This window comes from Ruegeria sp. AWH4_226 (assembly GCF_056159225.1).
The window spans coordinates 2,258,497-2,313,314 of record NZ_JBSWUU010000001.1 but is presented as its reverse complement, the minus strand read 5'-3'; the positions used below and the strand labels follow the sequence as shown (position 1 = coordinate 2,313,314).

Below are 54,818 nucleotides of genomic sequence, written 5' to 3'. Positions count from 1 at the left end.
TTCGTCAGTTCCGCTTCACGCTGTTGCAGATACGTTATCGCCTGATCGCGGGTTTCCTCGGCCTCGTGCAATTCCTGGCTCATACGGTCCAGATCGGCCACGTCGCTCTGACGCACACGAGACAGGCGATGCGCCAGCCAGTTGGCAAACCAGCCCATGCAAAATGCCGCGAACAGGATGATGGCGGTGGCGATAATGAATTCAATTCTGTTCACTTTGCTGATCCCCTTCATCCGCGTCTGCGGCGGTGTTTTCCGTCTGCTCTGCCTCGATTGATTCCGCCTCAATCGCGTCCAGCCCTGTTTCCGGGTTTTCAACCGGTTCAGGCCGGATCAAACGGAACTCGATACGGCGGTTCTGTTCGCGGCCCTCTTCGGTGTCGTTTTCGGCAATGGGCTGAGTTTCCCCATAGCCCACGGCGGTGTAGCTGGCCGTTGGTATCCGACGTCCGCGCAGTTCGTTCAGGATGGACTGTGCGCGCGCCTGGCTAAGCTGCTGGTTCATTTCTTCGCGACCCTGACTGTCGGTGTGCCCCTGAATCTCAAGTCTGATCGGGCCACATTCGCGCAAGATATCTGCAATCTGGTTTACTGTATCGCGCGAGTCGGCGGCGACGGTGGCCGAACCGGGTTCAAAAGCAATCTTGGTTTCCGCCTGAACTTCGACGATGCGTTCCTCACAAACCTCGGGATCGGGCAATGTGTCTTCGGGTAACGCAGGCGGTTCCTGATAGGTAATGGACAACGAGAACTCTTGTGCGTCGCCAAGTTTTTCGGACAACAAACCAGCAATCTGCGCTTTGGAGTCCTTGCTGTGGCTGACACCGTTCAGAACAAGATCATCGGGTGTGACCGTCAGCGCACCGTTGTGCAGATGAGCTAGCGCTTCAAGCCCGGTCAGAACGCGAACAGGCCACGTCATCGGCAGATCCTCGGGCGCGATGCGGGTCGCGGTGTAGACATGTTCGGACCCAAACGCAGCGCGGGCGTAGCTGTCCACCATGTCACGCTGAGATGCGTCGCCTAGCCGGCCACGCATCTGAACCAGGCCTTCGGGGCTGCGTGTTGCTGTGAATTCTGGCGGGCCCGACGCTTCTGCGGACTCGGGCGGTGGCAAGATCGCGTGCAAGGCAAAGACCGGAGGCAAGGCGTTCTCAAGCTCACCCACCACCCGGTCAAAGGTTCCGGCATCGGTGCCTTCTGCGGCGACCAGCGTTATGTCTGCGTCCGACATCGTTACCGACCCCCGGCCAAGTTCGGCCAAAGCGCGAATGCTGAGTACAGCGGCCTCGGGCCACCGCGGTGAGGGTTCGCCCAGCCCGATGGTGCAGGTGTAGATGGAATTCAGACCGGCCTCTTGCGCTGCGGCAATAATGGTATCGCGCGCCTTAGTGTCCTGGGCGGAACAGGCGTCAAATTGGCCACCGCCCTCGCCAATCAGAAACCGCAAAGTGAATGGCGTGATAACAGGGCGCGGGGCCGAGATTGAAAGCCCGATCCGAAGGCTGGGCGGGGCCGCACGGGTGAGGCCTTGTTCCAGTTGTTCCTTTTCCTGTTGGCTGTCGGCAATGGCCGTGATCTTGACCAAACCGGGGCTGGCCGAGATCTTTGCCCGCGGCAATCGGGCCAGTGCCTCAACAGCAAATCCGATTGCGTCGTCCCAGCCCTTGGGCTTGGGATAATTGGCAGTTTCCATTAGGTCCGAAACAGGGCTGCCATTACCCAGATTGCTTAGCCTTTTCACTAGCGCCTCGCGGTCCTCGCTGGCCGGGATAAGGCCGATGACGGAAATGCCGCTGTCGTTGCGCAGGATCTCGGCCGAGAATCCGGGTGCAGCCAGTTCGGTTGTTGGCGCGACCTCCATCTCGTCGATCACGCGCGAGGTGTCGACCTCGGTGCCTGCGGCCGTAAGCGCGTTAAAGCGTACGGCTTCGGTGCTGGCCGTGCCCGTCAGAACAACGCGCAAACCATCTGAATATACCTCAGCCCAGTCATGCCCCTGAAGGTCCAGCGCGCGGCGAACGGCAAATTCCGACGTTTCCTCGACCTTGGTCACTGCAATACTGGCGGCCAACAGACATAGGCCCGCAGACATGAGAAAGATAGTGGCAGCAGCAAGGGCGTAGGGTAGACGCATGTTCGGGTTATCGACTCCTCAAGCGATTGTGCGAACTCTTACAGAGGCCCGCGCCAAGGTGCAATCAGAGCACAAGCGCGACGCAGATGAAGATCAGCGGAATAAGGCCGGTATCGCGATTGGCGCGGAACAGTTGCAGCAGCTTCGCGTTGTCTTCAATGTCCAACCCGCGAAGTTGCCAGGCCATATGCCAGCCCATCGCCCACGGCCCGGCCAGTGCCACGACAAGGGCCAAAACAGAAACCTGCGCCAGCGCCCCGTCAATAATGGCCAGTGCCATGAGGAAAACAGTAGCCACAAGAAAATACTTGAGCCAGCGGGCCGTGTCGGTGCCAAACAGCCGGGCGGTGGACTTGATACCGATCAGTTCGTCGTCTTCGGTGTCCTGATGGGCGTAGATCGTGTCATAGAACAGCGTCCACGCGATTCCAGCCAGGTACAGCGTGATCGCCGGAACACCGACCGAACCCGTATGTGCCGTCCACGCCAGCAGAATACCCCAGTTGAAGGCCAGCCCCAGAAACACCTGTGGCCACCACGTGAACCGTTTCGCAAACGGATAGATCGTCACCGGCAGGAGTGATAGCACTCCCATGGCGATGGCGGCCTGGTTGAAGGTTAGCAGAATCCCCAGCGCCAGCAGGCATTGCAGGCCCATCCAGATCACGGCTTGCCTTACGCTGACCTGACCTGACGGGATTGGGCGCGATCTTGTGCGTTCGACCTGTCCGTCAAAATCGCGGTCGGTGATGTCGTTCCATGTACATCCGGCACCGCGCATCAAGAAGGCCCCGATCGCGCAGCCGATGGCGATCCACAGGTCCTCCCACCGGGGATTGCCATCACTCAGAATCGCCAGCGCCAGACCCCACCAACAGGGGATCAACAAAAGCCATGTGCCGATGGGCCGGTCTGCGCGGCTCAGGCGCAGGTAGGGGCGGGTGAATGCCGGTGCGTGTGTGTCCACCCAGTTGCCGGATACCGCATCAGCGACCTGACCGTCTGGTGTTGGGGCGTTGCCTTGCATATGTAGCGTCTCATGAGTGCAAAGATCAGACTGTATGTAGAGCACCCTTTGGGTCAGGGGCAATCCGTTGATTTGACGCGTGAGCAGGCCCATTACCTGTTTGGCGTCATGCGTCTGTCTGTTGGCGGTCAAGTGGCCCTGTTCAACGGGCAGGACGGAGAATGGCTGGCCGAGGTGGCCGAGGCAGGCAAACGGGGCGGTGTTCTGGCCTGTTTGGAACAGACCAAGCTGCTGCAAATGCCGCCCGATCTGTGGCTTCTGTTCGCGCCGATCAAAAAGGCGCGTACGGATTTCATCGTTGAAAAAGCGGCGGAAATGGGCGCGGCGCGGATCATGCCGGTACAGACGGAGTTCACCAATTCCGAACGTGTCCGTCAGGATCGCTTGCAGGCTCATGCAGTTGAGGCCGCGGAACAATGCGGCGGAACGTTTGTGCCCGAGGTCACTGATCTGCAGCGGCTCAGCCATGTTTTGGACACATGGCCTGACGGTCGTCAACTGATGTTCTGCGACGAGGTCGAGGTTGGTTCGGCGCTTCGTTTGGCCGCAAATGAAAAGAACCAGCCCTGGGCCATCCTAATCGGGCCGGAGGGCGGATTTTCCGGCCGGGAACGCGCGCGGCTGACCGGTTTGCCGTTTGCGCATGTGGTCAGTCTTGGGCCGCGCATCCTGCGGGCAGACACGGCGGCAGTGGCGGCGCTGACCCTTTGGCAACAGGCTTTGGGGGATTGGTCGTGATGTGGCGCCTTGCCCATAAACAGGATGTGCCAAGGATCGAGGCGTTCCTTTCGCAGCATATTCAATCTTCGATGTTTCCCTTGGCCAATTTGCGTGACTACGGTCTGGGCAGCGATGAACCGCACGCGCTGAATGTCTGGTTGCTGGGCGACCAACCGCGCGCCGTGTTCTGCATCACGAATGAAGGTATGTTGCTGGTCCAATGTCCGGATTGTTCTGACGCCGAGCTTTCTGCAGCAATCGATCTGATCCAAGGGCGTCCCCTCTTTGGTCTGGCGGCCGATGCGACTCAGGCGCGGCGGATCATGCAGCTTGCGGGGTGGGAGGACCGTCCCGCGACGCTCAATAGTGATGAGTCCGGGTTTTCACTGCAATTGACCGATCTTGTCATTCCGGATGCAAGCGGCGCACAGTTGGTGCCTTTGCGAGATTTTGACCGATCCATCCCGGAAGTCTGGCGGGAAAACTATCTGGTCGAGGCGATGGATTTCGCACCAGATCGCGCACAGATTCAGGCAAAGAAGGATATTGAGGCCTATGCTGACCGCAATTCCCACAGGGTTTTACTGCTTAACGACCAGCCAGTGGCGATGACCGGTTTTAACGCGCGCCTGCCTGAAACCGTCCAGATCGGAGGCGTCTATACACCGCCTGACCTGCGCGGAAACGGTTACGCTAAACTAGCTGTCGCCTTGCATCTGCTCGAAGCGCGCACCGCCGGTGTGACACGCGCGGTTCTGTTTGCCGCTTCCGAATCTGCCACTCGGGCCTATATCGCAATCGGATTCCAACCTGCAGGTCAGTTCTCGCTGATTCTATTCACAAACCCAAAGGACCCGGCATGAGTTTCATTCGACCCGAAGCCAGACTAACCCTGTGGCGCTGGCGCGAGGTGCTGATCGCGGGGCTTGTGTTGCTGGTGGGCCTCAGCTGGATCAGTGGCCCGGGCGGGCTGTTGGGCTGGCTGGGCTGGGTGCTGGTCGTTGCGGCCGGGGCGCTTGCCATCATCGGTATACAGCGCGCCCGCTTCCGGACGGGTGCCGGCGGCCCCGGTGTGGTGGCGATCGATGAAGGTCAGATCACCTATCTGGGTCCGTTGGAGGGTGGCATGGTTGCGACGCGGGAAATTGAGCGCTTGGCACTGGATCCAACATCGACTCCGGCCCATTGGGTGCTTGAACAACCCGGTCAGCCGGCGCTTCACATTCCTGTGAATGCCGAAGGGGCCGAGGCATTGTTCGATGTCTTCTCGGCCCTGCCGGGGTTGAAAACCGAACAAATGTTGACCGAATTGAACAGTAAAGGCGCACATCAGGTCGTGATCTGGGAACGCACGCCGACGCGTCCGACTCATCTCCGCCTGCATTGACACTGGCGAGGTTTGCCCCCACGACTGACCAACTAAACAGACACAGCAGGATCGGAGCGCAATTCATGTCCATCCCCCAGTCCGGCGGCGGACCGATCGAACGCCATGAACAACTGGCCGAATATCTGGAATCGGGCTGCAAGCCCAAACAGGATTGGCGCATCGGAACCGAACATGAAAAGTTCGGCTACTGCAAAGATACTCTGAAGCCATTGCCATTCGAAGGTACGCGGTCAATCGTTGCGGTGCTGGAAGGCTTGCGGGATCGCCACGGTTGGAGCGAGGTGCGCGAAAGCGACAAGCTGATTGGTCTGGAAAAAGACGGCGCGAATGTCAGCCTTGAACCCGGCGGCGCGCTAGAGCTGTCAGGTGCTCCGCTGGAAACGATCCACGAGACCTGCGATGAGGTGAATACTCACCTGCGCGAGGTCAAGGATATCGCCGATGAGATCGGCGTGGGCTTCATCGGTCTGGGCGCGGCTCCGATCTGGACCCATGATGAGATGCCGCTGATGCCCAAGGGCCGCTATCGGCTGATGAATGACTACATGGCGAAGGTCGGAACCATGGGTCGCGCCATGATGCGCCGGACCTGTACGGTGCAGGTTAATATCGATTTCGGGTCTGAGGCCGACATGGTGCAAAAACTGCGCGTCGCGCTGGCTTTGCAGCCGGTGGCAACGGCGCTGTTTGCCAACTCTCCTTTTTTCGAAGGTAAGGTGAACGGCCAGAAAAGCTGGCGCAGCTACATCTGGCGGCACCTTGATGATGCCCGCACCGGAATGCTGCCCTTCGTGTTCGAAGATGGGTTCGGGTTCGAGCGTTACGTGCAATACGCGCTGGATGTACCGATGTATTTTGTCTACCGCGATGGGCAGTATATTGATGCGCTAGGCATGTCCTTCCGTGACTTTCTACAAGGCAAACTGCCGGCGTTGCCGGGTGAAACGCCAACTCTGTCCGATTGGGCCGACCACCTAACCACCGCTTTCCCCGAGGCGCGGATCAAAAAATTCATGGAGATGCGCGGCGCCGACGGTGGTCCGTGGCGGCGTCTTTGCGCGCTGCCCGCTTTTTGGGTTGGTCTGACCTATGATCAGGGCGCGCTGGATGCGGCCTGGGATCTGGTCAAACGCTGGGATGCGGAAACGCGCGAGGCACTGCGCGTTACCGCCGCCAAGGACGGGTTGCAGGCGCGGGTCGGCGGCATCAACATGCATGATCTGGCGCGTGAGGTTCTTGCGATCTCCGAGGCGGGCCTGAAATCCCGCGCCTTCCCCGGTGCAGGTAATCTGGTGCCGGATGAGGCTCATTTCCTCAGCGCGCTCAAAGACAGTATCGAAACCGGCAAGGTTCCGGCGGATGAGTTGCTGGATCACTACAATGGCGACTGGAATGGCGACCTGACCCGGATTTATCCCGAATACAGCTATTGATCCGCACCGTCCCGCTTGCATTCGCGGGGCGGGGCCGATAGCAGGTTCTGGACCAAATTCAGGGGCCGGTTTCGGAAAGCGTCATGGACGATCTAAAGGCAAAATATCTGGGGCAGATCGCCGAGGCTGGCGACGAAAGCACGCTTGAGGCGATCCGCGTCGCCGCCGTTGGCAAAAAGGGTGAGGTCGCGCTGAAGATGCGCGAGCTGGGCAAGATGACGCCCGAGGAACGGCAAGTCGCAGGCCCGGCGCTGAACGCCCTGAAGGATGAGATCAACTCGGCGCTTTCCGCCAAAAAAGCAGCGCTTGCCGATGCCGCGCTGGATGAGCGTCTGCGTACCGAATGGCTGGATGTCACCCTGCCGACCCGTGCGCGTCGTCAGGGCTCGATCCACCCGGTCAGTCAGGCGACCGAGGAACTGACCGCGATTTTTGCCGAACTTGGATTCTCTGTCGCCGAAGGGCCGCGGATCGAAACCGACTGGCACAACTTTGACGCTCTGAACATCCCCGGCCACCACCCCGCGCGGGCCGAGATGGATACATTCTACATGCACCGGGCCGAAGGCGACAACCGCCCGCCGCATGTTCTTCGGACGCATACATCGCCCGTGCAGATCCGTTCGATGGAGTTGCAGGGCGCGCCGATCCGCGTGATCTGTCCGGGCGGCGTGTACCGCGCCGATTATGACCAGACGCACACGCCGATGTTCCATCAGGTCGAAGGGCTGGCCATCGACAAAGACATCTCGATGGCGAACCTGAAATGGGTTCTGGAAGAGTTCGTGAAGGCGTTTTTCGAGGTTGACGACGTCGAACTGCGCTTCCGCGCCTCGCACTTCCCCTTCACCGAACCTTCGGCCGAGGTCGATATCCGCTGTTCCTGGGATAACGGCCAGCTGAAGATTGGCGAGGGCGACGACTGGATGGAAATTCTGGGCTCCGGCATGGTCCACCCCAAAGTGATCGCCGCCGGTGGCATTGATCCTGAGGTCTATCAGGGCTTTGCCTTCGGTATCGGGATCGACCGTCTGGCGATGCTGAAATACGGCATTCCCGACCTGCGGGCGTTCTTTGATTCTGACCTGCGCTGGCTGAGGCACTACGGCTTTGCAGCGCTGGATATGCCTAACCTGCATGGTGGTTTGTCGCGGTGAAGCGAGACCGGGATTTTCTTCGCGAAATCTTATTGGAACTGCAAGACAGTGCTACCAATGTTTTGGTCTATGAGGAGGTGATGAAAAGTTCTTTGGAAGAAGAAAAACTAATTCATCATCTTGAACTTTTGATGGACGAAGGCTTGGTTGCCCGCAAAGGACAAAACGGGTTTAGATTGACTGCGTTGGGTCACGACGCCGCCGAAACCTTGGAGCGGCCCGAGTTTTGGAGCAGGCTTTTGAAAGCCGGACCAAGTGAGGCTTACGAGATAATAAAAAATGTCTCATCTTCCCTAACCGTGACGGCTTTATCGAAACTAATGGGTTGGGGTTAGCGACTATTTGCTTCTTGTAAACAAATGACTGTCTTTCTTAGTTCGAAGTATGTTTTGGAAAATTAGCTGCGAGCGCGGAGCAAAGGCCGATAGGCCGCCGCGCTATCGGTCGCTCATTGCGGCGCCATTGGTTCAAGCCCAATGGACGACACCGCCCGCACGGGCTGGTGATTTAGTTCCGCAGGTGCTCCGTTTGAACGAAGCACAGGTTTAGCCAGCATAAATTGCCCACCATAGCCCATGGATCGCCACCCCGCGGTCTGGCGATGGCGCGGCTTGTTTCAAGCTCGCACGGGGTTGTGACGTGACTTGGCGCTCTGGCTCGCTAGGGTTCAACAGATGATTTACCGACTGCTTTGCCTTCTCCTGCTCACCGCCACCCAAGCCACCGCTATCGAATCCTGTCACGGCGATACCGCCTGCGACCTCGGCGACCGCTCGTACCATGTGCTGGAGCCGGACGGATGGGATGGGAAAACACCCCTTCCGGTGCTGATGCATTTCCACGGCTGGGCGCGGCAGGGAACCGTGGTGGTGAACCACGAACGGATCGCAGGGGCCACGAAACTGCGCGGCGTGCTGTTGGTGGCCCCGAACGGGCTGCGCAAAACATGGGATTTCTGGACCTCGGACACCGGCGATGTGGGTTTTGCCGACGACGTGTTGGACGATGTTGCAAAGCGCTACCCGATTGACCCCCAGCGCATCTATGTCTCGGGCTATTCCTACGGCGGCGCGATGGCGTGGCGATATGCCTGCCAGTCCGGCAATGACACTGCGGCGCTGCTGGCTGTTGCGGGCAGCATCCATCAGACCGAGCACTGCCCCGAGGCCCCGCGTGAGGTGCGCCACGTTCATGGCCTGAAAGACACAGTGATGGATTTCCCCTTCGGCGCAGATGGCGACACGACCTATCCGGTTGCTCTGTGGCGCGCGAAGTACGACTGCCATGACGCCACCCCACGTGGAGATTGGGGCGTGGTGCCGATCCTGACGCTGACCCGCGTGGAGTGGACCGATTGCGCGCAGGGGCAGGTCACGCTCGACACCCATCCGGGCGGGCATTTCATCCCGCATGGCTGGATCGGGCGACAATTGGACGAGCTTTTGGGCCGCACCCCGACATACCCTTGATCCGAATTCCGACACGGATGTGTCGTGAACAGGTATGCCTGCGATCTTTGTCCGGACTACCCGGTGGAAAACGGGGTATCCATGGCGACAATTCTCATCATCGAAGGCAACACACCTGATATGGTCGCAGCTGGCCATGCCGGCGCGAATGGTTTCATCGGAACGCTTGCCGCTTTGTCACCCGATACGCGCGTCCGCATCGCCAACCCCTATGCGAAACCGGTTGGCAATGACGACCTGCGGGATGTGGACGGTGTGATTTTTACCGGGTCGGGCGTCAGCTGGTCCGTTGACGCAGCAGAGGGTGCGCCACAACGCGCGGCCATGGAGATCGTACTTGCCTCAGGCCGTCCCATTTGGGGCTCTTGCAACGGGCTGCAATTGGCAATGCATGTACTTGGTGGGACGGTCGGGGCCTCGCCCGCCGGGATGGAAGTTGGAATGGCGCTGGGCATATCTTTGACCAAGGCGGGTTCCGTGCATCCTATGATGGCGGGCCGGGCACCCGGCTTTGGTGCACCGTGCATTCACCGCGACGAGGTTCAGGTGCTGCCGGATGGAGCAATGCTTTTGGCGGGGAATGACCACTCTCCGGTGCAGTCGGTGGCATATGAGCGTGCGGGCGTTAGGTTCTGGGGTACTCAGTACCACCCGGAGCTGAGCTCCCGCGATATCGGAATATACGTGCGCGATCGCGGTATTTTTTCTGGTTTCGCCGATCTGGCAGAGGATCTGGAGACCGCAGAGTCGAGCCAAGCGGCGGCGGCGCGTTTGGGAACACACCCCGATGACATAGTGTTGCCCGCGCGCAGCCGCGAACTGGCGAACTGGCTGCAATTCGTCACTGACGGTTAAGCGGCCCTTCCACCCGCAGGGAATATCCGTTACACGCGATCCGACCCGAAAATTCTGGCGGATAGCGACTGATGAAATTCACCCTTTCCTGGCTGAAAGACCACCTCGACACTGATGCCTCGGTTGATGAGATCGCCGAGGCGCTGACTGATCTCGGGCTTGAGGTCGAAGAGATCGTGAACCCGGCGGATCGTCTGGCGGGCTTTACGCTGGGCTATGTGAAACATGCCGAGAAACACCCCGACGCCGACAAGCTGCGCGTCTGTAAGGTGGACACGGACGAAGGGGAATTGCAGATCATCTGTGGCGCCCCTAATGCGCGTGAAGGCATCACCGTCGTCGTCTGCAAGCCGGGCATGTATATCCCCGGCCTCGACTTGACCATTGGCGTCGGCAAAATCCGCGGCGTCGAAAGCTTTGGTATGATGGCCTCGGAACGCGAGCTTGAGCTATCGGACGAGCATGACGGCATTATCGAGCTGCCCTCGGGTGAGGTCGGTGACAAGTTCATCGATTGGCTGGCCGAGAATGAGCCCTCAAAAGTTGATCCGGTGATTGAGATTGCAATCACCCCCAACCGCCCAGATGCGCTGGGCGTGCAAGGGATTGCCCGTGATCTGGCCGCGCGCGGCATTGGTACGTTGAAGCAGCGCGACTATGCACCGGTGCCGGGTGATTTCGAAAGCCCGATCAAGGTCTCAATCGACGACGACACACTGGATGGTTGCCCGCATTTCACCGGGCGTTTGATCAAGGGCGTGAGGAATGGCCCCAGCCCGCAATGGTTACAGGACCAGTTGAGGGCAATTGGACTGCGTCCGATCTCGGCCTTGGTGGATATCACCAACTACATGACCTTTGACCATAACCGGCCGCTGCATGTGTTCGATGCCGACAAGGTGCACGGCAATCTGCGCGTCCACCGTGCCAAGGGTGGCGAGAAACTGGTGGCGCTGGATGAAAAGGAATATACCCTGCAACCCGGTATGATGGTCATTTCCGATGACAACGGTCCGGAGTCGATCGCGGGCATCATGGGCGGGCAAGAAACCGGTTGCACCGAGGAAACGGTGAATGTGTTTTTGGAAAGCGCGTTCTGGGATCACGTGCAGATTGCCCTGACGGGCCGCGCGCTTAAGATCAATTCTGACGCCCGCTATCGCTTTGAACGCGGGGTAGATCCGGAATACACGCTGGAAGGGCTTGAACAAGCCACTCAGATGATCCTCGATATCTGCGGCGGTGAGGTCTCCAAAGTGGTTGAGGCTGGCAAAGCACCAAATCATTCTCGCGCTTTCAAGCTGAACGCGGAGCGGGTGCAGTCGCTGGTCGGCATGGACATTCCCGAAAGCGAACAGCGCCAGACCCTGACCCGACTGGGATTCCGTCTGGAAGGTGAAATGGCACACGTTCCCAGTTGGCGCCCTGATGTAAACGGTGAGGCCGATCTGGTGGAAGAGGTCGCGCGGATCGCCTCGTTGACCAAACTGCAAGGCAAGCCGTTGCCGCGTGTAACCGATGGCATCCCCAAGCCGGTGATGACGCCGACGCAGCGCCGCCAGTCCATGGCGCGGCGCACCTGCGCGGCGTTGGGCTACAATGAATGTGTATCGTACACCTTCATTGATCAGGCGTCTGCCGCGTTGTTTGGCGGGGGAGATGAAGCAACACAGCTGGAAAACCCGATCTCGTCGGAAATGAGCCATATGCGCCCCGATCTTTTGCCCGGCCTGCTGCAGGCGGCTGCCCGCAATCAGGCGCGCGGTTATGCCGACGTTGCTCTGTTCGAGGTTGGCCCCGTTTTCCACGACGGTGAGCCCGGCGACCAGCAAACCCAGATCACCGGTCTGCTGGTCGGTCGCAGCGGCCCTAAGGACGTCCACGGTGCTGCGCGACCGGTCGATGTGTTCGATGCCAAGGCAGATGCCGAGGCTGTTCTGGCCGCCATCGGCGCGCCAGCCAAGGTTCAGATTCTGCGTGACGGCGATGTCTGGTGGCATCCGGGTCGTCACGGCAAGATTTGCCTGGGTCCAAAGAAGGTGCTGGGCGTTTTTGGTGAACTGCACCCGCGCATACTGCAGGCGATGGATATCAAAGGCTCGGCAATGGCGTTCACAATCTGGCCTGACGAGGTGCCGCTGCCCCGCAAGTCCGGTGCCACCCGCGCTGCATTGGAACTGCGCGATCTGCAGGCGGTCGAGCGTGACTTTGCCTTTGTCGTTGATGAAAGCGTCGAGGCGCTGACACTGGTGAACGCCGCCGCCGGTGCTGACAAGGCACTGATCGAGGATGTCCGTGTTTTCGACGAGTTCATCGGCGGCAGCTTGGGTGAGGGCAAGAAATCCCTCGCCATCACCGTGCGCCTGCAACCGACGGATGTGACGCTGACGGAAAAAGACATCGAAGCGGTGGGCGAAAAGATCATCGCCAAGGTCGTCAAGGCAACCGGCGGCGTTTTACGCAGCTGACTTTTTCAATTGGTTTCCCTTCTCTGGCTCATAGATAGGGTGGGGAACAAAAGCGGAGTATAGTCATGGGCCTGAACGTTTACCTCTCTGGCGAGATTCACACTGATTGGCGCGAACAGATCATCAACGGCGCACAGGGGCTGGATATCACCTTTAACAGCCCTGTCACCGATCATGCCGCCAGCGATGATTGCGGTGTAGCCATTCTGGGGGCCGAGCCAAACAAGTACTGGCACGACCACAAGGGCGCGATGGTCAACGCGATCCGTACCCGCAAAGGCATCGCGGATGCCGATGTGGTCGTTGTCCGGTTTGGTGAGAAATACAAACAGTGGAACGCGGCCTTTGACGCAGGCTATGCCGCGGCGCTGGGTAAATCCTTGATCGTGCTGCATGGCCCCGATCACCAGCACGCGTTGAAAGAGGTTGATGCCGCAGCCCTGGCCGTGGCCGAGGAGCCGGGCCAAGTGGTCGAGGTGCTGCGTTACGTCCTGACCGGCAAGCTGCCCGGCTAAAATCAAAAGGGCTTGCGAGCCAACGTGGCCGCAAGCCCCTTTTCATTGTACTGTTGATCAGTCCCGCGCAGGTGTTTTCAACCCCTTCTGTACGGCGGGCCGCTGCAAAAACCGGCCAAGATAGGCCACCACGTTGGCGTAGCTGTCCCAGCTTACGACCTCTTTGGTGCCATAATATTCCAACCCGCGCAGCCAGGGTGCAATCGCGATGTCAGCAATTGAATACTCCCCTGCGATCCAGTCCCGCCCGTCGAGTTGTTGGTTCAAAACGTTTAACAGCCGCTTGGCTTCGTTGACGTAGCGTTCGCGAGGGCGGGGGTCTTCGATTTCTCTGCCGGCGAACTTGTGGAAATAACCCAGCTGTCCAAACATCGGCCCAACACCACTCATCTGGAACATCAGCCATTGGGTGATGCGGTGCTTGTCACCCGTATTCCGGCCAATGAACTTGCCCGTTTTTTCTGCCAGATACAAAAGGATCGCGCCGCTTTCGAACAAACCCAATGGTTCACCATCCGGGCCGTTGGGGTCGATGATCGCGGGAATCTTGTTGTTCGGGTTCAGCGACAGAAACTCGGAACTTTTGACATCCGAGTCAGACAGGGTGACCTTGTGCGCCTCATACGGCAGGCCGGTTTCTTCCAGCATGATCGAAACTTTGACACCGTTCGGTGTCGGAAACGAATAAAGCTGAATGCGGTCTGGATATTGTGCGGGCCAGCGTTTCATTACCATGTGCGATGTGTTGTCCAGCATTGCGGCGCTCCTGTTTGGCGATCATCGGTACGTAGGGGGTCGCGGGCTAAGTTGTAAGGCCTGAATGCCAGCAGGACGGTCATCGCATGGTTTTGTCGGACAGCGGGGAAAACAGGGCCAAGAGGACCCTAGACCAAAGGGGTTATTTACCTCACAATTTGGTGACTCCCGCGTGAATGGCGCGGGTTTCTTGTTGCTGAAAGGAGATGCGCGTGGATGAGGTCGTAACACAGGTGGGTGCCTTTGCCCCGCTTATCATGAATGCCGTAAAGGCTCTGATTGTTCTGATCCTGGGTTGGATCGCGGCTGGTGCGATCGGAGGCATGGTGCGTCGCCGGATCAATGCGACCCCACAGATCGACCCAACGCTGGGCAATTTTATGGCCAGCTTGGTCAAATGGGCCATCCTAGCGATGGTTCTGGTCGCCGTTCTGGGAATTTTTGGTATCCAAGCGACCAGTATCGTCGCCATTCTGGGTGCCGCATCGTTGGCAATCGGACTGGCATTGCAGGGCACGTTGAGCGATCTGGCAGCCGGTGTGATGCTGGTGGTGTTCCGTCCTTACAAACTGGGTCAATATGTGGACATCGGCGGAACGGCCGGAACGGTCAAAGACTTGAACCTGTTCACCACAGAACTGGTGACACCGGATAATGTGCAGATCATCGTGCCTAATGGGCAAAGCTGGGGCTCGGTCATCATCAATTACTCCGCACACGATACCCGGCGTGTCGATCTGGTGTTTGGCATAGATTACGGCGACAACGCGGATGAGGCGATGAAGATCATTCTGGACATTGCCAAAGCGGATCAGCGTATTCACGATGATCCCGAACCATGGGTACGTGTTACCAATCTTGGCGATAGCTCGGTCGACTTGACCGCTCGGCTGTGGTGCGCAGCGGCGGACTACTGGGACGTAAAGTTTGAAGTCACAAAAGCGGTGAAAGAGGCGTTTGATGCCAAGGGCGTTTCAATCCCGTACCCTCATTCTGTGGAAATCCACAAAGAGGCGTAAGGGCTCCCGCCTGTCGATCGGACATTGAAATGCCCTCCTCCGGTTGGGCCCGGCGCCGCGCTGGCTGCGCGGCGCGGTATCGTGTGTGGGACGGTTGTATCAAGGGCCAACCGCGCCGCACCGCAGGTGCGGTGCTTTGCCTAACGCTGTAAACGCCCTTGTCAAAGGGCGCTTTCAGAGGCGGGAGGGCTTCAGGATTTGATAACCACGTTGGGCGAGACGACGTCGATGCCCAATGCCTTACCCACGGCGTAATACGTCAGCTGCCCGGCATGCACGTTCAAACCGGCCAGCAAATGCGCATCGTCCTGACAAGCCTGTTTCCACCCTTTGTCAGCCAGCGCCAGCATGAACGGCATCGTCGCGTTCCCCAGTGCGATGGTCGAGGTGCGCGCAACCGCGCCCGGCATGTTGGCCACGCAGTAGTGCATGATGCCGTCCACGTTATAGATCGGGTCCGCATGCGTTGTGGCTTTCGAGGTCTCAAAACATCCCCCCTGGTCGATGGCAACATCCACCAGTACCGCGCCGGGTTTCATTGTCGACAATTGCGCGCGGCTGATCAGTTTGGGTGCGGCTGCTCCGGGGATCAGAACCGCACCGATGACCATGTCGGCATCTTCGATCAATTCGGACGTCGCACCAGCGGTCGAATACCGGTTTTTGAATTGACGCCCGAAGACATCGTCAAGATAGCGCAGGCGTGGCAGTGAACGGTCAAGCACGGTAACATCCGCACCCATGCCAGCGGCAACTTGCGCCGCATGGGTGCCAACAACGCCGCCCCCGATCACAACCACTTTTGCGGGGCCGACACCGGGTACTCCGCCCATCAGAACGCCGCGACCACCATTGGCTTTTTGCAGAGTCCACGACCCGACCTGAGGGGCCAGCCGACCTGCGACCTCGGACATCGGTGCAAGCAGGGGCAGGCCGCCGCTAGCATCCGTCACAGTTTCATAGGCGATGGCTGTGCAACCCGATTCCAGCAGATCATGCGTCTGATCCGGGTCTGGCGCCAGATGCAGATAGGTGAACAAGAGCTGACCTTCGCGGAGCATCTTGCGCTCAACCGCTTGTGGTTCTTTTACCTTCACGATCATGTCTGCGGTGGCGAATACCTCTTCAGCCGTGTCGACAATTCGCGCACCGGCGGCGGCATAGTCGCCATCGTCAAATCCGGCACCGATCCCGGCATTTGTCTCGATCAGAACCTCATGGCCGCGCGCAACAGCCTCTTGCGCGGCGTTCGGAGTCATTCCAACGCGGAATTCCTGGGGTTTGATTTCCTTGGGGCAACCGATTTTCATTGCGCTCCTCCCTTCACAACTTGGCCGGATATTCGGCAATTTCAGGCGCAATTTCTGTGAAACTTTGCCCGCATACAGGCTTTTTTTCAGGAAAATCTCCGCTAGTCTAAAGAAAACTTGCAAAGGAATTGCGTCTATGATCCTGGATGCGACAGATAAAAAGATTCTTGCGGCTCTTCAGCGCGATGGTCGCATGTCGAATGCCGAACTGTCCGAGCAGGTAAACTTGTCGCCCTCTGCCTGCCATCGGCGGGTTCAACGGCTGGAGGCTGACGGCTACATCCGAAACTACGTCGCGCTGCTGGATGCACGCAAGATGAACGTCCCGACAACGGTATTTGTCGAGATTACGCTACAAGGGCAGGCCGAGGAACTTTTGGACGCGTTCGAAAAAGCAGTCGCCCGAATACCGGATGTGCTTGAATGCCATCTTATGGCTGGAACGGCGGACTATATCCTGAAGATTGTCGCCGAGGATACCGAGGATTTTGCACGTATCCACCGGCAATACCTGTCGCGGCTACCGGGGGTCGCCCAGATGCAAAGTTCGTTTGCCTTGCGGACAGTTTTCAAGACCACGGCCCTTCCTGTGTAGGTTCAAGCTGCGCCGGGGCAAAGCCAGATGATAATCTTCAGCCCGTAGTGTATGAGGGCTGGCCGGAACAAGGTCAGTCCCGGCTCGTTTCCAACTTCAGCAAGGGTCATTTGCGGCTTGAATGTGGGTTTTGGCGAACCCGTTTAGGGCGCACAAACGCCAACCTGTTGGCAATGCGTCAATTCTAGCGCTTGCATCCCTTGGCGTGACGGCCCAAATTTATTACAAGACGAATTCCGGTTTTGCATCACCTTGACCCCTAGGCCACGTACGGTTTCTCATGGGGATGGCTTTCATCAAGTCTTCTGGTGACATCAGGCGGTTACACGTGTGGTGTACGGTCCCGATCCGACAAACGATAAGGAAAAGATCTTGGTTTACGAACGCAATGATGGCCCCAAAGACTGGCTTGAAGCCGAGTTGGAAGACACGCTTGACGAAGATTTTGAGATCGAATTCAGCGAACCCATGCTCTCGATGGAAATCCGCAAGATCTACAGGGACCAGCACCCGGACATGCTGGACCGCAAAGTCTATTTCCGCAATCTGCTGCGCTTGCAGGCCGAGCTGATCAAAGTGCAGGACTGGGTGCAGCATACCGGAGCCAAGGTTTGCATCCTGTTCGAAGGTCGTGACAGTGCCGGCAAGGGTGGCGTGATCAAGCGCATCACCCAGCGCCTGAACCCGCGTGTCGCGCGTGTTGTCGCCTTGCCCGCGCCCAGTCGCCGGGAACAGAGCCAGTGGTATTTCCAGCGTTACGTCCCGCATCTGCCAGCGGCCGGAGAAATCGTTTTGTTTGATCGGTCGTGGTACAACCGTGCCGGGGTTGAACGTGTGATGGGGTTTGCCTCTGATGACCAGGTTGAACAGTTCTTTCAGGACGTCCCCGAATTCGAGCGGATGCTGGTGCGGTCAGGGATCATCTTGCTGAAATACTGGTTCTCGATCTCGGACGAAGAACAGCAACTGCGCTTTCTCATGCGCATTCACGACCCGATGAAACAGTGGAAGCTCTCGCCGATGGACCTTGAATCGCGAATCCGTTGGGAGGCGTACACAAAGGCCAAGGAAGACATGTTGTTCCGCACTAACATCCCCGAAGCACCTTGGTACATCGTTGAAGGCAACGACAAAAAGCGCGAGCGTCTGAACTGTATCGAGCATCTGTTGACCAAGATCCCCTACACGGACGTGCCGCAGGAAAAGGTCAACCTTCCGGATCGGAAATACAATCCTGAATATGAACGCCGCATCCTGCCAGATGAGCTGCATGTGCCCAAGATCTATTGACCAACGAATACGCCCCCGAAATCGGGGGCGTTTTCAATTTGAAACGTTGGCAGATTCAGAACATGAAATGTTCCATTGTCAGGTCTGCAATCCGTGTATCTTCCAGTATGAGCGAGTTTCCTGTCCCATCGTCGATGATCACGTCGTCGCGTGATTCTGAGATATGGTTGTTCATCAAGTCGCTGAACCCGGTAATCTTGGCATTCAGGCTTAAGTCGATATAGTCCTCATCGGTAAAATCCGTCACGGTGTCCGGTCCGGTGGTAAACACAAACCTATCCGAGCCTGCGCCGCCGGTCATTGTGTCGACCCCGTGCGCTCCGATCAGGACATCGTTGCCGTCGCCGCCGATCAGTGTGTCGCGTCCAGATCCGCCCCACAATAAGTCGTTGCCGGCACCGCCTTCCAAACGGTCGGCACCCATGCCTGATAGCAGCCAGTCATTGCCAGCAGCGCCCTTCAACAGGTCGGAGCCTTGTCCGCCAAGAAGGACATCTTTCCCGCCATTGCCGCTCAACGTGTCATCGCCGGTTCCGCCTGTTAGCGTGTCGTTGCCATTTCCACCTTCAAGGATGTCGTTACCGCCACCGCCGTCCAATGCGCCGGCCTGACCGGATTTAAGAGTGAACCAGTTGTCCGAGTCATCCCCGACCGTTCCTGCGTTCACAGCTTGCTGGCCCGGGTCAGACGGATCAGGAACAGGATCAGGAACAGGGGTGGGTGCAGGCGTCGGGTTACCGCCCGAATTGCCGTTGTCCAAATCAATTTGCCCCGAGGTACGGGCAAAGTTCTGCGTTACAATGATCGCATCCCAACCCTCGAATTTACCAACCTCGATGCCAATGCCGACCACGGTGACATTGGGATCAAGGATGTTTGCCCTGTGGCCCGGGCTGTTCATCAGGTTGTTGTGCAGGTTTTCAACGTCGTCCGATAGTCCGGGTGCTCCACGGACGCTTTGCCACGCGATGTTTTCGGTCGCGCGCCAACTGCCGGAAAAGTCAAACCCGGCTGCATCCATGCGCTGCGACGGGCTTGAGCCGCCCTGGCCATTATGACTGAACGTGTCGGTGTTCAGCATCCATTGGCTGTGGTCTTCTGCAGCCTCATTCAAATTCAATTCAAGCCGGACAGGGGGAAGTCCGGCTTTCGCGCGCTCTGCATTGATCAATGCGAGCATCTGCCGTTCTAGTTCGCTTGCGGTTGACATGATTCTGCCTCCAATGAATTGCGTTATTTTGCAGCGACATTAATGGCGAGAATTTGGCGGGATACAGACGCAATCTGGGCCTCTGGCCTGGTCGGCGAATTGCCACCGCCTCATTTGTCTTGTATGTGCAAAAAACTGCGCATGCACATTGGCAATGCGTTTGAGGGACGCCGTTGCGACACCCTGCGGGCCTATGAGGCTGTCAGTCAAAATCCATCAAAAGGCCGAGGTCGAGCTGCATAAGGCGTGAAGGAATTTCGATTGCGCCACGGGTTGGGCCGGTATGTTTACGGGTGACGATGATCGGCGTCCAAGCCTTGCGATCATCGGCAGGGTCACCAAGCAGACCTTCTAGGTTGAGCAGGTTCGCCCTTGGGCGATTCAGCGGACTACGACCGGTTTCTGAAACGACAAACCCCCGGGCAGGGCCGCGGGGGTCGTCAAATAGTGTCATCCAAAGCTGGACGAGACGGGTCTTAGAGCAGACCTTCGCGCTGGGCTTTCTTGCGTGCCAGTTTACGGGCACGGCGGATCGCTTCAGCTTTCTCGCGCGCTTTTTTCTCGGACGGCTTCTCGAAATGTTGCTTGAGCTTCATTTCACGGAACACGCCTTCGCGCTGCAGCTTTTTCTTCAGGGCACGAAGCGCCTGGTCGACATTATTGTCGCGAACACTAACCTGCATGTGGTTGTCACCACCTTTCTAGATAGAGTTGCAAGGAAATTGCAGGAATTGGCCGTATAGCAAAGCCGGCCTATCTTGTCTAGTACTGGCCCCGAGAACCGGAGAACCCCATGACTGTCACCTATGAAGATGCCAAGCAACAGCTTTTGGACGCGATGTTGATGCACGTCCCCTTTGATGGCTGGTCCGAAACCAGCTTTCGTGCCGCGGTTGTCGATTGTGATCTGGATCAGGGTCTGGCGCGGGCGATTTGTCCCCGTGGAGCGGTTGATCTGGCGCTGGCCTTCCATGCCCGTGGCGATGCCGCGATGGTGGAACGTCTCAAGGCCACCGATCTGAGGGAACTGAAATTCCGTGACCGCGTAGCCGCAGCCGTACGCTTTCGGCTTGAGGCTGTTCCCGACAAAGAGCTGGTTCGTCGCGGGATAACGCTTTTTTCGCTGCCAAGCCATGCGGCCGATGGAGCGAAGGCGCTTTGGCAAACCTGCGACCTGATCTGGGACACGCTGGGCGATACGTCGGATGATGTGAACTGGTACACCAAACGTGCCACCCTGTCGGGGGTCTATTCTTCGACCCTGCTGTTTTGGCTGGGCGATGATTCTCCCGATCATCAAAAGACGTGGGAGTTTCTGGACCGTCGCATCGACAATGTGATGCAGATCGAAAAGCTCAAGGCGCAGGTAAATGGCAATCCGCTGCTCAAACCCCTCCTTGCGGTACCGAACTGGTTTGCCAGTCAGGTAAAGCCGCCAATCAGGATGAGGGCTGATCTGCCCGGAGTTTTGAACACGCGAAAGTAACTGTCTGGGCCTTCTGTTATTACCCTGATAGGCATTGGGCAAAGGAGATTTGCCCATGACCCAGACAATGCGCGCTGTTGAGATCACCAAGCCCGGAGGACCGGAGGTTCTGCAAGTGACCGACCGTCCCGTACCCGAGCCAAAAAACGGTCAGGTGATCCTCAAGATCGCTTATGCCGGCGTGAACCGTCCGGATGCGTTGCAGCGCGCAGGAGCTTATGATCCACCCCCGGGGGCGAGCGATCTGCCCGGGCTTGAGGCTTCGGGAGAGGTGGTCGCCATAGGCCCCGGCGTTGAAGGTCTTTTTTTAGGTGACCAGGTTTGTGCTTTGTTGCCGGGCGGCGGCTACGCCGAATACGTGGCCACGCCTGCCGCGCATTGTCTGCCGGTGCCCGCAGGGATGGGCATGAAAGAGGCCGCGTGCCTGCCCGAGACATTCTTTACCGTCTGGTCCAACGTATTTACCCGAGGTGGGCTAAAGGCTGGGGAGCGGTTTCTGGTCCATGGTGGCTCAAGCGGGATTGGCACCACGGCAATTCAACTGGCCCATTCCTTTGGCGCCCGCGTTTTCGCGACTGCCGGGTCGGATGAGAAATGCGAGGCCTGCGTCAGATTTGGTGCCGAGCGCGCTATCAATTACCGGGATGAGGACTTCGTAGCGGTTATGCGGGCTGAAGGGGGTGCAAACCTGATCCTTGATATGGTGGGCGGTGACTATATCCCGCGCAACGTAAAAACTCTGGCCGACGACGGTCGGCTTGTTCAGATTGCCTTTCTGCAAGGTCCAAACGTCGAGTTGAACTTTGCGATGATGATGGTCAAGCGCCTGACCCTGACCGGCAGCACCCTGCGTCCGCAAAGTGATTTGGCCAAGGCAAAAATCGCTCGGGACTTACATGAGGCGGTCTGGCCGTTGCTTGAGGCGGGGAAAGTCGCCCCCGTCATGGACAGTCAATTCGATCTGGAAAATGCCTCGGCCGCCCATGCGCGGATGGAGAGTTCGGATCATATTGGCAAGATAGTTCTTAAAGTCTCAGGTTGACGGAGTGCGCGGGCTGGTACCGCGCCATTTCCTCAAGTCACAGCGCGTCGGTACAGGTGCCAGGTTGCATGGCCAAGTACCGGCATGACCACGATCAGCCCAAGCAGCATCGGAATTGCACCGGCAATTAACATGACAGCAACGACAAGACCCCAGGCCAGAATGACTTTGGGGTTATGCCGAAGGACACGGACCGAGGTCACAACCGCCACCGGAAGCCCGACTTTGCGATCCAGCAAAAGCGGAAAGCTGACGACACTGATCGCCAGCGCGACCAGGGCAAACAGAAACCCTACCGCGTTGCCAAAGATGATCATCGTCCAGCCCGCAGCGGTGGTAAACACCTGCGTAACGAATGCACCGAAGGACGTTGGCAAATCCGGGCCCAGCGTATGGACATAGATGCTCTGCGCGACCATGAGCCAGACCAGCAGCCACATGACCAGATAAAAGCCCAATAACAGAATTGCACCGAATGAGGGTGAGCGGAAGACACCGAAGGCGTCCAGCCAATGCACATCGCCCCCTTGTTCTCGTTTGCGGCTGATTTCATACAATCCCACCGCCGCAATGGGGCCAATCAAAGCAAAGCCCATTATCAGCGGTGCAAGCAGTGGTACCATGTTCTTGTTCAACCCAAAGCCGAACATGAGCAGTCCTGCAATTGGGTAGATCAGAACGATGAATATGGCATCTGCCCGCGTTTCGAGAAAGTCTTTGTACCCTGCCCGCAGGCAATCCTTCAGGTCTTGCATTGTCAGCGTTTGCACCACCGGCAATTGCCGCGTATCCGCGCTGCCGATATGATTTACACTGTCCGCAATATGATCGCTGGTCGCGCTGATGTTCTTGGCGGCCCAGCTGATCGGATTTCCAATCGTTTTCGCCATCGATATCCCCTCCCTTAGCGTATCAGCGCAGCAGAGTGAATCCGGCTCGGGTTGCCCTTGGCCGGACCAGCCGGCAACGCCCGATAGTGAGTATATCACATTTTTTCGCCTTTTGGTTGCTTGATACGAAACAGAGCCGATTGCCCTGATTCTCAGGCGTGTTAGCTTGGCCGCAGGCAACAGGAGGTCAGCATGCATCAAACGGCAAGAACCGTCGTCATTCACGAACATGGCGGCCCGGAAGTATTAAGGATCGAAGACCGGCCGCTGGGCGAACCCGGCCCCGGAGAAGTTCGTATCCGCCACCATGCTTGCGGGTTGAACTTTATTGATGTCTATCAGCGCTCCGGACTTTATCCTCTGGATCTGCCGCATGCCTTGGGCATGGAAGCCGCAGGCGTGATCGAAGCCGTGGGCGAAGGCGTGACCCACCTGGAACCCGGCCAGCGGGCGGCATATGCAGCGGCCCCTGCCGGTGCCTATTGCGAGGCACGGGTGATGCCTGCGGCGCAGGTGTGCCCTTTGCCAGACGAGATTGCCTTTGACGCGGCGGCGGCAATGATGCTCAAGGGAATGACGGTTGAATACCTGTTCCATCGCACCACTCCGCTGAAACGCGGTGACACTGTTTTGTTTCACGCAGCCGCCGGTGGCGTTGGGCTGATCGCTTGCCAATGGGCGAAATCGGAAGGCATCACCCTGATTGGCACCGCCGGAACAGACGAAAAATGCAGCCTGGCGCAATTCAACGGCGCTGCCCACTGTATCAATTACCGGACCGAAAACTTTGCTGAACGAGTGGCCGAACTCACCGGCGGTAAAGGCGTGGACGTGGTGATGGATTCAATCGGGGCGGACACCTTCAGCGGCTCGCTGGACTGCCTCAAGCCCCTAGGGATGATGATATCGTTTGGCAATGCCTCGGGACCGGTGCCGCTGATCGATCTGGGGATATTGGCTAAGAAAGGATCGCTCAAGATCACGCGTCCGACTCTTTTTACGCATATCGCTGATCACGCAGTCTGTCAGGCTATGGCGCGGCGGCTATTCGGCAAGGTCGAGGGCGGAGAGGTGAAAATCCACATCGACCAGCGCTTTACGCTGGAACACGTGGCAGACGCCCACCGCGCGCTTAAGGCGCGCCAGACCACCGGCAGCACGGTTTTGGAGCTTTGACTAAAGACCCGGCCAGCAAAGGCCAGGCCGGGTTTCAACTGCTTTTCAGATCAGAACCGATAGGAGGCGCGGACTTGAACCGTGGTCGCATCCACGTCGATACCTGTTGAATCAAAGTCGTTGAATTCGTGGTACAGGATTTCACCCCCGATGCTGAAATTCGGGACGACGATCTGTTCGTACCCTGCGCCGATGAACCAGCCGTCATCGCTGCCCAGGTTATCGGTTCCGGCCCTGGCATAACCGCCGACACCATACAAAAGACCTTGTGGGGTCACGTTGTACCCCGCGCGGGCCTTGATGCGCCATACGTCCTCGACCTCGACGCCCGGCGTCAACTCGATGCCAGTCCAGTCATAGTCCAGCCCACCACCGACGACCCAGTCACCCAGATCGACATCGTAACCCAGAAAAATACCACCGATAAAACCGTCACCGTTTCCGTCGGAAATATTCGTGTCAATATCGGCGTAACCGATCTGTGCGCCGCCGTAAAACCCGGTCCAGTCGCCCGAGGCTTGTGCCATCGCCGACCCTGCAACGACGGTTGCGACTGCGGAAGCGAAGAGAAGTCTACTTTTCATGTCGGAGCCTTTCGTGCTGAGAATTGAATTTTGGGAAGTGAAGTTGGTTCTTGCGTATTCGTGCCTGAGGTTCGACCTTTGGTCGGGTTTCAGATCACCTTGAGATCCGGTGCCTGACAGCACGCCTTTGGCCCGAAATATTTTGGCAGTGGCGCGCATCACATACACATACGCGGTGATGTAAGACGGCGTGGTGTTGTTTTCAAACGGGGTTGGGCATGAATTGTGATTTTAGCCAATTTACGCGAACGCATAAGCAAATTGCTGCTAAGGCCGCATCAGTAGGAATCGGGTCAAAATTCTTCTGTTTGACTAAGGTTTCTGCGCGCGCTCAGCTGACGGCACGTCGCGTGCAATGGGACAATAACGAAGAAAAACAGTCTTACGGTAGCGCATTTCAGGATCGGAATGATCGGGTATGCTCGCTACCGCATTGATGGGCGTCTTTGGTATCAAGTTTTTTGCGCAATGCGTTGGGTTGCGGTGTTCACCAAAAAAGAAAAGGCGGCGAGGTGACTCGCCGCCGAATACTTTTCAAACTCAGCAAAATTACTGCTGCAGTTCTGCTGGCTCTTTGTCAGCGATGGTTTCCCAGTTGACGCTGGCTTTTTCGATGAAGCCCGGGATGTCGCCTTCCCAACGTTCCTGGATGTCCTGGGACAGGTTCAGGTACAGTTTGTTGTCAACGATTTTCCAGTAAGTGGGGTCACCGTCGAACTTGAAGCCCATTGCCGCGCCGAATGCGCAGTAGCCGCCATATGCAGGCAGGTAAGCTTCCGGGTTAGCTTCGAACGCTGCTTTGTTTTCTTCGCTTGCAAAACGGTACAGAGCGTCGTTGTGCAGTGCGGAGATGCGGTAGTCACCCTTGGTCGGTGCGCCTTCGGTGAAATAGGCAACCGGGTCATAGCCCTGCATTGCAAGACCGGTCGAGCTTGCGTTCAGTTCAACGCCTGCAGCCATGGCCGAGCTTGCGATTGCGACGGACAAGGCAACCCCGCCCAGGATGGATTTGAACTTGTTCATTTGTTTCACCTTTCGTGAACTTCGGCACCGTTTGCCGCCGCAATTGCGGCTGGTGCCTCTTTGGATTTTTCATGTGCGGTCAGCAATTGTCCGGCACCCAGCCTACTTGGGCCGTGCGCTCTTCACGTTCAAAGCAATCAATTGTGATTGTGTGGTAACAAAGATTGAGTTGTTCAATTATGCACAGAGTCAGCTTGCCGATCGGGTCTGAAACCCAGCACAAACGCGACCACTTTTTCTGCGGGCATCTCGCAGGGGCGCAACAGGGCACCGCTGGTGCGTGTCAAATATAGGTTCAGGCTAATGTAATCGTTGCCGCCCAGCTCGTGCGCAACCAGCTTTTGGGATTTGCCTCCGGCCAGTTCCGAACGGCTTACGACATAGCGCTTGCCATGGCTTTGGCCGGTAGACGACCCCGTGGGAATAGCGAAAAAGGCACTCAGAAAGGTTTCCAAGGCGTTCAAGACTGACCGATCTTTGGTTCTGTGCCGGCCTTGATCCGCACCAGGTTGGCCCTGTGGCGCCAAAACACAAGTACGGTCAGCACGATGCTCAATGCAAGGGTTGAGCCATCCGTCAGAAACAGAACCCATATGGCAGACATCGCAGCGGCCACCAACGCACCCAGCGAGGAAATCCGCCATATTGCAGCCGCAACCAGCCACGTCAGGCAGCAGGCCACCCCAACTCGCCAGTCGAGTGCCAGCCACAGGCCCAGAAAGGTTGCCACGCCCTTGCCGCCCTTGAACCCCAGCCAAACCGGAAAGCAATGACCCAGAAACGCGGCCAGTGCCGCGATCTGCGCGGCGTCTTCCTGCGCAATCGCACGGGCCAGCAAGACCGCGATCGCGCCTTTGGCGGCATCGAAAAGCAATGTCAGCGCAGCAGCGGGTTTGCTCCCAGTGCGCAGTACATTGGTTGCACCGATATTGCCGGACCCAATGCTGCGCAAATTGCCCAGCCCCATGACCCGTGCGATAATCATGCCAAACGGGATTGAACCCATCAGATAGCCGAGCACTGCCCAGAGGATCAACTGGGTCATCGAACTGTCAAATGATGGCATCAAGCTCTCCGGTACACTTCTTGTCCTGCCACGTAGGTTGCGGTGACCTTACCCTGCATCCTTTGGCCGTCAAACGGTGTGTTCTGCGATTTCGATTTTAGCGAGAAACGGTCCAGTACAAACGGCACGTCCGGGTCGAACAGTACCAGATCAGCAGGTGCGCCTTGTGACAACCGACCACTCTCCAGACCCAACCGTTTCGCTGGATTCAAGGCCATGGCCCGGAACAGGGTGGGTAGATCGAGGTACCCCGCATGGTAGAGCCGCAGCATCGCGGGCAGTAACGTTTCAAGCGCCACCGCGCCCGAGGCAGCCTCTTCAAACGGTAGGCGTTTGCTCTCTTCGTCCTGTGGTGTGTGCATGGAGCTGATCGTGTCGATCAGGCCGGACCGCACAGCCTCAATCACGGCGAGCCGGTCGTCTTCGGACCGCAGCGGCGGCTTGACCTTGAAGAAGGTTCGATAGTCGGCCACGTCCAGCTCATTCAGGGTAAGGTGGTGAACTGAAGTCCCGGCAGTGATGTCCAGCCCGTTTCGCTTGGCGCGCTCCAGCGCGGGCAAGGCGCGGGCGGTGGTGATCTGATCGGCGTGGTACTTGGCGCCTGTCATCTCAAGCAAAGCAATGTCACGATCCAGGCCCATACGCTCGGCCATGGGCGAAACAGCGGGCAAACCGCGCAGGGTTGCGAACTTGCCACTGGTTACGGCCGCGCCGCTGCTGAGTGTTGGCTCCTGCGGATGGGCGATGACCAGCGCGCCGCAGGATCGCGCATAGGTCAGGGCGCGGGAAAACACTTTGGTATTGGTGACCACGTGGTCGCAATCGGTAAAGGCAACCGCTCCGGCGTCTTGCAGAAAGCCGATTTCGGTCATCTCGCGCCCGTCACGGCCCTTGGTCAACGCCGCCATCGGCAGCACGTTGACTGGGGAATCTGACTGCGCGCGTCGCGTGACAAATTCCAGGTTTTCAGGGGTGTCGATAGACGGAGTGGTATCCGGGCGGGTAACGATCGTAGTGACACCTCCGGCAGCCGCTGCCAGACCCGCGGTTTTATAGCTTTCCTTGTGCCTCTCACCGGGCTCACACACTTTGACGCCGATATCGACGATGCCGGGGGCAAGGCATTTCCCACCGCAATCAATGGCCTTCGCCTCGGTGGTCGGGGCATTGCCTTCACCCCGCGCGGTGATCCGGCCATTGGTCACCCGCAGCCAACCGGGGCTGTCCGTGCCGGTTTCTGGATCGATCAGGCGCGCGTTGGTGAAGATCAGGTTGGTCATGCCATGGCCCTTTCGATGGCGGCTTTGGTGGCGGCGGGATTGGCCTGATACTTGATCAGATATTTGTCGCCGCTTTTTGTGACGATCTGGACAAAGCTTCCCATGGTGTTGACGGCCTCAATCTGGGTCAGCGCCACTTTGCGCGGGCCGGGGCCGGTGAGGGCGGTGTCAGTCATCTCCCACGTGGCGACCAGTTCTTCGGAGGCCAGATACCATGCGCGCAGGCCGATGGCCGCAAGGCCCGCGGGCGCGCCGGTCCACGGATAGGGATTGCCGATCAGCCAAAGTACGATCATCGCGCCGGCCATGGCAACGGCGGCCAACCATGCGTTCGTGCGGATGTAGGCACCCCTGTTGGGGGCAAAGGTCACAGGATCAGCCATAGGGCACCTCCGACTGCCAATAGAACTACAAGCGCCACAATGGCTGAGCCGACGCGGCGGGGCTTGTTGTCTTGCTGCGCGGTTTGAGGGGCAGAAAACGGCTTGGCGCTTTCGGTCTCAATAGGGCCGCCGGTCCAGTTGGTCGCCTCTTCGGTGTAGAACCCGATCAGGCGCAAGCGTTTGTCCGGGGCCAGAGTGGCCGCACGCCCGCCGAACGCAGCGCTTCGAACCACCATCACCCAGCCTTCAATTGCCTCAAGCTTTTCGTGATCCAGCTGGTCAGCAGCCACACCGCAGCCGTCGTTCAGATAGCCATAAAGCCCAAGGTCTTCGAGGTCCGAGACCGGAAAAACGTCGATCTGATCTGGATCCAGTCCCTCAACGCCCAAGACCTGATCAGCCGCGCCAGGTTCGCGCAGGAACTTCGCCTCTTCAGGGCGCATATCCAGTGAGAAAACGCGGATCACACCGCGTTCATGGGGGGCAATGGTCAGCTTGCTCATGCCGCCTCACGCAGGTTGCGGGCCAGCAATTCCATCGCGGCCATGCGGACGGCGACACCCATTTCGACCTGGTCTTGGATAACGGATCGGTTGATGTCGTCGGCCAGCGTGCCATCAATCTCAACCCCGCGGTTCATCGGACCGGGATGCATGACAATGGCGTCGGGCTTGGCCAGCGCCAGCTTGGCGGCGTCCAAACCATAGCGATGGTAGTATTCGCGCTCTGACGGGATAAAGCCGCCATCCATACGCTCTTTCTGAAGGCGCAGCATCATGACCACATCGACGTCTTTTAGACCTTCGTTCATATCGTCATAAACCTCAGCCCCGAAATCGGCGAAATGGCCGGGGACCAGCGTTGGCGGGCCGATCAGGCGAATGCGGTTTTCCATCTTGCCCAGCAGGATCAGGTTCGAGCGCGCCACGCGGGAATGTGCAACATCGCCGCAAATGGCGATGTTCAGACGGTGCAGACGACCCTTGGCGCGACGAATGGTCAACGCATCCAACAGCGCCTGCGTCGGATGTTCATGTTTGCCATCGCCTGCGTTCAGAACCGCGCAATTCACTTTCTGCGCCAGTAGATCGACGGCACCTGAATGCGGATGGCGCACCACCAGCAGATCGGGATGCATCGCGTTCAGCGTCATTGCCGTGTCGATCAACGTCTCGCCTTTTTTGATCGAGCTGGCCTGCATCGCCATATTCATTACATCTGCGCCCAACCGCTTGCCCGCCAGTTCGAAACTGGCCTGCGTGCGGGTCGAGTTTTCAAAGAACATGTTGACCTGGGTCAGCCCCGACAACACATCAGATCGTTTTGTCGATTGCCGGTTCAGGTCGACATATGTCTCGGCCAGATCAAGGATGGCGGTAATATCGGATTGCGACAGATGCTCGATGCCAAGAAGGTGACGATGGGCGAAACGCATGGGCGGGCTCCTGTCCGACAATCGAACCGCTTATAAGAAGCTGCGCAGGCCGAGGCAACCTACGGTTCGGCTCCTTCCGGCAGTTTCTCGCATCCGCCATCGGGCAGGCATTGCTCGCCGGGTTTGCACCATTTGGCATAGCCGCAGTCGATGGCGTTCATCGGGACACAACCTTGATGTTCGGAACACTTAAACCCCGGGCGACATTGCGAGCCCGTTTCTTCGCATACAAACCATCCGGGGCGCGAGCATCCGCCCCCCGGCAAGCACGAAGAGCCATCACCACAGACCAAACCATCGTCGCACACTTTGCGAAGGCCGTCGGTCGTTGCGTTCGGGTCACCTCCGGGTGTTGTGGGTTCACATTCGCCACGTGCATTGCAAAACGTACCCCCCGGACAATCCACGCGCGAGGTACATTTGTTTGGCCTGGCTGGCGCGCAGCGCGTGCCGCCCGCGACGCAGCGTTCAAACGGGCCGCAGCTTCGCCCACCGCCGCAATAGGTTCCGCCCAACGGTATGCAGTGGCCGTCAAAGCTGCATCTTTGCGCGCCTGAACAGCAGCGAAAACCGCATTTGGTTTGCCCGGGCCTGCATTGACCGTCCCGGTCAAAGAGCTGCGCAAATGCTGGGCCGCCGAGCGTGGTCAGCAGCGCAAAAACAAAAAGGAATCGGAACAGCACAATCATGAATGTCTTGATGGTCGGTGCGATGAACGGCCCGATCAAGGCCTATTCGCTTTCCCTCGGACAAAAGCTGGTTAGATTGAGGGCTATGGAATCGGCTATGGACTATCACACGGCGCGGGCGCTGCTGGACTGGCAGATCGAATTGGGCGCGACGGAGGCGATCGGTGATGCACCGGTTGACCGATACGCGCTGCCTGACACAACGCCCAAGGTCAAAAAAGCCACTGTAGCCCAATCCGCACCGGAAAAGCCCAAGCATGTGGACCCGGTTGCAGTTGCGAAAGCGGCGGCGCAAAGCTCTGGGTCGCTTGATCAGCTGCGCGCGGCGATGGACGGTTTTGAGCATTGTGAGCTGAAACGCGGCGCGCGGCAATTGGTCTTTGCTGACGGCACACCCGGCGCGCGGGTCATGATCATCGGCGAAGCACCGGGCCGCGAAGAAGACCGCGAGGGCAAGCCATTTGTCGGACGCGCGGGGCAATTGCTGGACCGGATGCTGGCAGCGATTGATCTGGATCGTGAACAGAACGTCTATATCACCAATGTCCTGCCGTGGCGGCCGCCTCAGAACCGCGACCCCAAGCCGGAAGAGATCGGGATGATGAAACCCTTCCTCGAACGGCATGTCGCATTGGCCAAACCCGAAGTTCTGGTGATCATGGGCAATATCAGCTGTCAGGCGGTCTTGGGCAAACGTGGCATCACCCGGCTGCGCGGACAATGGGAACAGGCGCTGAGCTTGCCGGTCATCCCGATGTTCCACCCCGCCTACTTGCTGCGCCAACCTCAGATGAAGCGCCACGCCTGGGCGGATCTGCTGGAGTTACAAGTCTGGTTGGGGGGCAAGTGATGCGTGTCCTGGCTTTTTCGGACCTGCACATGGCCCGCTCGCGCGCGGCTGAGATCGTCGCAGCAAGCGCCGAGGCCGACCTTGTGATCGGGGCCGGCGATTTTTGCAATATGCGGCAGGGGCTGGATCAGGCGATGGCGATGTTGTCCGAAATCACAGCACCTTTCGTCATGGTGCCCGGCAATGCAGAAAGCGTGCAGGACCTGACCGAGGCTGCACCCGAGGGCGGCCATGTACTGCACGGCACCGGTATGACGCTGGATGGTCTGCGGCTGTTTGGTCTGGGGTATGGCGTACCCGTTACACCTTTTGGTGACTGGTCCTGTGATTTGACCGAGGCCGAAGCCGCTGAGCTGCTGGAGCGTTGTGAAGCTGCGGATATCCTGATTTCGCATTCTCCGCCAAAAGGGTATGGCGATGTTACATCCATGGGTGATGCGGTGGGATCAGTGGCCGTGCGGGATGCGGTGGAACGGTTGCAGCCACAATACGCGTATTGCGGACATATCCACGACAGTTGGGGCTATCGCGGAACTTTGGGCCGTACTCAGGTCGCCAATCTGGGGCCAACGGTAAACTGGTTTGAGGTCTCCATATGATTGAGACTGTCACGCTGCTGGCGTTCATCCCGGCTGCTCTGGCGCTGAACTTTACCCCCGGCGCGGATATGATGTTTTGTTTGGGTCAGGGGCTGCGGTCTGGCGCCAAACCAGCTCTGGTGGCTAGTGCCGGAATCTCTATTGGCCTAATGGTGCACGTGCTGTTGGCCGGGCTCGGGCTGGGAGCCGTGGTCTCCAGCATGCCGTGGCTGTTCGACGTAATCCGTTGGGTGGGCGTGGCGTATCTGCTGTACCTTGCGTGGGGCGTGATCCAGCACGGGGCGATCACCGCCGAAACACCTGCAAAACCGACGCGTTACGCGTTTCGCGATGGAATGGTGGTGAACCTAACCAACCCCAAGGTCATCCTTTTTGTGCTGGCATTTATCCCGCAATTCGTGAACCCCGCCAACGGCCCGATCCTGCCGCAATTTCTGATATTCGGCGTGATCATCGCGCTGGGAGGTTTCGTGGTGAATGGGATGGTTGGCATTTTTGCCGGTGGCGCGGGGAGGGTTCTGATCTCGAACCCGCGCGCCTCACGTATCATGGGCTGGACAACCGGGGGTATCTTCACAGCCCTCGCCGTCCGGCTTGCCATAATGGAAAGGGCCTGACGCCACATGTCGCGCATTGACGAGAGTATTGAATTCATCCCGGTCCGGATCGCCGTTCTGACGGTCTCGGACACACGCTCGCAGGACGAAGATCGTTCTGGCCAAACACTGGTCGACCAGATCGAACGCGCGGGCCATTTGGTGGCGGATCGCAAGATCATCCGGGATGAGCGCGCCGAAATTGCGGCACAGCTGCGGCTGTGGGTCGGTGATCCCGATATCGACGTTGTGATCTCGACTGGCGGCACAGGGCTGACCGGCCGAGATGTGACAGTTGAGGCGCATCGGGACGTCTATGAAAAAGAAATCGAGGCGTTCAGCACGGTTTTCACCATTGTGTCCATGGAAAAGATCGGCACATCGGCCGTTCAATCGCGCGCGACCGGCGGCGTGGCACAGGGCACCTATCTGTTCGCGTTACCTGGCAGCCCCGGGGCCTGCAAAGACGCATGGGACGGAATTTTGGAAAAACAGTTCGATTATCGCCACCGACCCTGCAATTTCGTGGAAATAATGCCCCGATTGGACGAACATCTTCGACGGAAGTAGACTGGACGCGCGTATAACTGGTTGAAACCGCTTTGTGGCTTGGCATTTTCCTTTGTCCGGCTACCTTTTTCAGATGGCAGCCTGATGCGACCGGGGTAAGTGATTGATGCGATTCTTGAGGCAAAGCCTTTTTGGTGTCTTTCTGGCGTTTCTGACGCTGGCACTGTTGTTTGTCGCGGTTCAACTCATCGCCAGCGCGGTGCAAGAGGCTTTGAACAGGGATAGTGCCCCACCCGAGGCGCGTGAACGTACCTTCGCCGTCAGCGTGCAGCGTGCAGAATTTCAGACAGTTACACCTTACCTCGAAGCCTTTGGCGAGGTGCAAAGCCGTCGCCGGTTGGAACTGCGCGCAGCGCTTGGCGGTCGGGTCATCGCACTGGCGGACGATTTCGAGGATGGTGGCGTCGTTCAAGCCGGAGAGGTCTTGGTGGAACTTGACCCGGCGGATGCACAATCAGCGCTGGATCGGGCCAAGTCCGATCTGTTGGATGCGCAGTTCGAAGAGCGTGACGCGGAACGCTCGCTGCTCTTGGCGCAGGATGAGCTGAACTCGGCCACCGCGCAGGCGGAATTGCGCGGGCGTGCCTTGCAGCGTCAGAAAGATCTGCAAGGCCGGGGCGTCGGAACACCTGCCGCCGTGGAAGAGGCGGAACTGGCCGAGGCTGCCGCCCAGCAATCTGTTCTGGCCCGCCGCATTGCCCTGGCGCAGGCCGAGTCCCGGGTTGACCAGGCCGCCACTTTATTGTCTCGCGCCCGTATCGCGCTTGAAGCCGCTGAACGTGATCTGGACGACATGACGGTCCGCGCGGGGTTCGACGGGACATTGACCGATGTTTCATTGGTCGAAGGGCGGCTGGTATCAGCCAATGAAAAACTGGCGGAATTAGTAGATCCCAACGCGTTGGAGGTCGCTTTCCGTGTCTCGACAGCACAATATGTGCGCTTGTTGGACGCAGGCGGCAAGTTGATCGACGCTCCGGTAACTGTTTCGCTTGAGGTGACGGGAACTGATCTGACGGCCACGGGGCGTATCAGCCGTGACAGCGGCTCGGCCGGGGAAGGGCAGACAGGCCGTCTGATTTACGCGCGGCTGGATGATGCGCCGGGCTTCAAACCGGGTGATTTCGTGACGGTCACTGTCGAAGAGCAGCCATTGGACAACGTGGTGCGTCTGCCATCATCGGTTCTGGACTCGGCCGGCACCGTGTTGGTGCTTGGCGCGGATGACCGGCTTGAGGTTCTGCCGGTGCAACTGATCCGCCGTCAAGGCGACGAGGTCCTGCTGCGAGGGGACGGGCTGGAGGGGCGCGAGGTTGTGGTTGGCAGGACGCCCTTGTTGGGCGGCGGGGTCCGGGTGCGGCCATTGCGGGTTGAGGCCAATGCCGACCCTGACATGGTGGAGCTGTCCGAGGAGCTGCGCGCGCAACTGGTGGCGCAGGTTGAGGCAAGCGACCAGATGCCCAATGACATGAAGGCACGCGTTTTGGGACAGTTGAACGAGGTCAAAGTTCCCGCCGCTTTGGTGCGTAGCATCGAGACACGGGCCGGGGGGTAAGCGCCATGATGCGCAAAATCCCCGGCGCGGCGGGTGGAATTCTCAGCTACTTCACCCGGCATCGCACGGTGGCCAACCTTCTTCTGCTGCTAATGCTGGTTCTAGGCGCGGCGGCGATCCCCGCGATGCGCGCGCAATTCTTCCCCGACGTGATACTTGAGCGCGTGGATGTTCGGGTCTCGTGGGAGGGAGCGGGACCAGAAGATGTGGATAGCGGCATCGTTCAGCTTCTGGAGCCGGAGTTGCTTGCAGTAGAAGGCGTGACCGACACGACCTCAACCTCGCGCGAGGGGTCTGCCCACATAAGGCTGGAGTTCGAGCCTAACTGGGACATGTCGCGGGCGGTGGACGAAGTCAGAACTGCTGTCGACGGTGTCACTAACCTGCCGGAAGATGCCGAAGAACCAACGATCCGACGCGGTGCGTGGCGTGATCGGGTTACCGATGTGGTTGTAACTGGCCCCGTCGATCCGGATCAACTGGCCAAGTTCACCGATGAATTGATCAATCGCCTGTTTGCGGCCGGCGTAACCCGCACCACGATCCGGGGTCTCGCCGCGCCGCGCGTGGTGGTCGAGGTGCCAACGGCACAGTTGATCGCAAATGACATCACCCTGTCCGAAATTGCCCAGGCCATCGCAGCCGAGGCGATCACCAACCCGGCCGGAGACGTCACAGGAGCTAATGCCCGCATCCGTACCGGTACAGAAAAGCGCAGTCCGGAAGAGATCGAAAGCATCGCGCTGCGTAACTATGCCGATGGATCGAAACTTTATGTTGGCGATGTAGCTGAGATCAGGGTTGAGGGCGTCAACCGCAACCGCAGCTACTTTGTGGGTGAAAACCCGGCCATGTCGGTGCGCGTGGACCGCTCGAACCTGGGTGACGCGATCAAGGTGCAGCACACGGTTGAGGATGTGGTCGCTGAAATGCAGGCGAGTCTGCCCCAAGGCGTCACGGCCGAGCTGATCCGAACACGCGCCCAAGCCATCACCGACCGTCTGGATATTCTGGTTGACAATGGGTTGGTGGGTTTAGGCCTTGTGGTTTGCTTGCTGTTTCTGTTCCTGAACGCGCGTATCGCGTTCTGGGTTGCGGCGGGTATTCCTGTGGCGATGTCAGCCGCCATTGCGTTCATGTATATCGGTGGGCTGTCGATCAACATGATCTCGCTGTTTGGGCTGATCATCACGCTGGGTATCGTGGTGGATGACGCCATCGTTGTGGGTGAACATGCTGATTTCCGTGCCCGGCGGCTGGGCGAAGCGCCAGTCGTCGCCGCTGAACGGGCAGCGCAGCGCATGGCAATGCCGGTCTTCGCCGCTACGCTGACCACCGTGATCGCGTTTTTCGGGTTGACCGCAATTGGCGGCCGGTTCGGAGAGTTGATCTATGACATCCCGTTCACTGTTATCGCGGTGCTGATCGCCTCATTGATCGAATGCTTCCTGATCCTGCCCAACCACATGGCTCATGCGATTACGCACTCTGCTAAGGAACACTGGTACGACTTGCCCAATCGCGTAGTCAATCGCGGGTTCCGTTGGGTGCGGGATACGCTGTTTCGCCCGTTGATCGCTTGGGTGGTCCGGGCGCGATATGTGGTTGTCGCGATCATGGTAGTGATACTGTCCAGCCAGATTGCATTGTTTATCAAAGGCGACGTGAACTGGCGCTTTTTCAATGCACCCGAACAGGGATCAGTGACGGGGAACTTCATCATGGTCGAAGGCGCGACCCGTGATGACACGCTTGCCATGATGCGTCAGCTGCAGGTGGCGGTCGAAGAAATGGGCCAAATTTATGAAGAGCGTCACGGCCGCAATCCAATCGAATATGTTCTGGCCGAGGTCGGGGGTACCGCTGGTCGTGGTCTGTCTGCCGCCGATGGTAAGGATGCCGACCTGCTGGGCGGAATCTCGGTTGAGTTGATCGACGCCGATCTGCGCCCTTATTCCAGTTTTGAGTTTGTGGCTGATCTGCGGGATTACGTGCCCCGCCACCCGAAGGTCGAACTGCTCAGTTTCCGAGGCTGGCGGTCTGGTCCCGGTGGGGATGCGATCGACGTGCAATTCTCTGGTGCCGATCTGGACGCGCTGAAACAGGCATCTGAGGATTTGCAGGCGGAGTTATCAAAATACCCCGAAGTTTCTGCGCTTGAAGACAACCTCGCTTATGACAAGGAAGAGTTCATTCTGGACCTGACTGCGAAAGGTGAGGCGCTGGGCTTCCGGATCGAAACGCTGGGCCGCGTGCTGCGGGATCGGCTCAACGGTATCGAGGCGGCGACATTCCCTGATGGTCCGCGCAGTGCCGAGATACGTGTCGAACTACCAGAAAACGAACTGACCGCTGATTTCCTTGAGCGCACACTGATGCGCACACCAGACGGTGTTTATGTGCCCTTGGCCGACATCGTATCGGTCGAACGGAAAGCGGGATTTTCAAGCATCCGGCGCGAAAACGGGCTGCGGGTTTTGACAGTGAACGGAGACATTGCAGAGGATGATCCGGCCCGCGCTGCTGAGATTGAGCGTGCTATGGGCGAAGAGATATTGCCCAAGATCGCATCCGAGCGGCAAGTCGAATGGCAGATGTCAGGCCTGAGCGAGCAGGAGAATGAATTCCTGTCCGAGGCGCGCACAGGGCTGATCCTGTGTCTGACAGGTATCTACCTTGTGCTGGCCTGGGTTTTTGCCAGCTGGACACGGCCCGTCGTGGTCATGGCGATCATTCCTTTTGGGTTGGTGGGCGCGATCTGGGGGCATTACATCTGGGATGTGCCGCTCAGCATGTTCACCGTGATCGGCTTGCTGGGGATGACCGGGATCATCATCAACGACTCGATCGTGCTGGTAACAACAATTGACGGCTACCAGCAGGAGCGCGGGCTGGTGCCTTCGATTGTCGAGGGCACGGCAGACCGTTTGCGCCCGGTGATGCTGACGACACTCACTACGGTTCTGGGGCTGACGCCGTTGCTATACGAAAGCTCCACACAGGCGCAGTTTCTCAAACCCACGGTGATCACGCTGGTCTATGGGTTGGGCTTCGGAATGTTGCTGGTACTGTTGCTGGTCCCGGCGCTGCTGGCCATTCTGAACGACCTGTCGCGCCCGATGACGGCGATGCGTCGTGCGCTGCGGGCGCCGGATCGGGTGGTGCAGGGCGCGGTGGCGGCTACGGCGCTTGCGCTATTGGTCTGGTTCGGGGTGACTATGATCTGGCCTGCGATAGCTGGTACGCCGTTCGGCCTGCTTTCGGAGTTATATGGAGGGGCCGAGAGTGTCGTGGCCCTGCAAATGGGGCTGGGTGCTTTCGTTGCCGGGGCGGTCCTGATCCTGTTGGTCAGCTTCCTGCTGTCCTCACTGATTTATGTGCGGCTACGGGGGCGAGAGGCTTAAGACCAACGCAGTGCAGTCTCCAATAGGTCGATAACCCGGTTGCTCATTTGCAGATCGCCTTGCCTGATCCGTTCAATTGGGAACCAGCGGGCGTCCTGCGCGTCATCTCCGGCCAAGGGGGTGCCAGATCGATATTGGCAGGCGACCCCCACCAGCAAGTAATGTGTTTGGACGCTGCCCTGATCGTCGTGGCGCAATAAGTCCAGGTTATCGAGATAGTGCAGTGGCTCGGCGACGACCGAGGTTTCCTCATGCAATTCCCGCTGCGCGGCCCGCATGACTGTCTCACCCCATTCGACGTGACCGCCGGGAAAACCCCAAAGCCCTGCATCAGGTTGCTTGCTGCGTTGCACAAGTAGGACCCGGTCATTGTGCACCACGACGGCAAGCGCGCCGATCTTCGGAGTTTTCTGCATGCTTCAGCCTGCGCTGCATCCTTGAATGTCGACCGCGTGATTGGCACCCAGAACCGTGATCCGAATGTCAGATCGGTCCAAGGCAAAAGATCCGCCCGAGGCGCTGATCACTTCGGATGTGGCTACCAGCGTGTCGCCTTGGCGGGTTGTCTCGGGCTGCGAGGCCCACAATGTCGGATCGCCCGGTTCGATCACCGCAATCTCACGGCCACCGGCCGAGGGCATTGTGACGCGGGCTTCGATTTGCATGCCGTCCGACGTGGGGGTCAGGTGACAACTGGCGGCAGACACGCGTGCCTCTTTCGCCGAGAAGGGGCGCTGCGCCAGCGCAGCGGCGATTGCCGGGTTGCGCGCGGCGTTGGCGTCCAGCATGTGGTCGAAATCCAACCTTTCGGGAATGCAGACATCCTTGCAGACGCCCAAATCCATGTCCCCGCGCAGCCGCACAGGTTTAGCTGGGTTGCGGGGGGTGATCTCAACTGGAAGCACCAGTTGATCGGCGTAGCCAATGGACTGTAGCCCGTTTTGAACAAACACCTCGGGTGCCGGCCAGGTGATCGATACGTCACCCACATTCTGTGAACTCCGCCAGTCAAACTGCGGTGGGATACCCGCATCGCCAGGCGCGCGCCAATAGGTTTTCCACCCATCCTGCAACGTCAACCTGAGCGCGCCAAGGTAGGTGCCACTGGCTGTGCGCCCGCCATCCAGAATATCCAGTTGCACAACGTCATTCACCCGCTGCGCTTGCGCAGGGGCGTTCAGCATGACACAGGCGGTCAGCGCGACTGCAGTCGACTTAAGTAAACGCTTCATATGGTATACATGCGCGGTCTGTGCCGCGAATCCAAGTCACGTTCCGGTCACTTGGATGAAATCTGGCGAAATGTGGCTTGATCCCTTGCCAATCCCCATATGCCGGGGCCATTGTTGAATGAGGACGAAGCGAGAGTCAAAATTCAATGGACCTGACTGGAAAACTGTTGATTGCGATGCCTGGTATGGGGGATCCGCGCTTCGATCACTCGGTTGTTTTCATTTGCAGCCATGGTGATGACGGGGCAATGGGGCTGATCGTCAATAAGCCATCGGATTTGCGGATCAAAACCCTATTGAGCCAGCTGAATATCGCTTGCCGCATCCCTGTCGTGGGTGAACGTCTGGTGCATTTCGGCGGGCCGGTCGAGATGTCGCGCGGCTTTGTCCTGCACAGCGCTGATTATGAGGCCAATCTGCATTCGATGCAGATTTCAGATGATTTCAGCATGACGGCAACGCTGGACATACTCGAAGATCTGGCCTCGGGGCGGGGGCCTTTGAATTCGACGCTGGCGCTGGGCTATTCCGGTTGGGGGCCCGGCCAGTTGGAGGAAGAGATCGCAATGAACGGCTGGCTGACCACTGAAGCGACCTCGAAACTGGTGTTCGACGTGCCCGATGATAGCAAGTGGGAGGCCGCGTTGGCCACGCTGGGTGTAGACCCGCTGACCCTGTCGGCCAGCGCCGGGCGCGCCTGATCACGTGTCGCGTGGCGCTGCGGCACGACGCAAACGGTCGTTGATGGCCACGCCCAGACCTTGGTCAGGAATCGGTGAAACGGCGATTGGGCGGCCTGTCGCGTTCAGCGTGTGCAGGGCCGAGAACAAATTGGCTGCGGCTTCGTCCAGATCACTTACTTCCGACAGGTTCAGATCGCACGGGACCGGGCCAAAGCCCAGCAAAACCTCGTCACCGTGCGGATTTTCAGCGTTCAGGCGCACCGGAGCGTCCGGGGCATAGTGCGATTGAAGTTGGCCCGGAGCGGTCAGCAGATCTCCGGCCTGATGCAGGTGCAACCGCAAACCCAACACGGATTCGATGTCTTCCAGTGCCACACCGCCGGGACGCAGAAGACTGGGCTCTCCGGCCAGCCCCACGATGGTGGATTCCACGCCAACACCACACGGGCCGTCGTCCAGAATGGCGGCGATGCGACCCCCCAGACCCGCACGCACGTGATCCGCTGTTGTCGGGCTGATCTGACCCGAGGGGTTGGCCGAGGGTGCCGCGACCGGGCCACCGAAGGCAGTCAGCAGTGCCCGTGCGGTGCCGTGTGCCGGTACGCGAACCGCAAGCGTATCCAGCCCGGCTGTCACCAGTGAAGAAATCCGGTGCCCCTTTTTCAACGGCAGAACCATGGTCAGGGGACCGGGCCAGAAAGCTGCGGCCAGTGTCTCGGCCATATCGGACCATTGCACGAAACGGCGTGCCGCCTCGGCAGATGACACATGCGCTATTAAGGGGTTAAAACTGGGCCGCCCTTTTGCTGCGTAGATGCTGGCAACGGCCCTGCCGTTGCATGCGTCCCCGCCCAGCCCATAAACCGTTTCGGTGGCAAAGGCGACCAACAGGCCTTGACGCAGCAGGTCCGCCGCCTGCGCGATTCCGTCGGGATCGGCGGACAAGTCCAAAGTGCCGTTAGGGATCATATCTGGTGACGCCGCGTTTTGATTGCGTGTAGCATGGGGCCGATTAGGTATTCACTCTATACCGGATGCATAAAGGTGGGTTTTGGAATTTCCAACCCCAACCACAAAAACACGTCAGACAAACCCGAGGGAAGACATGCCATACCGTGCCCCCATCTCCGACTACGAAGTGTTGTTCCGCCACGTCGTGGGATTCGATCAGATCGCAGCGACTGAAAAATTCTCGGACGCCAGTGAAGATGTGGTCAGCGCGATCCTGAAGGAGGCAGGCAAGCTGTGCGAAGAGGTGATGGCCCCCTTGCAGCGTCCCGGTGATCTGGAGCCTGCGCGTCTTGAAAACGGAGTGATGCGGACCTCTCCGGGCTATGCTGACGGCTGGAAGGCAATTGCCGAAGGCGGCTGGGTCGGGATGAGCGGCGATCCGGAATATGGCGGCATGGGCCTGCCGATGACTCTGACCACGGCGGTGAATGAGATGATGTCGGCGGCCTGCTTGTCCTTGCAACTGGCACCGCTGATGACCCAGGGACAGATCGAGGCACTGGAACACCATGCAAGTGACGAGCTGAAGGCGCTTTACCTGCCCAAGATGATATCGGGCGAGTGGGCTGGCACGATGAACCTGACCGAGGCGGGCGCAGGCTCGGACGTAGGGGCGCTGACCACGAAGGCCGAGGCAAACGGAGACGGGACCTACGCAGTGACAGGGCAGAAGATCTTCATCTCGTGGGGCGACAACGATTTCACAGAAAATGTCTGCCACCTTGTGCTGGCACGCCTGCCCGATGGGGTGCCCGGAACCAAAGGAATTTCGCTGTTTCTGGTGCCAAAGTTCCTGCCCGATGAGAATGGCAACCCCGGTGTGGCCAACGATCTGAAGGTTGTCTCGGTCGAGCATAAAATGGGCCTGCATGGTTCGCCGACCTGCGTGATGCAGTATGATGGTGCCAAAGGCTGGCTTGTTGGGAAAGAACACGGCGGTATGGCCGCGATGTTCACCATGATGAATAATGCCCGCCTTGGTGTGGGCGGCCAGGGTGTGGGTGCTGCTGAAGGTGCCTATCAGCACGCGTTGGCTTATGCGATGGAGCGCAAGCAGGGCAAGACGCCCTCGGGTTCGATCGTGGACCATGCCGATGTGCGGCGGATGCTGATGAGCATGCGCGCCGATACGTTTGCCGCGCGAGCCATCATGCTGGCTAATGCGGCCGCGATTGATATGGCCAACGCCACTGGGGATGCTGAGTGGAACGCAAGGGCCGCTTTGCTGACGCCGATCTGTAAAGCCTTCGGGACAGAGACAGGGATACGCGTGGCTGAGACCGGTGTGCAGGTCCACGGCGGCATGGGGTTCGTTGAAGAAACGGGTGCTGCGCAATACTACCGTGATGTCCGCGTAACCGCGATTTACGAGGGCACCAACGGCGTTCAGGCCATGGACCTTGTTGCACGCAAGATGATGGATGGGGGGGAGGCCGCATCGCGCCTTCTGGACGAGATCGAGGACCACGCCGAACAGGCCCGCGCCACGATGCCGGATCTTGCTGGCCCGGTTTGGGAGGCTACCGAGAGCCTGCGCGAAACAACCGAGTGGATCGTGGCGCAGACTGACATGAACGCGCGGTTCGCTGGTGCGGTGCCCTATCTGCACGCCTTTGCCCGTGTTCTGGGCGCGCATTACCACCTAAAAGCGGCGCTGACCGACCCCGGTGGTCCGCGCTTTAAACTGGCGCGTTACTACATCAATGCGCTGCTGCCGGAACATACCGGTCTTCTGGTTCAGGTGCAGAATGGTGCGGACGACCTGTATGCGCTCAGCGCCGAAGAACTGGCAGCGTGATGGACGGAAACACTCCCCTGGCGATCCGATATCCTTGGCCTGACCCTCCGGCAGAGGGTGAGGCGGTTGAGATAGCCCAAGGTGTGTTGTGGATGCGCTTGCCGCTGCCCATGGCCTTGGATCACGTCAATGTCTATGCGCTGGACGATGGTGATGGATGGACGGTGATCGATACGGGGATGTCTTCGAACAAGACACGCCGGATCTGGGAGTCGCTTATGGCCGGACCCTTGGGTGGCAAGCCGATCACCCGGATCGTCGTGACGCATCATCATCCCGACCATATCGGCAACGCTGGGTGGTTCCAGTCCGAGCATGGCGCCGAACTGGTCACAACCCGCACGGCGTGGCTGTTCGCGCGCATGTTGCAACTGGATGTGCAGGAAAGCTGGCCGCAGGAAACTCTGGATTACTATCGCAGTGCCGGGATGGATGCAGAATTTCTGGCCAAACGGATGACGCAGCGGCCATTCAACTTCTGTGACACCGTTTACCCGATGCCGTTGGGATTTACCCGGATCAAACAGGGCAGCGTGATCCGTATGGGCGGGCGGGACTGGGACGTGCACATGGGCAACGGCCATGCCCCTGAACATGCCACATTCTGGAGCCGCGACGATAATCTGGTGATCACGGGCGACCAGATCCTCAGCTCAATCAGCCCCAATCTGGGCGTCTATGTTACTGAACCGATGGCGGATCCGGTGGCTGAATGGCTGGAAGCCTGTGAACGGTTGAAAGAACTGGCCCGGCCTGAACAACTGGCACTTGGCGGTCATAAGCTGCCCTTCACCGGTCTTCCTATCCGGATGAAGCAGCTGATCGAAAATCATCACAGCGCGCTTGAGCGGTTACAGGATTTTCTGGACACACCAAAAACCGCGGCCGCGTGCTTTACCCCTTTGTTTAAACGCCAGATCGGCGAAGGGGAGTACGGGCTTGCGCTGGTCGAAGCGGTTGCACATCTGAATCATCTCTACCACATTGGAATTGTCACCCGAACTCGGCGTGCGGATGGGGCTTGGGAGTTTCAGCGCAAAAGGTAGAGCTATGCAGGACAAAATCGAAACGTCGGCCGAAGCTGCAGAGGCTGCGGCCTTGCCTCGTTGCTATGAGGTGCATGCAAGTCCGAACGCCGAATCCGGTGCAAAGGATCTGCCCGGACAATTGAAAAAACCTGTCGCCAGCAAAAGCCCCGCACAATGGGCTTATGAGCGGCTGATCCTCTACATTCAGAACTTTGAAAAGACACTTGACGCTGATCACGAGGTCGCCATGGGCTTTACCGGCGGCGATGCCGGCGTGATGCGGATCGAAGGGATGGGATATTTTGATCCTGATATCATCACATTTTACGGCTCGGACGCGACCGGGGCACGAACCCAGCTGGTGCAACATGTCAGCCAGCTGAACGTGATGCTGCGCGCATTGCCCAAATCCGTACAGGACAAGCCCGCCAATCGCATCGGATTTCGACTGGCGGCCGATCTGGAAGAAAGCTGATCCGCTGACTTGCAATTCACGTCTTCGCAGCCTTGAATGACTTAGTCATTTCAGGGGGCCTCACGTGTCCAGTTTTACAACCGTTTCAACCGCCTATAAGGGTGCGTGGGCACGTCGCCGCGTGTTCGTACCCATCTATCTTGTTATGCGACTGTTGTTGATCGCTTTGATCGCACCGGGTGTGGCGATCACGGTCAACCTTGCGGTGTTGCTATCGAACCAGACCGCTGTGACCGATCAGGACATCGCAGCGTTCATCTTTTCGCCTGCAGGTTTTGTTGCCGCCGTTGTGGTGCTCAGCCTGTTTCTGCTGGTCGAGGTGTTTGTCTTTTCCGTCATGGCCGGGTCTTTGCGCATGAAAGCCCGCGACCCGTGGCGTGCTGGTAGCTCTGCCATCGGTCTGATCTTATCCCGCTTGCCGTCGCTTTTTGGTTTTGCGGTACGATTTGTGCTGCGCATTCTGGCGTTGGTGCTGCCATTTGCTGTGGTGGCTGCGGTGATCGCGTGGTGGACGCTGACGGAATACGATATCAATTACTACCTCACGTTCCACCCACCGTCCTTCTGGGTGGCCGTGGTGCTGATCGGCGTGTTGGGTCTGATCATGGCCTGGGTGCTGATCCGACGCCTGTCGGCTTGGGCCCTGTCGCTTCATCTGGTTCTGTTCGAGAACGTTCACCCGGCGCATGCGTTCAACATCAGCGCGCTCCGGATGGAGGGCAAGCGCGGGCGTCTCAAAGTTGAGCTGGCTGTGTGGTTGATCGTAAGGCTGGCGATTGCGGCCCTGATCGCGTGGGTGGCGGGAATTCTGTTTGCCTTGGTGCCACTGGAAGGCTCAAATCATCTGCGTCTGGCTCTGACATACAGTTTGATGATTGTTGGTCTTTGGACACTGGCCGGGTTGATCCTGGCCGCTACGGCCCTTGGGGCCTTGGCGATCGTGCTGGACGGTTTCTTTGAAACAAAAATATCAGACCCCCCGCACGCCGAGCCGCGCCGCCTTGGGACACAGTTGTTTACGGCGGTTGGTTTCGCGCTGGCTGCCTTGCTGATTGGGGGTTGGTTCGGGCAGCATTTGCTGGAGCGTATACAGGCACCGGACCGCGCCGAGGTCATCGGTCACAGGGGGGCTGCCGCGCTGCGGCCTGAAAACACGATGGCATCCGTACGCAAGGCAATTGAGGATGGCGCAGATTGGGTCGAAATCGATGTGCAGGAAACGGCGGATGATGTGGTTGTCGTGGCCCATGACAGTGATTTTATGAAACTGGCGGGTGTTGATCTAAAGGTTTGGGATGCGACGATGGAAGACATCGCCCAGATCGATATCGGTAGCTGGTACGGCCCCGAATACGCCGAGGAACGCACGCCGACGCTGCGCGAGGTGCTGGAGGCCGCGAAAGGGAAATCCAAGGTCATCATCGAGCTGAAGTATTACGGCCACGATGTCGATCTGGAAAACCGCGTCGCGGCCCTTGTCGAAGAGATGGGGATGCAGGACGACATTGCCACCATGTCACTGAAATACCCGGCAGTGCAAAAGATGAAGTCCATCCGTCCCGATTGGCGCGCCGGTGTTCTGGCAGCAACGGCCATTGGTGACCTGACCGGGCTGGAAGGCGATTTTGTGGCCGTCAACGCTGCGATGGCGACCCCAAGGCTTGTGCGTTCCGTTCAAGAGGCAGGAAAGGACATTTACGTTTGGACCGTCAACGATCCGTTGCAGATGTCAGCCATGGCTTCAATGGGTGTGGATGGACTGATCACCGACCGTCCTGCAATGGCCAACGAGGTTTTGCGGGTGCGGGCGGAAATGGGCCCGGCGGAGCGCTTGCTGCTGTGGCTCGCGACGACCTTCGGCATGTCCTTCGATACGCAGGCGATGCGCGATGCAAGCCCATAGCCTGGCGGTTGCTTTTGTGCTGGCGGCTGCACCGGCTGTGGCGCAGGATTTTATGCGCACGATTGAAATGCCCGCGCATCGCGCTTTGATTGCGCAAAAGGGTGAGGCCGCTCCGGTTCCTTTCGAAACAGACGGGTGTTCCGGCGGTCTGTCTACCAGTTGGCGCTTTGTGGCCGAGACCTTCCCAAAGTTCCGCGCGCTGTATGAGGCACATCCCCCTTGGGAATATTGCTGCGTGACGCATGACCGCGCCTATCACAATGCAGGCGGTGCGACGCAGGCCGATGACAGTTTTGAGGCGCGCATGGCCGCTGACGATGCCCTGCGCGGCTGCGTCAAACAGCACGGCGAGGACTATGCTGACGACTACGCCGAGCGGTACGACATGACACCTGACCAGATTCGGACTGCCCACGCCGTCACTGCCGAGGCTATGTTCACGGCGGTCCGTTTGGGCGGCGGTCCGTGTTCCGGCCTGCCATGGCGCTGGGGATTCGGGTATCCGGGGTGCTCTGTGCTCAGAACGCTGGCCCCTGCGCCCGAATGACGTGGTGACAGCCTTTGGATTTTCGATTATCCAACACTTCAAACACGCGAACTAGGACTCGTATACTCATGGCTGAATACAAGCACGGCGAAATGGACATCAACGTTCAAACCAAGACTTTCAATGGGTTTATCAAGGCCGTCACGTGGTGTGTGGTCGCGATTGCCATTCTTTGTCTGTTTCTGGCGGTCTTTGCCTCTTAACTGAAAAGCGGGGTAAACCGTGATCAGGATTCTGCTTGCCTGCCTGTTGGCGGTGACTGTGGCTGGATGCACCGGATCGCAGCGGCCACAGGCGGATCAGTCCGAGATTTCAGCCCGATCCTACCGGGATCCGGGTCCTTCGACTCTTACGCTGTACACAATGATCAATACCCGAACTGGATCGGGCGCGCACACGTCGCTTATGATCAGCGGCAGCGAACGCGTGATTTTTGACCCGGCAGGATCGTTTCGGGCGGATATCGTGCCAGTGAAGAATGACGTGCTGTATGGGATTACCCCGGCCGTAGAACGTGCCTATCGCAGCAGCCATGCGCGGGAAACGCATTATGCGCGTATCCAGACGATAGAAGTCTCTCCGCAACAGGCCGAAGTTGCGTTGCAACTGGCCAAGCAAATGGGGCCAGTGGCAGGCGCGTTCTGCGCAAATTCAACCGCGCAGCTTTTGCAGCAAGTTCCTGGATTCGAGCAGATCGGGACCACGTTTTACCCCATCAATCTGTCTGACCAGTTCGCCCAGTTGCCAGGTGTTGAAACTGCAGAGTACCGGGAATTCGACGACGCCGACCTGCAACAGGGACTGGCCTTCAACAATGACCGTCTTAACGAGCTGGACGCGACATCATCCCAATAGGTACAGCAACCCGTATAACGTGCCGGCACCGGTGAAGATTGCCGCAAGCACGTTTTTTGTGATCAGGCCGACAACCAGCGCAACCGTGGCCGCAGCCATGCGGCTGACGTCCGGTTGTCCTTCGGTTGCGGTCGGCCAGACCACCAGCGGGGCAATCAAGGCAGGCAGGATAGCCACCGCGGTGTAACGAAGATGGCGCAGGACCCAGGGTGGCATCGGACGGTCGCCGACCAGCCCGATAAACACGAACCTTAGACCGTAGCTGCCAAGCGCCAGCCCGACGATGATGACCCACATGGTGACTGTGTCGACAGAATTCATGACGTTGCTTCTTTCTTGAGCGTCCACAGTTCAGCCTGCGCCCCGGCCATCATGCCCGCGCACCCTGCGATCAGCAGACCAAGATTGTACGGCACAGCAACCGTTAACAGCGACACGGTTATCGCCACGAGTGCCGTAACGACATGAGGCATGGTGCGCAGCATCGGTCCAATCATGGCCAGAAAAGTAATCGGCAGCGCGAAATCCAGCGCCCAGCTTTCGGGAATCTTGGTGCCCAGAACCGCGCCTAGAAACGTGGCTAAAATCCACAATGGCGTGATTGGCGTGACCGAGCCCAGGAAATAGGCCATGCGCTGGGGTGTGGTCATGTGTGGCTCTTTCTCGAACCGAACAATGCTGCAGGCATAGGACTGGTCCACGATCAGATAGGCGGCGAATGCCCTTTGCCATAGCGGTGCCGACCCCAGAAATGGCGTCAACGAGGCTGAATACATTGCCATGCGCAGATTTACCGCCAGAGCCGACGCCAGAATGATCACGGTGGGCGTATTGTCCTGCAGCAATTGCAGCGCCGCGAACTGCGCGGCCCCGGCAAAAACGGTGGCGGTGAATGCCATCGTCTGGACGATGGTCAACCCGGTTTCGGTTGCAAAGACCCCAAACAGGGTACCGAAGGGGATAGCGACGAAGATAAACGGGGTCCCGTCGCGAAAACCCTTCCAATAGTATGACTTGGATGTGGTGCTTGCCATGTCTTGATCCTATGGTGTTGGCCGCAGCAGTATCGGTCTTGGAAGAGGGTTGCAATTGGCTAAGGAAACAGATGCCTCGGATTACGTCATCGCCCCCGATCCCGGCGCGGAGCGTCTGACCCGCGCGGTTGAGGGCGTAGACCAGAATGGTGCAGTCAGCCGGATCTCGGTCGTGGAAGAGCGGCCCCTGACGATCTTCCTCAACGCGCAGGAAATCGTGACTGCGATGACGATCGGCGATTACCCGGAATACCTGGCGCTGGGCTTTCTGCGCAATCAGGGCATGCTGTTGGCGGATGACGAAATTACCCGCGTCGACTATGACGACGATCTGGAAACCGTCGTGGTCCGCACCGCGCGCGAGACGTCCTACGAAGACAAGCTAAAGAAAAAGACCCGCACCAGCGGTTGCGCCGTGGGCACGGTGTTCGGTGACATGATGGAGGGGCTAGAGGGCGTCCAACTGCCGCAAGTTCAGGTGCGAACCTCGTGGCTGTATGATCTTGCGGCCAAGATCAACCGAACCCCGTCTTTGTATCTTGAGGCAGGTGCAATTCACGGTACGGTCCTGTGCCATGAAAACCGACCACTGGTCTACATGGAGGATGTGGGCCGTCACAATGCGGTCGACAAGATCGCGGGTTGGATGCTGTCGGAAGGCGCAGCGGCAGATGACAAAATCCTGTATACCACTGGCCGTCTGACCTCTGAAATGGTGATCAAGACCGCGATGATGGGCATCCCGGTTCTGGCGTCCCGGTCCGGTTTTACCGCCTGGGGCGTCGAGATCGCGCGCGAGGTTGGCCTGACCCTGATTGGCCGCATGCGCGGGCAGCGGTTCGTGTGTTTGTCGGGCGAAGATCGATTGCTACGCGACGCAAACCCCGCGACCATCGCGGTTGAGGATAACAAGCACCGCAGGAAAAGCTCTCGGGCTTGAAACGCCATCCGTAAGCGTGCTGGGAAAAAACCTGCGCATTTCCAGAGATTTGCCCTAAACTGGGGTGCAGTGATTTGGGAAACGGGAAGCGATGACTTGAGAGCTTTATGGAACTGATCAACCTTATTGCGCCGGTCTTTGCGGTCATCTTGACCGGGTATGTTTTCTCGTGGACCAAGCTCCTTGGCGAGGACACGTCGGACGCACTTGTACAATTTGCGGTTTATGTCCTGATCCCTGCCATCATGTTCTATCTGATCGGGCAGGAAGAGTTTGAAAACCTCCTGAACTATGGCTTTTATATTTCCTATGGTGGGACGCTGCTGCTTTTGTTTGTGGCTTTGTTTGTCTGTCTGAAGGTCGTTCTGAAGTTTGAAGCAGGCTCTGCAACAGTTGCGGCTTTTGCCGCCGTTGCATCGAATACCGCATTGGTTGCCTTGCCGATCCTCCATGCGATATTTGGGTCGAAAGGCGCGTTGCCTGCGGTCTTGGCCAACCTTGTTGTCGCTGTTTTGCTTCTGGTCATGACTACTCTGCTGGAAAGTTCGGCCGGGCAAAAGGCCCGCGCCAAAACGCCGGTTTACAAGATTCTCCTGAATGTCCTTAAAAACCCGATTATCGCAGCGACTCTTTTGGGAGTTGCGTATTCTTTCACGGGGATCGGGTTTTCGGATGCGGTTTCGGATTACCTGGAACTGCTCAGTCAGGCGCTGGCTGCGGTTGCCCTGTTTGCGATCGGTTTCACAACCAGTGTAAGAACGATCATACAGACTGGGCCTCTGCTTTTGTCTTTGACTTTGGTAAAACTAATCGTTTCACCTGGATTGGTCCTGCTGGCTGCGCACCTTATCGGGCTTGATCCGCTTTGGACCATCGCGGCCACCGTTTCTTGTGCGGTGCCGACCGCGAAAAACGTTTTTCTTCTGGCCAAGCACTACGATCAGGAACCTCAGCTTGCAGCGCATATCGTTTCTGCCACGTCTTTTCTGTCAGTTGGAACTTTAATCCTTTGGTTGTTTGTCCTGCACCACTTGTATCCTACAGCGTTCCAATTGAATTGACTTCGATCTACAACACGCGAACGACAGATTTCTCTTCGCGCAGCATGAAGGTGCAGGAATGACCAAACCTCTTGGCGTCATACTCGCAGGCGGTCTGGCCACCCGCATGGGGGGCGGAGACAAAGGCCTGCTGCAAATCGGTGGTCACAGCTTACTGAGCCACGTTGTCGACCGTTTGGCCCCACAGGTAAAAGGTCTGGCACTGAACGCAAACGGCGATCCCAAGCGGTTCCGTGATCTGGGCCTTCCGGTGGTGCCAGACAGTATTGAAGGGTATGCAGGTCCTCTGGCAGGGGTTCTTGCCGGTCTCGACTGGGCCCACTCGCAAGGGGCGGACAGCATCGTGACTGCGGCGGCTGACACGCCGTTTTTTCCGCGCGATCTGGTGGCGTGTCTGTGTCAGGCCGCTGAAGGGCAGGGTTACCCGCTGGTGCTGGCGACCACGCCGCGCCACGCGGATGAGGCGCTGAAATCCGGTGGGGGCCGAGGCGTCAATCGGCACCCGACATTCGGACTTTGGCCCGTGGCGTTACGCGACGATCTGCGCGATGCTCTGAACGACGGGCTGCGCAAGGTCGTGCTGTGGACAGATCGTCACAACGGGCGCGAGGCCTTGTTTTCAGCCGATCCGTTCGATCCGTTTTTTAACGTCAATACGCCCGAGGATTTGGCGCTGGCAGAAAAACTGTTGGAGCAGGCATGAGGGTTTATGGCGTCACCGGTTGGAAAAACGCGGGCAAAACCGGGTTGATGGAGAGATTGGTGGCCGAGATCGCCGGGCGCGGATTTACCGTCTCGACCGTGAAACACGCCCACCACAGCGTTGATGTGGATCAGCCTGGCACCGACAGCTATCGTCACCGGACCGCCGGGGCGTCCGAGGTTCTTTTGGCCTCGGGCCAACGCGTCGCAATCATGCAAGAGTTGCGGGGCGCTGCCGAACCTACGCTGGACGAACTATTGGCACGCCTTTTGCCCGTGGATCTGGTTCTGATCGAAGGGTTCAAACGTGAAGCCCACCCTAAGGTCGAGGCGTTTCGGACCGAGGCTAACAATCCGCTGATCGCGCCCGAAAACTCCACCATCCGCGCCGTTGCCAGCGATACACCGCTGGAACTGGACCTTCCTGTTTTCGACCTGAATGATACGCCGGCTATTGCAGAGTTCATTTTGCACGAGGTCGGTTTGTGATCGGTTTCAACAGTTTTGCTATGGTCGATTGGTCCAGCGGAAACGACACCGGTCCCCGACCGCGTAAGGATGCGATCTGGGCTTGTGTTGTGCGACAGGGCAAAGTGGACGAAGGGCCGACCTATTTCAGAAACCGCAAGTTGGCAGAGCGATGGCTGCATGATCTGATCGCAACTGAAATTGAAGCGGAACGGCGGCTGTGTCTGGGGTTTGATTTTCCTTTCGGTTACCCCAAAGGCTTCGCCCGCGCTTTGACCGGATCTGACGATCCGCTTGGGCTATGGGAATGGTTTGAACACCGGATCGAGGATTCGCCAAAAGCAAACAACCGGTTTGATCTGGCCGGGGAGATCAACCGCCTTTTTGGCGGCAAGGGACCGTTTTGGTTCAATGGTCTCAAGCGTGAGATTGACGGTCTGCCGAAGACGAAGGCCGACTATCACTCCCCCTTCCCCGAGCGACGCAGCGTTGAGTTGGCGCCGGAAGCCAAGGGCAGCTTTAGCTGCTGGCAGATGGGTGGGGCTGGTGCGGTAGGCGGTCAGATGATGACTGGACTGCCCGTGCTGACCCGTCTGCGCCGCACTTTTACCGGAAAGGTCGCGGTTTGGCCGTTCGAGGTGCTGGACACTCCGGTTGCGTTCGTGGAAATCTGGCCCTCGCTCACCCTCGGGACCGCGCCGGAAGGCCGGATCAAGGATGCCTGGCAGGTTGAGCAGGTCGCGCTGTCGCTTGCGGGCATGCCGATACAGGATTTGGCGCGGCACCTGAATGTTAGCGCAGCAGAGGAAGGTTGGATTTTGGGAGTGTCACAACGCAAACCGAATATCGCGCCACCCCCTTTGCGCAATGACTGTTTTGCCTTGCCAGCCGGGGTAAACTGGACGCCGGTTGACGAAGCGCTGGGCCTGTTGCGCGAACGCTTAACGGCGGTGACTGCAGCAGAAAGTCTGCCGGTGATGCAGGTCAGCGGGCGCATTTTGGCCGAAGATGTTTTTGCCAAACGTTCAAATCCACCGCAGCCCAACACGGCCGTGGATGGATACGGTTTTGCCGGTGCCGCACCAGAGGGGGCGCAGGTCATGCCGTTGTATGACGGGCGTGCGGCGGCTGGTATCCCTTTTGATGGGGTGGTGCCGGGTGGTCATGCGCTGCGCGTATTGACAGGGGCAGCTCTGCCCGCAGGCGTGGATACAGTTATTCTGGAAGAAGATGTAACCGTTCAAAACAATCACATCGCCTTTAACGGCCCGCTGAAACAGGGTGCCAACACCCGCCGGGCAGGTGAGGACGTGGCAGAGGGCGATTTGGTTCTGACCGCCGGGCGCAGGGTGACGCCAGCCGATCTGGCGCTGCTGTCTGCGACAGGGGGTGCCGATGTACCGGTGCGTAAGCCACTGCGCGTCGCGGTGCTGTCCACCGGAGACGAATTGGTAGAACCTGGAGGAACCGCAAACCCGGGTCAGATATATGACGCAAACCGCCCCCTGTTGATTTCGCTGATGGATCGCATGGGGTTTCAACCGGTGGACTTGGGCCGCGTACCGGACGACCGGGAAACACTGCGCGACCGGTTGAACAGCGCTGCAAAACAAGCGGATGTAATCCTGACCAGCGGCGGTGCCTCGGCTGGGGATGAGGATCACGTCTCGGCCCTGCTGCGAGAGGCGGGCGCGATGCAGGAATGGAGGATCGCGCTGAAGCCGGGGCGTCCTTTGGCGCTGGGTATGTGGGACGGGGTGCCAGTGTTTGGCCTGCCCGGAAACCCGGTTGCGGCCATGGTCTGTACATTGATCTTTGCGCGCCCGGCGCTGGGCCTGATGGCAGGTGAGGGGTGGCAAGAGCCGCAGGGGTTCGACCTGCCCGCCGCGTTTGAAAAACGAAAGAAACCAGGGCGCCGCGAATATCTGCGTGCCCGTGTCAGGGATGGTCGGGCCGAGGTGTTTGCCTCAGAAGGGTCGGGCCGGATCAGTGGCCTCAGCTGGGCCGAGGGGCTGGTTGAAATCGAAGACGGCGCGCGCCACATCACGCCGGGCGATCTGGTCCGGTTTATCCCCTACAGCAGTTTTGGGCTTTAGTCGAAAGTCCCTGCAACACGTCCCAGCAACATGAACGCCCGTGCGGTGCGGGTTTCCCCAAGCGCGGTCAGGTCAGAGTCGCTGGCCTCGGGCTCAAAATCAACGATCATGTGGTCGAAACGACGCAGGAAATGATGCGCGGCATCGCGAAAGATCGGGTCCTGCTTCATCCTTGCCGCCGTCAGCGCCAGCGAGGATCGGTCACGGATCCCTCCAAGCGCCGCCACCGAACGGCCACGCGCACCCTGTGCGAACTGTCGCCATATTTCGGGGCGTGCCATATCGGGGCGCAGATCGTCCATATAGATGCCCTCTTGGCTCAGCAGAGTCAGAACATCCTGCGAAGCCTGCACCAATTGCGCAGTCTTACGATTCTTTAGTGCCAGACGCAGGGCATCGAATCCTTCGGAATCGTCCTGCGTTTCCGGGAAGTTTAACGCGCGAATAAAAACCTCGGTGCTCAGGGGCGGTGCGATGTCTCCGGCCTGTGTGCCCAGTTCCAAAGTCGTCTGATCGCCTTTGACTTGCGGCTCGGGCATGCGCGGGGGGTCCGTGCGTTTGGTGGAAAACGTGGCCAGCGCAGTTTCGGTCTTTTTTGCGGTCTCGGCGATTTCGTCCAGCTTTTTGCTGACCGCTGGTTCATAGGAACTGGCGGCGCGCTGCTGCTGCACCACGTACGCCTGGCGGATAGCGTCAATCGCGGTTTGTAACCGTTCGCTTTCTTCACGCATGACGCGGCTGGCGCGCATGGCCGTGGCGGCGACCCAGATCATCGCTACCGGCATGAACACCGCCAGCAAGGTCACCACAAAGCCACCGCCTTGAACGGTGTCCGGCAACACCAGAAACACAACTGATATTACCAACCACAGAAGGCTGAGTGCGATCGCTACGATCTCGATCCCCGTTACGGAAGGTCGTGATGGCCTGTCATAGATGCCCAGCGATGTTTTGCGCTCAGGTTCGTGCTCGGGCGTGGGCTCGGACATAGGAGCACTCCGGTCAGA

59 protein-coding genes (2 of these 59 only partly in view) are annotated in these 54,818 nt (G+C 58.6%); 35 read left to right on the top strand and 24 right to left on the bottom strand.

Annotation, left to right across the window (positions count from 1 at the left end):
• From ACXAET_RS11435 to ubiA, 3 genes are all read right to left on the bottom strand, one after another.
• Positions 1-215: the 5' portion of a hypothetical protein gene (locus ACXAET_RS11435; protein ID WP_475184877.1), read on the bottom strand. It extends 106 nt beyond the left edge of the window; only the first 215 of its 321 coding nucleotides appear in the window; its start codon is at positions 213-215; the stop codon falls past the left edge of the window.
• Positions 202-2,136: an OmpA family protein gene (locus tag ACXAET_RS11430; protein ID WP_475184876.1), complete on the bottom strand. Its 1,935-nt coding sequence runs from the start codon at positions 2,134-2,136 to the stop codon at positions 202-204. Before ACXAET_RS11430 ends, ACXAET_RS11435 begins: the two co-directional genes overlap by 14 nt.
• A gap of 64 nt (positions 2,137-2,200) precedes the next feature.
• Complete coding sequence (ubiA, locus tag ACXAET_RS11425; protein ID WP_475184874.1) at positions 2,201-3,163, bottom strand: 4-hydroxybenzoate octaprenyltransferase; 963 nt, start codon at positions 3,161-3,163, stop codon at positions 2,201-2,203.
• Positions 3,164-3,175: 12 nt separating this feature from the next.
• Between ubiA and ACXAET_RS11420 the strand changes: the two genes are divergently transcribed.
• The 10 genes from ACXAET_RS11420 to ACXAET_RS11375 all read left to right on the top strand — a co-directional run bounded on the left by ACXAET_RS11420 (position 3,176) and on the right by ACXAET_RS11375 (position 13,170).
• Positions 3,176-3,901 (top strand): 16S rRNA (uracil(1498)-N(3))-methyltransferase, encoded by a 726-nt coding sequence (locus ACXAET_RS11420; protein WP_475184873.1) that lies wholly within the window; start codon positions 3,176-3,178, stop codon positions 3,899-3,901.
• Positions 3,901-4,746, top strand: a complete 846-nt coding sequence (locus tag ACXAET_RS11415; protein ID WP_475184871.1) for a GNAT family N-acetyltransferase — start codon at positions 3,901-3,903, stop codon at positions 4,744-4,746. The genes ACXAET_RS11420 and ACXAET_RS11415 overlap by 1 nt, the downstream gene beginning before the upstream one ends.
• Positions 4,743-5,270, top strand: a complete 528-nt coding sequence (locus tag ACXAET_RS11410) for a hypothetical protein (protein ID WP_475184869.1) — start codon at positions 4,743-4,745, stop codon at positions 5,268-5,270. Before ACXAET_RS11415 ends, ACXAET_RS11410 begins: the two co-directional genes overlap by 4 nt.
• Positions 5,271-5,335: 65 nt before the next feature.
• Positions 5,336-6,706 carry a glutamate--cysteine ligase gene (locus ACXAET_RS11405; protein WP_475184864.1) on the top strand — a complete coding sequence of 457 codons (1,371 nt, stop codon included), beginning with the start codon at positions 5,336-5,338 and terminating at the stop codon, positions 6,704-6,706.
• A gap of 83 nt (positions 6,707-6,789) precedes the next feature.
• The gene (gene pheS, locus ACXAET_RS11400; protein ID WP_068337962.1) at positions 6,790-7,863 is read left to right on the top strand and encodes a phenylalanine--tRNA ligase subunit alpha; all 1,074 of its coding nucleotides are present in this window, start codon (positions 6,790-6,792) and stop codon (positions 7,861-7,863) included.
• On the top strand, positions 7,860-8,198 hold the full coding sequence (locus ACXAET_RS11395) for a DUF2513 domain-containing protein (RefSeq protein ID WP_475184861.1): 339 nt from the start codon (positions 7,860-7,862) through the stop codon (positions 8,196-8,198). The genes pheS and ACXAET_RS11395 overlap by 4 nt, the downstream gene beginning before the upstream one ends.
• Positions 8,199-8,537: 339 nt before the next feature.
• Positions 8,538-9,332 carry a CE1 family esterase gene (locus tag ACXAET_RS11390; protein ID WP_475184859.1) on the top strand — a complete coding sequence of 265 codons (795 nt, stop codon included), beginning with the start codon at positions 8,538-8,540 and terminating at the stop codon, positions 9,330-9,332.
• 81 nt (positions 9,333-9,413) lie between these two features.
• Positions 9,414-10,187 carry a type 1 glutamine amidotransferase gene (locus ACXAET_RS11385; RefSeq protein ID WP_475184856.1) on the top strand — a complete coding sequence of 258 codons (774 nt, stop codon included), beginning with the start codon at positions 9,414-9,416 and terminating at the stop codon, positions 10,185-10,187.
• 71 nt (positions 10,188-10,258) lie between these two features.
• Positions 10,259-12,655, top strand: coding sequence for a phenylalanine--tRNA ligase subunit beta (pheT, locus tag ACXAET_RS11380; protein ID WP_475184855.1), 2,397 nt, complete (start codon positions 10,259-10,261; stop codon positions 12,653-12,655).
• Between the two features lie 65 nt (positions 12,656-12,720).
• Positions 12,721-13,170, top strand: a complete 450-nt coding sequence (locus ACXAET_RS11375) for a YtoQ family protein (RefSeq protein ID WP_475184851.1) — start codon at positions 12,721-12,723, stop codon at positions 13,168-13,170.
• Between the two features lie 57 nt (positions 13,171-13,227).
• On the opposite strand, the gene ACXAET_RS11370 is transcribed toward ACXAET_RS11375, so the two are convergent.
• Positions 13,228-13,926: a glutathione S-transferase family protein gene (locus ACXAET_RS11370; RefSeq protein WP_475184848.1), complete on the bottom strand. Its 699-nt coding sequence runs from the start codon at positions 13,924-13,926 to the stop codon at positions 13,228-13,230.
• 257 nt (positions 13,927-14,183) lie between these two features.
• Between ACXAET_RS11370 and ACXAET_RS11365 the strand changes: the two genes are divergently transcribed.
• A complete protein-coding gene (locus ACXAET_RS11365) occupies positions 14,184-14,945 on the top strand; it encodes a mechanosensitive ion channel family protein (RefSeq protein WP_475187194.1) in 762 nt (253 codons plus the stop codon).
• Between the two features lie 191 nt (positions 14,946-15,136).
• Here the strand turns inward: ACXAET_RS11365 and ald are convergent, their stop codons facing one another.
• Positions 15,137-16,255 (bottom strand): alanine dehydrogenase, encoded by a 1,119-nt coding sequence (gene ald, locus ACXAET_RS11360; protein ID WP_475184845.1) that lies wholly within the window; start codon positions 16,253-16,255, stop codon positions 15,137-15,139.
• 136 nt (positions 16,256-16,391) lie between these two features.
• Between ald and ACXAET_RS11355 the strand changes: the two genes are divergently transcribed.
• Together ACXAET_RS11355 and ppk2 are read left to right on the top strand one after the other, a co-directional pair.
• Positions 16,392-16,850, top strand: coding sequence for an Lrp/AsnC family transcriptional regulator (locus ACXAET_RS11355; RefSeq protein WP_475184844.1), 459 nt, complete (start codon positions 16,392-16,394; stop codon positions 16,848-16,850).
• Between the two features lie 372 nt (positions 16,851-17,222).
• On the top strand, positions 17,223-18,140 hold the full coding sequence (gene ppk2, locus ACXAET_RS11350; RefSeq protein WP_475184842.1) for a polyphosphate kinase 2: 918 nt from the start codon (positions 17,223-17,225) through the stop codon (positions 18,138-18,140).
• A gap of 55 nt (positions 18,141-18,195) precedes the next feature.
• Here ppk2 and ACXAET_RS11345 read toward each other — a convergent pair whose 3' ends face one another.
• From ACXAET_RS11345 to rpsU, 3 genes are all read right to left on the bottom strand, one after another.
• Positions 18,196-19,350, bottom strand: coding sequence for a CAP domain-containing protein (locus tag ACXAET_RS11345; protein ID WP_475184840.1), 1,155 nt, complete (start codon positions 19,348-19,350; stop codon positions 18,196-18,198).
• 202 nt (positions 19,351-19,552) lie between these two features.
• Complete coding sequence (locus ACXAET_RS11340; protein WP_475184838.1) at positions 19,553-19,804, bottom strand: hypothetical protein; 252 nt, start codon at positions 19,802-19,804, stop codon at positions 19,553-19,555.
• A 22-nt stretch (positions 19,805-19,826) separates the two neighbouring features.
• Complete coding sequence (gene rpsU, locus ACXAET_RS11335; protein WP_005614280.1) at positions 19,827-20,033, bottom strand: 30S ribosomal protein S21; 207 nt, start codon at positions 20,031-20,033, stop codon at positions 19,827-19,829.
• A 110-nt stretch (positions 20,034-20,143) separates the two neighbouring features.
• On the opposite strand from rpsU, the gene ACXAET_RS11330 reads away from it, so the two are divergent.
• Positions 20,144-20,836 (top strand): COQ9 family protein, encoded by a 693-nt coding sequence (locus ACXAET_RS11330; RefSeq protein ID WP_475184835.1) that lies wholly within the window; start codon positions 20,144-20,146, stop codon positions 20,834-20,836.
• Positions 20,837-20,891: 55 nt separating this feature from the next.
• Positions 20,892-21,878 (top strand): NAD(P)H-quinone oxidoreductase, encoded by a 987-nt coding sequence (locus ACXAET_RS11325; RefSeq protein ID WP_475184834.1) that lies wholly within the window; start codon positions 20,892-20,894, stop codon positions 21,876-21,878.
• A gap of 32 nt (positions 21,879-21,910) precedes the next feature.
• On the opposite strand, the gene ACXAET_RS11320 is transcribed toward ACXAET_RS11325, so the two are convergent.
• Positions 21,911-22,768 (bottom strand): DUF2189 domain-containing protein, encoded by an 858-nt coding sequence (locus tag ACXAET_RS11320; protein ID WP_475184833.1) that lies wholly within the window; start codon positions 22,766-22,768, stop codon positions 21,911-21,913.
• 192 nt (positions 22,769-22,960) lie between these two features.
• Between ACXAET_RS11320 and ACXAET_RS11315 the strand changes: the two genes are divergently transcribed.
• On the top strand, positions 22,961-23,944 hold the full coding sequence (locus ACXAET_RS11315; RefSeq protein WP_475184832.1) for a quinone oxidoreductase family protein: 984 nt from the start codon (positions 22,961-22,963) through the stop codon (positions 23,942-23,944).
• A 50-nt stretch (positions 23,945-23,994) separates the two neighbouring features.
• Here the strand turns inward: ACXAET_RS11315 and ACXAET_RS11310 are convergent, their stop codons facing one another.
• The 8 genes from ACXAET_RS11310 to ACXAET_RS11275 form a co-directional block, all read right to left on the bottom strand.
• The gene (locus tag ACXAET_RS11310) at positions 23,995-24,528 is read right to left on the bottom strand and encodes an outer membrane protein (RefSeq protein ID WP_475184829.1); all 534 of its coding nucleotides are present in this window, start codon (positions 24,526-24,528) and stop codon (positions 23,995-23,997) included.
• Between the two features lie 549 nt (positions 24,529-25,077).
• Positions 25,078-25,551, bottom strand: a complete 474-nt coding sequence (locus tag ACXAET_RS11305) for a YHS domain-containing (seleno)protein (protein ID WP_475184827.1) — start codon at positions 25,549-25,551, stop codon at positions 25,078-25,080.
• Positions 25,552-25,724: 173 nt separating this feature from the next.
• Positions 25,725-26,015, bottom strand: coding sequence for a hypothetical protein (locus ACXAET_RS11300; protein WP_475184823.1), 291 nt, complete (start codon positions 26,013-26,015; stop codon positions 25,725-25,727).
• The gene (gene plsY / locus ACXAET_RS11295) at positions 26,012-26,617 is read right to left on the bottom strand and encodes a glycerol-3-phosphate 1-O-acyltransferase PlsY (protein ID WP_475184820.1); all 606 of its coding nucleotides are present in this window, start codon (positions 26,615-26,617) and stop codon (positions 26,012-26,014) included. The genes ACXAET_RS11300 and plsY overlap by 4 nt, the downstream gene beginning before the upstream one ends.
• Positions 26,617-27,897, bottom strand: coding sequence for a dihydroorotase (pyrC, locus tag ACXAET_RS11290; protein ID WP_475184817.1), 1,281 nt, complete (start codon positions 27,895-27,897; stop codon positions 26,617-26,619). The genes plsY and pyrC overlap by 1 nt, the downstream gene beginning before the upstream one ends.
• Positions 27,894-28,280 carry a hypothetical protein gene (locus ACXAET_RS11285; protein WP_475184812.1) on the bottom strand — a complete coding sequence of 129 codons (387 nt, stop codon included), beginning with the start codon at positions 28,278-28,280 and terminating at the stop codon, positions 27,894-27,896. Before ACXAET_RS11285 ends, pyrC begins: the two co-directional genes overlap by 4 nt.
• On the bottom strand, positions 28,265-28,783 hold the full coding sequence (locus tag ACXAET_RS11280; RefSeq protein WP_475184809.1) for a hypothetical protein: 519 nt from the start codon (positions 28,781-28,783) through the stop codon (positions 28,265-28,267). The genes ACXAET_RS11285 and ACXAET_RS11280 overlap by 16 nt, the downstream gene beginning before the upstream one ends.
• The gene (locus tag ACXAET_RS11275; RefSeq protein ID WP_475184807.1) at positions 28,780-29,715 is read right to left on the bottom strand and encodes an aspartate carbamoyltransferase catalytic subunit; all 936 of its coding nucleotides are present in this window, start codon (positions 29,713-29,715) and stop codon (positions 28,780-28,782) included. The genes ACXAET_RS11280 and ACXAET_RS11275 overlap by 4 nt, the downstream gene beginning before the upstream one ends.
• A 774-nt stretch (positions 29,716-30,489) precedes the next feature.
• Here ACXAET_RS11275 and ACXAET_RS11270 point away from each other — a divergent pair.
• From ACXAET_RS11270 to ACXAET_RS11245, 6 genes are all read left to right on the top strand, one after another.
• On the top strand, positions 30,490-31,254 hold the full coding sequence (locus ACXAET_RS11270) for a uracil-DNA glycosylase (RefSeq protein WP_475187192.1): 765 nt from the start codon (positions 30,490-30,492) through the stop codon (positions 31,252-31,254).
• Positions 31,254-31,853, top strand: a complete 600-nt coding sequence (locus tag ACXAET_RS11265) for a metallophosphoesterase family protein (RefSeq protein ID WP_475184804.1) — start codon at positions 31,254-31,256, stop codon at positions 31,851-31,853. Before ACXAET_RS11270 ends, ACXAET_RS11265 begins: the two co-directional genes overlap by 1 nt.
• Positions 31,850-32,470, top strand: a complete 621-nt coding sequence (locus ACXAET_RS11260; RefSeq protein WP_475184801.1) for a LysE family translocator — start codon at positions 31,850-31,852, stop codon at positions 32,468-32,470. The genes ACXAET_RS11265 and ACXAET_RS11260 overlap by 4 nt, the downstream gene beginning before the upstream one ends.
• Before the next feature lie 6 nt (positions 32,471-32,476).
• A complete protein-coding gene (gene moaB, locus ACXAET_RS11255) occupies positions 32,477-33,019 on the top strand; it encodes a molybdenum cofactor biosynthesis protein B (RefSeq protein WP_475184800.1) in 543 nt (180 codons plus the stop codon).
• A 106-nt stretch (positions 33,020-33,125) separates the two neighbouring features.
• Complete coding sequence (locus ACXAET_RS11250) at positions 33,126-34,574, top strand: efflux RND transporter periplasmic adaptor subunit (RefSeq protein WP_475184798.1); 1,449 nt, start codon at positions 33,126-33,128, stop codon at positions 34,572-34,574.
• A gap of 5 nt (positions 34,575-34,579) precedes the next feature.
• Positions 34,580-37,978 (top strand): efflux RND transporter permease subunit, encoded by a 3,399-nt coding sequence (locus ACXAET_RS11245; RefSeq protein ID WP_475184796.1) that lies wholly within the window; start codon positions 34,580-34,582, stop codon positions 37,976-37,978.
• Here the strand turns inward: ACXAET_RS11245 and ACXAET_RS11240 are convergent.
• Both ACXAET_RS11240 and ACXAET_RS11235 read right to left on the bottom strand, forming a co-directional pair.
• Complete coding sequence (locus ACXAET_RS11240) at positions 37,975-38,394, bottom strand: NUDIX hydrolase (RefSeq protein WP_475184794.1); 420 nt, start codon at positions 38,392-38,394, stop codon at positions 37,975-37,977. The genes ACXAET_RS11245 and ACXAET_RS11240 overlap by 4 nt on opposite strands.
• Positions 38,395-38,397: 3 nt before the next feature.
• A complete protein-coding gene (locus tag ACXAET_RS11235) occupies positions 38,398-39,210 on the bottom strand; it encodes a protein-disulfide reductase DsbD domain-containing protein (RefSeq protein ID WP_475184790.1) in 813 nt (270 codons plus the stop codon).
• 146 nt (positions 39,211-39,356) lie between these two features.
• Between ACXAET_RS11235 and ACXAET_RS11230 the strand changes: the two genes are divergently transcribed.
• Positions 39,357-39,911, top strand: coding sequence for a YqgE/AlgH family protein (locus tag ACXAET_RS11230; RefSeq protein WP_475184785.1), 555 nt, complete (start codon positions 39,357-39,359; stop codon positions 39,909-39,911).
• Here the strand turns inward: ACXAET_RS11230 and ACXAET_RS11225 are convergent, their stop codons facing one another.
• Positions 39,912-40,862, bottom strand: a complete 951-nt coding sequence (locus ACXAET_RS11225; protein ID WP_475184780.1) for an L-threonylcarbamoyladenylate synthase — start codon at positions 40,860-40,862, stop codon at positions 39,912-39,914.
• Between the two features lie 136 nt (positions 40,863-40,998).
• On the opposite strand from ACXAET_RS11225, the gene ACXAET_RS11220 reads away from it, so the two are divergent.
• The 7 genes from ACXAET_RS11220 (at position 40,999) to ACXAET_RS11190 (ending at position 47,510) form a co-directional block, all read left to right on the top strand.
• The gene (locus ACXAET_RS11220) at positions 40,999-42,702 is read left to right on the top strand and encodes an acyl-CoA dehydrogenase (RefSeq protein ID WP_475184777.1); all 1,704 of its coding nucleotides are present in this window, start codon (positions 40,999-41,001) and stop codon (positions 42,700-42,702) included.
• Positions 42,702-43,748: an MBL fold metallo-hydrolase gene (locus ACXAET_RS11215; RefSeq protein ID WP_475184774.1), complete on the top strand. Its 1,047-nt coding sequence runs from the start codon at positions 42,702-42,704 to the stop codon at positions 43,746-43,748. Before ACXAET_RS11220 ends, ACXAET_RS11215 begins: the two co-directional genes overlap by 1 nt.
• Positions 43,749-43,752: 4 nt before the next feature.
• A complete protein-coding gene (locus tag ACXAET_RS11210; protein ID WP_068338023.1) occupies positions 43,753-44,205 on the top strand; it encodes a DUF6173 family protein in 453 nt (150 codons plus the stop codon).
• Between the two features lie 64 nt (positions 44,206-44,269).
• Positions 44,270-46,108, top strand: coding sequence for a glycerophosphodiester phosphodiesterase (locus tag ACXAET_RS11205; RefSeq protein ID WP_475184770.1), 1,839 nt, complete (start codon positions 44,270-44,272; stop codon positions 46,106-46,108).
• Positions 46,095-46,655, top strand: a complete 561-nt coding sequence (locus ACXAET_RS11200) for a hypothetical protein (protein WP_475184766.1) — start codon at positions 46,095-46,097, stop codon at positions 46,653-46,655. Before ACXAET_RS11205 ends, ACXAET_RS11200 begins: the two co-directional genes overlap by 14 nt.
• Positions 46,656-46,723: 68 nt before the next feature.
• Positions 46,724-46,858 carry an aa3-type cytochrome c oxidase subunit IV gene (locus ACXAET_RS11195; protein ID WP_475184762.1) on the top strand — a complete coding sequence of 45 codons (135 nt, stop codon included), beginning with the start codon at positions 46,724-46,726 and terminating at the stop codon, positions 46,856-46,858.
• Positions 46,859-46,877: 19 nt separating this feature from the next.
• Positions 46,878-47,510 (top strand): hypothetical protein, encoded by a 633-nt coding sequence (locus tag ACXAET_RS11190; RefSeq protein WP_475184757.1) that lies wholly within the window; start codon positions 46,878-46,880, stop codon positions 47,508-47,510.
• On the opposite strand, the gene ACXAET_RS11185 is transcribed toward ACXAET_RS11190, so the two are convergent.
• Positions 47,499-47,831 carry an AzlD domain-containing protein gene (locus ACXAET_RS11185; RefSeq protein ID WP_475184752.1) on the bottom strand — a complete coding sequence of 111 codons (333 nt, stop codon included), beginning with the start codon at positions 47,829-47,831 and terminating at the stop codon, positions 47,499-47,501. The two genes, ACXAET_RS11190 and ACXAET_RS11185, sit on opposite strands and share 12 nt — an antisense overlap.
• Complete coding sequence (locus tag ACXAET_RS11180) at positions 47,828-48,544, bottom strand: AzlC family ABC transporter permease (RefSeq protein WP_475184751.1); 717 nt, start codon at positions 48,542-48,544, stop codon at positions 47,828-47,830. The genes ACXAET_RS11185 and ACXAET_RS11180 overlap by 4 nt, the downstream gene beginning before the upstream one ends.
• Before the next feature lie 49 nt (positions 48,545-48,593).
• Here ACXAET_RS11180 and ACXAET_RS11175 point away from each other — a divergent pair, with 49 nt between their 5' ends.
• The 5 genes from ACXAET_RS11175 (at position 48,594) to ACXAET_RS11155 (ending at position 53,811) form a co-directional block, all read left to right on the top strand.
• Positions 48,594-49,484: a formate dehydrogenase accessory sulfurtransferase FdhD gene (locus tag ACXAET_RS11175; protein WP_475184749.1), complete on the top strand. Its 891-nt coding sequence runs from the start codon at positions 48,594-48,596 to the stop codon at positions 49,482-49,484.
• A gap of 107 nt (positions 49,485-49,591) precedes the next feature.
• Positions 49,592-50,545, top strand: coding sequence for an AEC family transporter (locus ACXAET_RS11170; protein WP_475184747.1), 954 nt, complete (start codon positions 49,592-49,594; stop codon positions 50,543-50,545).
• Positions 50,546-50,603: 58 nt separating this feature from the next.
• Complete coding sequence (mobA, locus tag ACXAET_RS11165) at positions 50,604-51,248, top strand: molybdenum cofactor guanylyltransferase MobA (protein WP_475184744.1); 645 nt, start codon at positions 50,604-50,606, stop codon at positions 51,246-51,248.
• A complete protein-coding gene (gene mobB, locus ACXAET_RS11160; protein ID WP_475184742.1) occupies positions 51,245-51,736 on the top strand; it encodes a molybdopterin-guanine dinucleotide biosynthesis protein B in 492 nt (163 codons plus the stop codon). Before mobA ends, mobB begins: the two co-directional genes overlap by 4 nt.
• 20 nt (positions 51,737-51,756) lie before the next feature.
• Positions 51,757-53,811 (top strand): molybdopterin-binding protein, encoded by a 2,055-nt coding sequence (locus tag ACXAET_RS11155; RefSeq protein ID WP_475187190.1) that lies wholly within the window; start codon positions 51,757-51,759, stop codon positions 53,809-53,811.
• Here the strand turns inward: ACXAET_RS11155 and ACXAET_RS11150 are convergent.
• Positions 53,808-54,800: a hypothetical protein gene (locus ACXAET_RS11150; RefSeq protein ID WP_475184740.1), complete on the bottom strand. Its 993-nt coding sequence runs from the start codon at positions 54,798-54,800 to the stop codon at positions 53,808-53,810. The genes ACXAET_RS11155 and ACXAET_RS11150 overlap by 4 nt on opposite strands.
• Before the next feature lie 13 nt (positions 54,801-54,813).
• Positions 54,814-54,818: the 3' end of a transcription elongation factor GreA gene (gene greA, locus ACXAET_RS11145; RefSeq protein WP_068338048.1), read on the bottom strand. The gene runs 466 nt beyond the window's last position; 5 of the gene's 471 nt are visible here — the last part of the coding sequence; the start codon falls outside the window, past its right edge; its stop codon occupies positions 54,814-54,816.

Excerpts from the sequence above, each read along its gene's own strand:
- ACXAET_RS11250 (WP_475184798.1), top strand. The coding sequence starts at position 33,126 with ATGCGATTCTTGAGGCAAAGCCTTTTTGGTGTCTTTCTGGCGTTTCTG.
- ACXAET_RS11320 (WP_475184833.1), bottom strand. The coding sequence starts at position 22,768 with ATGGCGAAAACGATTGGAAATCCGATCAGCTGGGCCGCCAAGAACATC.
- ACXAET_RS11390 (WP_475184859.1), top strand. The coding sequence starts at position 8,538 with ATGATTTACCGACTGCTTTGCCTTCTCCTGCTCACCGCCACCCAAGCC.
- ACXAET_RS11155 (WP_475187190.1), top strand. The coding sequence starts at position 51,757 with ATGGTCGATTGGTCCAGCGGAAACGACACCGGTCCCCGACCGCGTAAG.
- pheT (WP_475184855.1), top strand. The coding sequence starts at position 10,259 with ATGAAATTCACCCTTTCCTGGCTGAAAGACCACCTCGACACTGATGCC.
- rpsU (WP_005614280.1), bottom strand. The coding sequence starts at position 20,033 with ATGCAGGTTAGTGTTCGCGACAATAATGTCGACCAGGCGCTTCGTGCC.
- ACXAET_RS11220 (WP_475184777.1), top strand. The coding sequence starts at position 40,999 with ATGCCATACCGTGCCCCCATCTCCGACTACGAAGTGTTGTTCCGCCAC.
- ACXAET_RS11385 (WP_475184856.1), top strand. The coding sequence starts at position 9,414 with ATGGCGACAATTCTCATCATCGAAGGCAACACACCTGATATGGTCGCA.
- ACXAET_RS11285 (WP_475184812.1), bottom strand. The coding sequence starts at position 28,280 with ATGGCTGATCCTGTGACCTTTGCCCCCAACAGGGGTGCCTACATCCGC.
- ACXAET_RS11270 (WP_475187192.1), top strand. The coding sequence starts at position 30,490 with ATGGAATCGGCTATGGACTATCACACGGCGCGGGCGCTGCTGGACTGG.
- ACXAET_RS11405 (WP_475184864.1), top strand. The coding sequence starts at position 5,336 with ATGTCCATCCCCCAGTCCGGCGGCGGACCGATCGAACGCCATGAACAA.
- ACXAET_RS11345 (WP_475184840.1), bottom strand. The coding sequence starts at position 19,350 with ATGTCAACCGCAAGCGAACTAGAACGGCAGATGCTCGCATTGATCAAT.
- ACXAET_RS11410 (WP_475184869.1), top strand. The coding sequence starts at position 4,743 with ATGAGTTTCATTCGACCCGAAGCCAGACTAACCCTGTGGCGCTGGCGC.
- ubiA (WP_475184874.1), bottom strand. The coding sequence starts at position 3,163 with ATGCAAGGCAACGCCCCAACACCAGACGGTCAGGTCGCTGATGCGGTA.
- ACXAET_RS11215 (WP_475184774.1), top strand. The coding sequence starts at position 42,702 with ATGGACGGAAACACTCCCCTGGCGATCCGATATCCTTGGCCTGACCCT.
- ACXAET_RS11310 (WP_475184829.1), bottom strand. The coding sequence starts at position 24,528 with ATGAAAAGTAGACTTCTCTTCGCTTCCGCAGTCGCAACCGTCGTTGCA.
- ACXAET_RS11210 (WP_068338023.1), top strand. The coding sequence starts at position 43,753 with ATGCAGGACAAAATCGAAACGTCGGCCGAAGCTGCAGAGGCTGCGGCC.
- ACXAET_RS11375 (WP_475184851.1), top strand. The coding sequence starts at position 12,721 with ATGGGCCTGAACGTTTACCTCTCTGGCGAGATTCACACTGATTGGCGC.
- ACXAET_RS11195 (WP_475184762.1), top strand. The coding sequence starts at position 46,724 with ATGGCTGAATACAAGCACGGCGAAATGGACATCAACGTTCAAACCAAG.
- ACXAET_RS11235 (WP_475184790.1), bottom strand. The coding sequence starts at position 39,210 with ATGAAGCGTTTACTTAAGTCGACTGCAGTCGCGCTGACCGCCTGTGTC.
- ACXAET_RS11355 (WP_475184844.1), top strand. The coding sequence starts at position 16,392 with ATGATCCTGGATGCGACAGATAAAAAGATTCTTGCGGCTCTTCAGCGC.
- ACXAET_RS11150 (WP_475184740.1), bottom strand. The coding sequence starts at position 54,800 with ATGTCCGAGCCCACGCCCGAGCACGAACCTGAGCGCAAAACATCGCTG.
- ACXAET_RS11370 (WP_475184848.1), bottom strand. The coding sequence starts at position 13,926 with ATGCTGGACAACACATCGCACATGGTAATGAAACGCTGGCCCGCACAA.
- ACXAET_RS11365 (WP_475187194.1), top strand. The coding sequence starts at position 14,184 with ATGAATGCCGTAAAGGCTCTGATTGTTCTGATCCTGGGTTGGATCGCG.
- ACXAET_RS11315 (WP_475184832.1), top strand. The coding sequence starts at position 22,961 with ATGCATCAAACGGCAAGAACCGTCGTCATTCACGAACATGGCGGCCCG.
- mobB (WP_475184742.1), top strand. The coding sequence starts at position 51,245 with ATGAGGGTTTATGGCGTCACCGGTTGGAAAAACGCGGGCAAAACCGGG.
- ACXAET_RS11280 (WP_475184809.1), bottom strand. The coding sequence starts at position 28,783 with ATGAGCAAGCTGACCATTGCCCCCCATGAACGCGGTGTGATCCGCGTT.
- ACXAET_RS11185 (WP_475184752.1), bottom strand. The coding sequence starts at position 47,831 with ATGAATTCTGTCGACACAGTCACCATGTGGGTCATCATCGTCGGGCTG.
- ACXAET_RS11265 (WP_475184804.1), top strand. The coding sequence starts at position 31,254 with ATGCGTGTCCTGGCTTTTTCGGACCTGCACATGGCCCGCTCGCGCGCG.
- ACXAET_RS11180 (WP_475184751.1), bottom strand. The coding sequence starts at position 48,544 with ATGGCAAGCACCACATCCAAGTCATACTATTGGAAGGGTTTTCGCGAC.
- ACXAET_RS11240 (WP_475184794.1), bottom strand. The coding sequence starts at position 38,394 with ATGCAGAAAACTCCGAAGATCGGCGCGCTTGCCGTCGTGGTGCACAAT.
- ACXAET_RS11230 (WP_475184785.1), top strand. The coding sequence starts at position 39,357 with ATGGACCTGACTGGAAAACTGTTGATTGCGATGCCTGGTATGGGGGAT.
- ACXAET_RS11340 (WP_475184838.1), bottom strand. The coding sequence starts at position 19,804 with ATGACACTATTTGACGACCCCCGCGGCCCTGCCCGGGGGTTTGTCGTT.
- moaB (WP_475184800.1), top strand. The coding sequence starts at position 32,477 with ATGTCGCGCATTGACGAGAGTATTGAATTCATCCCGGTCCGGATCGCC.
- ACXAET_RS11245 (WP_475184796.1), top strand. The coding sequence starts at position 34,580 with ATGATGCGCAAAATCCCCGGCGCGGCGGGTGGAATTCTCAGCTACTTC.
- ACXAET_RS11200 (WP_475184766.1), top strand. The coding sequence starts at position 46,095 with ATGCAAGCCCATAGCCTGGCGGTTGCTTTTGTGCTGGCGGCTGCACCG.
- ACXAET_RS11275 (WP_475184807.1), bottom strand. The coding sequence starts at position 29,715 with ATGCGTTTCGCCCATCGTCACCTTCTTGGCATCGAGCATCTGTCGCAA.
- ACXAET_RS11325 (WP_475184834.1), top strand. The coding sequence starts at position 20,892 with ATGACCCAGACAATGCGCGCTGTTGAGATCACCAAGCCCGGAGGACCG.
- ACXAET_RS11420 (WP_475184873.1), top strand. The coding sequence starts at position 3,176 with ATGAGTGCAAAGATCAGACTGTATGTAGAGCACCCTTTGGGTCAGGGG.
- ACXAET_RS11170 (WP_475184747.1), top strand. The coding sequence starts at position 49,592 with ATGGAACTGATCAACCTTATTGCGCCGGTCTTTGCGGTCATCTTGACC.
- ACXAET_RS11305 (WP_475184827.1), bottom strand. The coding sequence starts at position 25,551 with ATGAACAAGTTCAAATCCATCCTGGGCGGGGTTGCCTTGTCCGTCGCA.
- pheS (WP_068337962.1), top strand. The coding sequence starts at position 6,790 with ATGGACGATCTAAAGGCAAAATATCTGGGGCAGATCGCCGAGGCTGGC.
- ald (WP_475184845.1), bottom strand. The coding sequence starts at position 16,255 with ATGAAAATCGGTTGCCCCAAGGAAATCAAACCCCAGGAATTCCGCGTT.
- ACXAET_RS11330 (WP_475184835.1), top strand. The coding sequence starts at position 20,144 with ATGACTGTCACCTATGAAGATGCCAAGCAACAGCTTTTGGACGCGATG.
- ACXAET_RS11225 (WP_475184780.1), bottom strand. The coding sequence starts at position 40,862 with ATGATCCCTAACGGCACTTTGGACTTGTCCGCCGATCCCGACGGAATC.
- pyrC (WP_475184817.1), bottom strand. The coding sequence starts at position 27,897 with ATGACCAACCTGATCTTCACCAACGCGCGCCTGATCGATCCAGAAACC.
- plsY (WP_475184820.1), bottom strand. The coding sequence starts at position 26,617 with ATGCCATCATTTGACAGTTCGATGACCCAGTTGATCCTCTGGGCAGTG.
- mobA (WP_475184744.1), top strand. The coding sequence starts at position 50,604 with ATGACCAAACCTCTTGGCGTCATACTCGCAGGCGGTCTGGCCACCCGC.
- ACXAET_RS11430 (WP_475184876.1), bottom strand. The coding sequence starts at position 2,136 with ATGCGTCTACCCTACGCCCTTGCTGCTGCCACTATCTTTCTCATGTCT.
- ACXAET_RS11415 (WP_475184871.1), top strand. The coding sequence starts at position 3,901 with ATGTGGCGCCTTGCCCATAAACAGGATGTGCCAAGGATCGAGGCGTTC.
- ACXAET_RS11260 (WP_475184801.1), top strand. The coding sequence starts at position 31,850 with ATGATTGAGACTGTCACGCTGCTGGCGTTCATCCCGGCTGCTCTGGCG.